The sequence below is a fragment of the uncultured Ruegeria sp. genome, assembly GCF_947497005.1.
Lineage (GTDB): Bacteria > Pseudomonadota > Alphaproteobacteria > Rhodobacterales > Rhodobacteraceae > Ruegeria.
Window position 1 is genome coordinate 111,295 of the sequence record NZ_CANMFF010000008.1, and the last position, 57,671, is coordinate 168,965.

51 protein-coding genes and 1 tRNA gene (2 of these 52 only partly in view) are annotated in these 57,671 nt (G+C 56.5%); 24 read left to right on the forward strand and 28 right to left on the reverse strand.

Going from position 1 to position 57,671, the window contains the following annotated elements:
- From Q0816_RS13035 to Q0816_RS13045, 3 genes are all read left to right on the forward strand, one after another.
- A protein-coding gene (locus Q0816_RS13035) for a P-II family nitrogen regulator (RefSeq protein ID WP_298851161.1) crosses the window boundary here: on the forward strand, positions 1–181 show its 3' portion. The gene continues 158 nt to the left of window position 1, outside the view; only the last 181 of its 339 coding nucleotides appear in the window; the start codon falls outside the window, past its left edge; the stop codon is at positions 179–181.
- A 33-nt stretch (positions 182–214) separates the two neighbouring features.
- Positions 215–1,543, forward strand: a complete 1,329-nt coding sequence (locus tag Q0816_RS13040) for an ammonium transporter (RefSeq protein WP_298851163.1) — start codon at positions 215–217, stop codon at positions 1,541–1,543.
- 106 nt (positions 1,544–1,649) lie between these two features.
- On the forward strand, positions 1,650–2,018 hold the full coding sequence (locus Q0816_RS13045) for a hypothetical protein (protein ID WP_050605617.1): 369 nt from the start codon (positions 1,650–1,652) through the stop codon (positions 2,016–2,018).
- A 22-nt stretch (positions 2,019–2,040) separates the two neighbouring features.
- Here Q0816_RS13045 and Q0816_RS13050 read toward each other — a convergent pair whose 3' ends face one another.
- The 4 genes from Q0816_RS13050 to Q0816_RS13065 all read right to left on the reverse strand — a co-directional run bounded on the left by Q0816_RS13050 (position 2,041) and on the right by Q0816_RS13065 (position 5,002).
- Positions 2,041–3,225 carry an amino acid aminotransferase gene (locus Q0816_RS13050; RefSeq protein WP_298851165.1) on the reverse strand — a complete coding sequence of 395 codons (1,185 nt, stop codon included), beginning with the start codon at positions 3,223–3,225 and terminating at the stop codon, positions 2,041–2,043.
- Entirely contained in the window at positions 3,225–4,079 is an 855-nt protein-coding gene (gene sseA, locus Q0816_RS13055; protein ID WP_298851168.1) for a 3-mercaptopyruvate sulfurtransferase, read from the reverse strand. Before sseA ends, Q0816_RS13050 begins: the two co-directional genes overlap by 1 nt.
- A gap of 93 nt (positions 4,080–4,172) precedes the next feature.
- Entirely contained in the window at positions 4,173–4,442 is a 270-nt protein-coding gene (locus Q0816_RS13060) for a hypothetical protein (protein ID WP_298851170.1), read from the reverse strand.
- Positions 4,439–5,002, reverse strand: a complete 564-nt coding sequence (locus Q0816_RS13065) for an XRE family transcriptional regulator (RefSeq protein WP_298851172.1) — start codon at positions 5,000–5,002, stop codon at positions 4,439–4,441. Before Q0816_RS13065 ends, Q0816_RS13060 begins: the two co-directional genes overlap by 4 nt.
- 107 nt (positions 5,003–5,109) lie before the next feature.
- Between Q0816_RS13065 and ilvD the strand changes: the two genes are divergently transcribed.
- Positions 5,110–6,942 (forward strand): dihydroxy-acid dehydratase, encoded by a 1,833-nt coding sequence (gene ilvD, locus Q0816_RS13070; RefSeq protein WP_298851175.1) that lies wholly within the window; start codon positions 5,110–5,112, stop codon positions 6,940–6,942.
- A gap of 204 nt (positions 6,943–7,146) precedes the next feature.
- On the opposite strand, the gene Q0816_RS13075 is transcribed toward ilvD, so the two are convergent.
- Positions 7,147–7,965, reverse strand: coding sequence for a sulfotransferase family protein (locus tag Q0816_RS13075; RefSeq protein WP_298851177.1), 819 nt, complete (start codon positions 7,963–7,965; stop codon positions 7,147–7,149).
- A gap of 143 nt (positions 7,966–8,108) precedes the next feature.
- On the opposite strand from Q0816_RS13075, the gene Q0816_RS13080 reads away from it, so the two are divergent.
- The gene (locus Q0816_RS13080) at positions 8,109–9,686 is read left to right on the forward strand and encodes a DUF5928 domain-containing protein (RefSeq protein WP_298851180.1); all 1,578 of its coding nucleotides are present in this window, start codon (positions 8,109–8,111) and stop codon (positions 9,684–9,686) included.
- 329 nt (positions 9,687–10,015) lie between these two features.
- Entirely contained in the window at positions 10,016–13,615 is a 3,600-nt protein-coding gene (locus tag Q0816_RS13085; protein ID WP_298851182.1) for a flavoprotein, read from the forward strand.
- On the opposite strand, the gene Q0816_RS13090 is transcribed toward Q0816_RS13085, so the two are convergent.
- The 3 genes from Q0816_RS13090 to Q0816_RS13100 form a co-directional block, all read right to left on the reverse strand.
- Complete coding sequence (locus Q0816_RS13090) at positions 13,612–14,775, reverse strand: hypothetical protein (RefSeq protein WP_298851184.1); 1,164 nt, start codon at positions 14,773–14,775, stop codon at positions 13,612–13,614. The genes Q0816_RS13085 and Q0816_RS13090 overlap by 4 nt on opposite strands.
- A 20-nt stretch (positions 14,776–14,795) precedes the next feature.
- Complete coding sequence (locus Q0816_RS13095; protein ID WP_298851186.1) at positions 14,796–18,071, reverse strand: adenylate/guanylate cyclase domain-containing protein; 3,276 nt, start codon at positions 18,069–18,071, stop codon at positions 14,796–14,798.
- 108 nt (positions 18,072–18,179) lie between these two features.
- Positions 18,180–19,073, reverse strand: a complete 894-nt coding sequence (locus tag Q0816_RS13100) for a LysR family transcriptional regulator (protein WP_298851189.1) — start codon at positions 19,071–19,073, stop codon at positions 18,180–18,182.
- A 103-nt stretch (positions 19,074–19,176) separates the two neighbouring features.
- Between Q0816_RS13100 and Q0816_RS13105 the strand changes: the two genes are divergently transcribed.
- The 5 genes from Q0816_RS13105 to Q0816_RS13125 are packed head-to-tail and all read left to right on the forward strand — an operon-like array spanning position 19,177 to position 24,940.
- Complete coding sequence (locus Q0816_RS13105; RefSeq protein WP_298851191.1) at positions 19,177–20,619, forward strand: aldehyde dehydrogenase family protein; 1,443 nt, start codon at positions 19,177–19,179, stop codon at positions 20,617–20,619.
- Positions 20,619–21,593 (forward strand): membrane dipeptidase, encoded by a 975-nt coding sequence (locus Q0816_RS13110; protein WP_298851193.1) that lies wholly within the window; start codon positions 20,619–20,621, stop codon positions 21,591–21,593. The genes Q0816_RS13105 and Q0816_RS13110 overlap by 1 nt, the downstream gene beginning before the upstream one ends.
- A 4-nt stretch (positions 21,594–21,597) precedes the next feature.
- The gene (locus tag Q0816_RS13115; RefSeq protein WP_298851194.1) at positions 21,598–23,286 is read left to right on the forward strand and encodes a hypothetical protein; all 1,689 of its coding nucleotides are present in this window, start codon (positions 21,598–21,600) and stop codon (positions 23,284–23,286) included.
- A complete protein-coding gene (locus Q0816_RS13120) occupies positions 23,283–23,912 on the forward strand; it encodes a DUF3726 domain-containing protein (protein WP_298851197.1) in 630 nt (209 codons plus the stop codon). Before Q0816_RS13115 ends, Q0816_RS13120 begins: the two co-directional genes overlap by 4 nt.
- Positions 23,913–23,923: 11 nt before the next feature.
- Positions 23,924–24,940 carry an Ldh family oxidoreductase gene (locus Q0816_RS13125; RefSeq protein ID WP_298851199.1) on the forward strand — a complete coding sequence of 339 codons (1,017 nt, stop codon included), beginning with the start codon at positions 23,924–23,926 and terminating at the stop codon, positions 24,938–24,940.
- 121 nt (positions 24,941–25,061) lie between these two features.
- On the opposite strand, the gene Q0816_RS13130 is transcribed toward Q0816_RS13125, so the two are convergent.
- Positions 25,062–25,138: transfer RNA gene (locus Q0816_RS13130), tRNA-Arg, on the reverse strand.
- Positions 25,139–25,253: 115 nt separating this feature from the next.
- Between Q0816_RS13130 and Q0816_RS13135 the strand changes: the two genes are divergently transcribed.
- Positions 25,254–26,279, forward strand: a complete 1,026-nt coding sequence (locus Q0816_RS13135; protein ID WP_298851201.1) for a LacI family DNA-binding transcriptional regulator — start codon at positions 25,254–25,256, stop codon at positions 26,277–26,279.
- Positions 26,276–27,496 (forward strand): crosslink repair DNA glycosylase YcaQ family protein, encoded by a 1,221-nt coding sequence (locus tag Q0816_RS13140; RefSeq protein ID WP_298851204.1) that lies wholly within the window; start codon positions 26,276–26,278, stop codon positions 27,494–27,496. Before Q0816_RS13135 ends, Q0816_RS13140 begins: the two co-directional genes overlap by 4 nt.
- Before the next feature lie 3 nt (positions 27,497–27,499).
- Here Q0816_RS13140 and Q0816_RS13145 read toward each other — a convergent pair whose 3' ends face one another.
- Both Q0816_RS13145 and hpaR read right to left on the reverse strand, forming a co-directional pair.
- Positions 27,500–28,198 (reverse strand): fumarylacetoacetate hydrolase family protein, encoded by a 699-nt coding sequence (locus tag Q0816_RS13145; protein WP_298851206.1) that lies wholly within the window; start codon positions 28,196–28,198, stop codon positions 27,500–27,502.
- A 609-nt stretch (positions 28,199–28,807) separates the two neighbouring features.
- Positions 28,808–29,242, reverse strand: a complete 435-nt coding sequence (gene hpaR, locus Q0816_RS13150) for a homoprotocatechuate degradation operon regulator HpaR (RefSeq protein ID WP_298851208.1) — start codon at positions 29,240–29,242, stop codon at positions 28,808–28,810.
- On the opposite strand from hpaR, the gene Q0816_RS13155 reads away from it, so the two are divergent.
- A complete protein-coding gene (locus Q0816_RS13155; RefSeq protein ID WP_298851211.1) occupies positions 29,241–29,465 on the forward strand; it encodes a hypothetical protein in 225 nt (74 codons plus the stop codon). The two genes, hpaR and Q0816_RS13155, sit on opposite strands and share 2 nt — an antisense overlap.
- A 9-nt stretch (positions 29,466–29,474) precedes the next feature.
- Positions 29,475–30,245: an HpcH/HpaI aldolase/citrate lyase family protein gene (locus tag Q0816_RS13160; RefSeq protein WP_298851213.1), complete on the forward strand. Its 771-nt coding sequence runs from the start codon at positions 29,475–29,477 to the stop codon at positions 30,243–30,245.
- A gap of 4 nt (positions 30,246–30,249) precedes the next feature.
- Here Q0816_RS13160 and Q0816_RS13165 read toward each other — a convergent pair whose 3' ends face one another.
- Positions 30,250–31,392 carry a DUF3095 domain-containing protein gene (locus Q0816_RS13165; RefSeq protein WP_298851215.1) on the reverse strand — a complete coding sequence of 381 codons (1,143 nt, stop codon included), beginning with the start codon at positions 31,390–31,392 and terminating at the stop codon, positions 30,250–30,252.
- Between the two features lie 141 nt (positions 31,393–31,533).
- Here Q0816_RS13165 and Q0816_RS13170 point away from each other — a divergent pair, with 141 nt between their 5' ends.
- The 5 genes from Q0816_RS13170 to Q0816_RS13190 all read left to right on the forward strand — a co-directional run bounded on the left by Q0816_RS13170 (position 31,534) and on the right by Q0816_RS13190 (position 37,884).
- Complete coding sequence (locus Q0816_RS13170; protein ID WP_298851218.1) at positions 31,534–32,706, forward strand: MFS transporter; 1,173 nt, start codon at positions 31,534–31,536, stop codon at positions 32,704–32,706.
- Positions 32,707–32,725: 19 nt separating this feature from the next.
- A complete protein-coding gene (locus Q0816_RS13175) occupies positions 32,726–33,781 on the forward strand; it encodes a glycosyltransferase family 4 protein (protein ID WP_298851221.1) in 1,056 nt (351 codons plus the stop codon).
- Positions 33,782–33,876: 95 nt separating this feature from the next.
- On the forward strand, positions 33,877–34,899 hold the full coding sequence (locus Q0816_RS13180; protein WP_298851223.1) for an aspartate-semialdehyde dehydrogenase: 1,023 nt from the start codon (positions 33,877–33,879) through the stop codon (positions 34,897–34,899).
- Positions 34,900–35,110: 211 nt separating this feature from the next.
- On the forward strand, positions 35,111–36,652 hold the full coding sequence (locus Q0816_RS13185; protein WP_298851484.1) for a DUF4139 domain-containing protein: 1,542 nt from the start codon (positions 35,111–35,113) through the stop codon (positions 36,650–36,652).
- A 314-nt stretch (positions 36,653–36,966) separates the two neighbouring features.
- Positions 36,967–37,884 carry an endonuclease/exonuclease/phosphatase family protein gene (locus Q0816_RS13190; RefSeq protein WP_298851225.1) on the forward strand — a complete coding sequence of 306 codons (918 nt, stop codon included), beginning with the start codon at positions 36,967–36,969 and terminating at the stop codon, positions 37,882–37,884.
- Between the two features lie 61 nt (positions 37,885–37,945).
- Here Q0816_RS13190 and Q0816_RS13195 read toward each other — a convergent pair whose 3' ends face one another.
- Positions 37,946–38,482 carry an SRPBCC family protein gene (locus Q0816_RS13195; RefSeq protein WP_298851227.1) on the reverse strand — a complete coding sequence of 179 codons (537 nt, stop codon included), beginning with the start codon at positions 38,480–38,482 and terminating at the stop codon, positions 37,946–37,948.
- 102 nt (positions 38,483–38,584) lie between these two features.
- Complete coding sequence (locus tag Q0816_RS13200; protein WP_298851229.1) at positions 38,585–39,235, reverse strand: carbonic anhydrase; 651 nt, start codon at positions 39,233–39,235, stop codon at positions 38,585–38,587.
- Between the two features lie 144 nt (positions 39,236–39,379).
- Between Q0816_RS13200 and Q0816_RS13205 the strand changes: the two genes are divergently transcribed.
- From Q0816_RS13205 to Q0816_RS13215, 3 genes are all read left to right on the forward strand, one after another.
- The gene (locus tag Q0816_RS13205; RefSeq protein WP_298851231.1) at positions 39,380–39,769 is read left to right on the forward strand and encodes a hypothetical protein; all 390 of its coding nucleotides are present in this window, start codon (positions 39,380–39,382) and stop codon (positions 39,767–39,769) included.
- Positions 39,770–39,832: 63 nt separating this feature from the next.
- On the forward strand, positions 39,833–41,215 hold the full coding sequence (locus tag Q0816_RS13210; RefSeq protein WP_298851233.1) for a M17 family metallopeptidase: 1,383 nt from the start codon (positions 39,833–39,835) through the stop codon (positions 41,213–41,215).
- Positions 41,212–41,949 carry a C40 family peptidase gene (locus Q0816_RS13215; RefSeq protein ID WP_298851236.1) on the forward strand — a complete coding sequence of 246 codons (738 nt, stop codon included), beginning with the start codon at positions 41,212–41,214 and terminating at the stop codon, positions 41,947–41,949. Before Q0816_RS13210 ends, Q0816_RS13215 begins: the two co-directional genes overlap by 4 nt.
- Here Q0816_RS13215 and Q0816_RS13220 read toward each other — a convergent pair.
- From Q0816_RS13220 to Q0816_RS13285, 14 genes are all read right to left on the reverse strand, one after another.
- A complete protein-coding gene (locus Q0816_RS13220) occupies positions 41,946–42,296 on the reverse strand; it encodes a DUF2794 domain-containing protein (protein WP_298851238.1) in 351 nt (116 codons plus the stop codon). The genes Q0816_RS13215 and Q0816_RS13220 overlap by 4 nt on opposite strands.
- Before the next feature lie 73 nt (positions 42,297–42,369).
- The gene (locus Q0816_RS13225) at positions 42,370–44,034 is read right to left on the reverse strand and encodes an iron ABC transporter permease (RefSeq protein WP_298851240.1); all 1,665 of its coding nucleotides are present in this window, start codon (positions 44,032–44,034) and stop codon (positions 42,370–42,372) included.
- Between the two features lie 120 nt (positions 44,035–44,154).
- On the reverse strand, positions 44,155–45,372 hold the full coding sequence (locus Q0816_RS13230; protein ID WP_298851244.1) for a phenylacetate--CoA ligase family protein: 1,218 nt from the start codon (positions 45,370–45,372) through the stop codon (positions 44,155–44,157).
- Positions 45,373–45,391: 19 nt separating this feature from the next.
- The gene (locus tag Q0816_RS13235; protein ID WP_298851246.1) at positions 45,392–46,225 is read right to left on the reverse strand and encodes an ABC transporter ATP-binding protein; all 834 of its coding nucleotides are present in this window, start codon (positions 46,223–46,225) and stop codon (positions 45,392–45,394) included.
- Positions 46,226–46,332: 107 nt separating this feature from the next.
- Positions 46,333–47,616: an ABC transporter substrate-binding protein gene (locus tag Q0816_RS13240; RefSeq protein WP_298851248.1), complete on the reverse strand. Its 1,284-nt coding sequence runs from the start codon at positions 47,614–47,616 to the stop codon at positions 46,333–46,335.
- A 73-nt stretch (positions 47,617–47,689) separates the two neighbouring features.
- Positions 47,690–48,766: a branched-chain amino acid ABC transporter permease gene (locus Q0816_RS13245; protein WP_298851249.1), complete on the reverse strand. Its 1,077-nt coding sequence runs from the start codon at positions 48,764–48,766 to the stop codon at positions 47,690–47,692.
- 3 nt (positions 48,767–48,769) lie between these two features.
- Positions 48,770–49,027 (reverse strand): hypothetical protein, encoded by a 258-nt coding sequence (locus Q0816_RS13250; RefSeq protein ID WP_298851250.1) that lies wholly within the window; start codon positions 49,025–49,027, stop codon positions 48,770–48,772.
- Positions 49,028–49,030: 3 nt separating this feature from the next.
- The gene (locus Q0816_RS13255; RefSeq protein ID WP_298851252.1) at positions 49,031–50,017 is read right to left on the reverse strand and encodes a branched-chain amino acid ABC transporter permease; all 987 of its coding nucleotides are present in this window, start codon (positions 50,015–50,017) and stop codon (positions 49,031–49,033) included.
- 29 nt (positions 50,018–50,046) lie between these two features.
- Positions 50,047–50,865 carry an ABC transporter ATP-binding protein gene (locus Q0816_RS13260; RefSeq protein WP_298851254.1) on the reverse strand — a complete coding sequence of 273 codons (819 nt, stop codon included), beginning with the start codon at positions 50,863–50,865 and terminating at the stop codon, positions 50,047–50,049.
- 78 nt (positions 50,866–50,943) lie between these two features.
- Positions 50,944–52,887, reverse strand: a complete 1,944-nt coding sequence (locus tag Q0816_RS13265) for an AMP-binding protein (protein ID WP_298851486.1) — start codon at positions 52,885–52,887, stop codon at positions 50,944–50,946.
- A 268-nt stretch (positions 52,888–53,155) separates the two neighbouring features.
- Positions 53,156–53,545, reverse strand: a complete 390-nt coding sequence (locus Q0816_RS13270; protein WP_298851256.1) for a hypothetical protein — start codon at positions 53,543–53,545, stop codon at positions 53,156–53,158.
- A 13-nt stretch (positions 53,546–53,558) separates the two neighbouring features.
- Positions 53,559–53,957, reverse strand: a complete 399-nt coding sequence (locus tag Q0816_RS13275; protein WP_170640962.1) for a (deoxy)nucleoside triphosphate pyrophosphohydrolase — start codon at positions 53,955–53,957, stop codon at positions 53,559–53,561.
- Positions 53,954–55,180, reverse strand: coding sequence for a bifunctional glutamate N-acetyltransferase/amino-acid acetyltransferase ArgJ (argJ, locus tag Q0816_RS13280; protein WP_298851265.1), 1,227 nt, complete (start codon positions 55,178–55,180; stop codon positions 53,954–53,956). Before argJ ends, Q0816_RS13275 begins: the two co-directional genes overlap by 4 nt.
- Positions 55,181–55,186: 6 nt before the next feature.
- Positions 55,187–56,035, reverse strand: a complete 849-nt coding sequence (locus Q0816_RS13285) for a peptidylprolyl isomerase (RefSeq protein ID WP_298851267.1) — start codon at positions 56,033–56,035, stop codon at positions 55,187–55,189.
- A 176-nt stretch (positions 56,036–56,211) separates the two neighbouring features.
- Here Q0816_RS13285 and secA point away from each other — a divergent pair, with 176 nt between their 5' ends.
- Positions 56,212–57,671 carry the 5' portion of a preprotein translocase subunit SecA gene (secA, locus tag Q0816_RS13290; RefSeq protein ID WP_298851269.1) on the forward strand. The gene runs 1,258 nt beyond the window's last position, so only the first 1,460 of its 2,718 coding nucleotides appear in the window; the start codon lies at positions 56,212–56,214; its stop codon lies beyond the right edge, outside the window.

The following is a 57,671-nucleotide window of genomic DNA, read 5'->3' on the forward strand; positions in this document are numbered from 1 at the left end:
GAACTTCGTCCCCAAGATCAAGCTCGAGATCGTGGTACCTGCGGCAATGGCCGACCAGATCGTCGAAACCATCACCAAAACAGCCAAAACCGGCAAGATCGGCGACGGCAAGATATTCGTCCTCGATATCGAGCAGGCCCTGCGCGTGCGGACCGGGGAAACCAACGAGGAAGCGCTGTAAGCGCGGCCACTCACACTCATTCGAGGACTGAAAATGAACCTGATGAAATCTCTCATCCCTGCCGCCGCGATTGTCGCGCTGCCGCAGATGGGTCTTGCGCAAGAGGCCGCTGTAACCGGCGAGACCGCGCAGCACACGCAATATATCCTGACCTCGCTGCTGTTTCTGGTCGGCGGTTTTCTGGTGTTCTGGATGGCCGCGGGCTTCGCAATGCTCGAGGCCGGTCTGGTGCGTTCCAAGAATGTTGCCATGCAACTGGTCAAGAACATGGGCCTGTTTTCCTTTGCCGCCATCATGTACTGGCTGGTGGGCTTTAACCTTATGTATCCGGGCGATGGCTGGACCATCACTGGCATTCTGGGCGCGTTCTCGCCAACGTCGCTTGAGCCGGTTGGCCTGGCTGACACCGAAACCGCGCTGGATTATGCATCTGTCGGCTCAGACTTCTTTTTCCAGCTGATGTTCTGCGCAACCACCGCATCAATCGTATCCGGCACCATGGCCGAACGTGTCAAACTGTGGCCGTTCTTCTTCTTCGTGATCGTCCTGACCGGCATCATCTATCCGATCGAAGCGTCCTGGCAGTGGGGTGGTGGCTGGCTGTCCGAGATGGGCTTTAGCGACTTCGCTGGCTCGACCCTGGTGCACGCCGCAGGTGGTTTCGCAGCGCTGGCCGGTGCCATCGTGCTGGGCCCGCGTATCGGCAAGTATAACAAGGATGGCAAAGTGATTCCGATCCCCGGCTCGAACCTGGCGCTGGCCACTCTGGGAACGTTCATCCTGTGGCTGGGTTGGTTCGGCTTCAACGGCGGTTCGCAGCTGGCAATGGGCACCATCGGTGACATGGCCGATATCAGCCGCATTTTCGCCAACACCAACATGGCCGCTGCTGCTGGTGCTGTTGCAGCGCTGATCCTGACGCAGGTGATGTATGGCAAGGTAGACCTGACCATGGTGCTGAACGGCGCCCTGGCTGGTCTGGTGTCGATCACCGCTGAACCGCTCGCCCCGTCGCTGTTCCAGGCCCTGATCATCGGTGCAATTGGTGGTGTTATCGTGGTCCTGACCGTCCCGATGTTGGACCGCATGAAGATTGACGACGTCGTCGGTGCGATCCCAGTTCACCTGATCGCAGGCTTCTGGGGTACCTTCATCGTTGCATGGACCAACAGTGACGCTAACTTTGTGACGCAGATCATTGGCTTCGCTGCCATTGGTATCTTCGTCTTCGCGGTCAGCTTCATCCTCTTCTCGATCCTCAAGGCAACTGTTGGCCTGCGGGTTGGCGAGGAAGAAGAGATCAATGGCCTGGATATGGGTGAGTTGGGTATGGAAGCCTACCCCGAGTTCTCGAAAGGCTGAGATCCTTGAATAACAAAAAACGGCCCCAGCCCTGTGCTGGGGCCGTTTTTTTGTGCGGCAGTCATTTTTGGGTTAGAATCGGCCTGTCAAAATAGGGGGGAGTGCAATGCCGGACGCACCGCACACGCTTGTTGGCACAAGCCTAGAATGGACTGGGGTCCACCACTCCGGGCATGGCGATTTCGAAGACTTATCGACACACACGGTCAGTTACGAAACCGAAAACACCTGCTATGTCACTGCGAACGGCATGCTGGTAGGCGAGGCGGATTACACATATCGCCGCCTTGATGAACAGGTCGGCATATGTATCTACCACCCTCGTGAGTATCAGGGCAGAACTGATGTCGTGCTAAATGCAATGTTCGACTTTCGAGCGATGAAAGATCGGGCCGTGATAACGGCGGGCGGAAACCCTTTCGCCGTGGCGGACGGAGACATGCAGTTCGTCAAAACTCCGCCGCGCCCGGGCTGAGCCAGGCGCGACGGCTGTCCGATCAGACGCCGACGTCGACAATCGCCTTGGCTAGAATCGGCACTGTTGTCGCGTTCAGTCCGGCGATGTTCAGGCGGCTGTCGCCGACCATGTAGATGCCGTGTTCGACGCGCAGTTTCTCAACCAGTTCAGGCGCGGCCTCGAGGCGTGAGAACATACCGCGGTGCTGGGCGATAAAGCCGAAGCGGTCCGAGCCGCTCAGGCGCTGCAATTCGTCGGCCAAGTGCTGACGCAGACCCAGCATGGACAGGCGGACCTCTTCCAGCTCAGCCGCCCAGTCGGCGCGCAGGGCGTTATCATTCAGGATCGTGGTCACCACTCGCGCGCCGTGATCCGGCGGGAAGGAATAGTTCTGCCGGTTCAGGAAAGCCAGAGTGGCCTGGTTCAGCGCCGTTTCCTCGGCATTGTCGCTGATGGCCATCAAGAGTCCGGTGCGTTCGCGATAAACACCAAAATTCTTTGAGCATGACGCCGCGATCAGACACCGTTTGACCGAAGACGCGACAAAACGGGCGGCCTGCGCATCTTCTTCCAAACCGTCGCCAAAACCCTGATATGCAATGTCGATCATCGCAACGAGACCAAGCTCGTTGATCACCTTCACGACCTCTTGCCATTGCACCATGTTCAGGTTGGCGCCGGTCGGGTTGTGGCAGCAGCCGTGCAGCAGAACGACGTCACCTGCTTTGGCGGTTTTCAGGTCGGCGATCATGCCGTCGAAATCAACACCACGGGTTTCACTGTTGAAATAGCAATACTGGACCGTTTCCATCCCCAGATAGTTCAGGATCGACAGGTGGTTTGGCCAGGTCGGGTTCGATACAAATACACGAGCCGACGGATTGGCCATACGGATCATCTCGAACGCCTGACGGCAAGCACCGGTGCCGCCCGGCGTCGCCACAGCGGCAATGTTGCCTCGTGGAACCGAGGTGCCAAGGATCAGGCCGATCATCGCATCCGCATATGCGGGATCACCGGCCAGCCCGGTATAAGCCTTTGTTTCCTGCTCTTGCCAGATACGTTGCTCGGCGGCTTTCACCGCGCGCATGACAGGCGTTATACCCTCAGCATTCTTGTAGACACCCACCCCCAGGTCGATCTTCTGATCGCGCGGGTCTTCGCGGTACATCTGCATCAGCGCCAGAATCTTATCTGCCGGCTGCGGTTTCAGGTTCTCGAACATCAGTTCTCTCCGGTTGCGACGGGCAGGGTCGGGAAGGCACCCCATTCAGCCCAGGAGCCGTCATAAAGCGAGTGGTCTTTCTTGCCGATACGTTCCAGCGCAAGACTGAGGATCGCGGCCGTTACGCCCGACCCACAAGAGGTGATTGCCGGTTTCGACAAGTCAACGCCAGCGGCCTCGAATACAGCGCGGCAGTCCTCGGGCGATTTCATGGTGCCGTTTGAATTCAGCAACTGCCCAAAGGGAACATTGCGTGAGCCCGGAATATGGCCCGAGCGCAGACCCTGGCGCGGCTCGGCCTCGGCCCCGGCAAACCGACCGGTAGAGCGGGCGTCGATAATCTCATGATCACCCAGCTTGGCTGCGGCGGATACTTGAGTGACGTCTCTGACAAGTTGGTTTTGCACACGCACGGTCATATGACGGTCACGAATAACCGGCGGCAAGTCCTCGATCTCGCGTCCCTCCGCCTGCCATTTCGGCAAGCCCCCATCCAAAACAGCAATATTTTCCTGCCCCATCAGACGGAACAGCCACCAGACGCGTGCTGCCGACATCAACCCGGCACCATCATAGACCACAACCTGATGACCATCGCCCACACCCATCGCCCGCAGACGCGACATGAATTTCTCAACCGGAGGTGCCATATGCGGCAGGTCTGAACGGTGATCCGAAATCTCGTCAATATCGAAGAACCGTGCTCCGGGGATGTGACCGGCATCATACTCGGCCATGGAATCGCGGTTTTGCGTGGGCAAATACCAAGACCCGTCCAGAATCCGCAGATCCGGGTCTTTCATGTGCGCGGCCAGCCATTCGGTAGATACGAGGGTTTTCGGATCGTCCTGCATCAAAGCCTCCCCTAAGCGAGCTTGGATTTTCCCTATACCCGGCAGCATAGGGGTTCAAGTCTGGATAGCGCTAGCGCCTGTTAACCGCTGGATTTATCGCGCCCTGCGCAGGCGGAAATGCTGGATAATTCCAATAATGCTGATCAGAATCCAGAACCCTTCGATCAACATCGAGGCCAGATTAAAATTCTGCAGCAGGGAATAGACAATCAGCACGGACCCCAGCAGGTTGATCACCGGAAAGGCCAGATCGTCCGAATTCATCATCCGCATCTGCGTTGCGAAATATGCGGCAACCACGATCAGCGCTCCAAACGAGCCGATGCCGTCCACGATGGTCAGGCTGTCGATAAATGCGGTCATGGATGGGCCTTGCCGTTTTCAAGAAACTCTGTGTGTTGAGCGTAATGATGCATGTTCAGAAAAGCGGCACCTTGTACCCCGGCGCGATAGCCATGCGAAACATCCGCTGCAAACCGCAAACCCTGCCCAGCCTGCAATAGCACCCATTCTTCACCTCGTAGAATTTCCACCGCACCACTGAGGACGAACACTTCCTCGGTCACACCGGCAGCATGCGCTGGGGATTCGTGGCTTTGGTTCGGCGCAAGGTTCACGTGAAAGGTTTCGGCACCTAGTGCGGGATCGAAGGGGAAGACGATCTTGACCTCGATACTACCTGGGAAAGTCACAGTCTGAAAAACAGAGGGGTCGCCCTGTACTGTGTCGATCAGAGCACTCAACGGCACCTGAAACCCTTTGGCGATTTTCCAGAGCGTGGCAATCGTCGGGCTGGATTCGCCCCGTTCGATCTGTCCCAGCATGGCTTTGCTGACGCCCGTCAGTTCGGCCACCTTGGACAGACTCAGCCCAGAGGCCGCCCTGACATCCCTTAGCTTCAGCGTAATGTCGTCTATTGCCATGTCGTCGTCTTTCGAATCCTCTTGTGCGTTATAGCGCACATGTGTTACGAGCGCTATAACGCACAAACCCCAAGACATGCAACCCGAGGCAATAGGGAAACAGCATCATGCCATTGTACCGATCCAGAACCTCTACTCATGGCCGCAACATGGCCGGTGCCCGTGGATTGTGGCGCGCCACCGGTATGGGCGACGACGATTTCGGCAAACCGATCATCGCCATCGTCAACTCCTTCACCCAGTTCGTTCCCGGTCACGTGCACCTGAAAGATCTGGGACAGATGGTTGCGCGCGAGGTTGAGGCCGCTGGTGGTGTTGCGAAAGAGTTCAACACCATCGCGGTGGATGACGGCATCGCCATGGGTCATGACGGAATGCTCTATTCGCTGCCTTCGCGCGAAGTGATCGCGGATTCGGTTGAATACATGGTCAACGCGCATTGTGCGGATGCGATGGTCTGCATTTCGAACTGCGACAAGATCACCCCCGGCATGCTGATGGCCGCCATGCGCCTGAACATCCCGGCGATCTTTGTGTCCGGTGGTCCGATGGAGGCCGGCAAGATCGATATCGCCGATCTGGATGCCAAGAAAATTGACCTTGTAGACGCAATGGTGGCCGCCGCGGACGACAAGTTCACCGACGAGCAGGTTCAACACATCGAAGAGAATGCCTGCCCGACCTGCGGGTCTTGCTCGGGCATGTTCACTGCCAACTCGATGAACTGTCTGGCCGAAGCGCTGGGTCTGGCACTGCCGGGCAATGGCTCGACACTGGCAACACATGCCGACCGAAAAGAGCTATTCCTGGAGGCGGGTCGCCGCATCGTAGAGATCACCAAACGGCATTACGATCTGGACGAAAAAGGCTTCCTGCCGCGTGAGATCGCAACATTCGACGCGTTCCAGAACGCCATGAGCCTGGACATCGCCATGGGCGGGTCGACCAACACGGTGCTTCATTTGCTGGCCATCGCGCATGAGGGCGAAGTGGATTTCACCATGTCCGACATGGATCACCTGAGCCGTCGCGTGCCTTGCCTGTGTAAAGTCGCGCCCAACACCGAGAACGTCCACATGGAGGATGTCCACCGCGCCGGCGGCATCTTCTCGATCCTTGGCGAGCTCAGCCGCGCAGGCCTGCTACACGAAGATTGCCACACGGTGCATTCGGCCACCATGGGCGAGGCGATTGCCAATTGGGACATCAAGATCGCCAACAATCCCAAGGCACAAGAGTTGTTCAAGGCCGCCCCCGGTGGTGTGCGCACCACTCAGGCATTCAGCCAATCGAACCGATTCAAAGAACTGGATACCGATCGCGAAGGCGGCGTGATCCGCGCGAAAGAACACGCGTTCAGCCAGGATGGTGGCCTGGCGGTTCTGTTCGGCAACATCGCCCGAGACGGCTGTATTGTGAAAACTGCCGGTGTGGATGCCAATATCCTGCAATTCACCGGCTCGGCTTACGTGTGCGAAAGCCAGGATCAGGCAGTCAGCGACATTCTCACCGGCAAGGTGAAAGAGGGTGACGTGGTGGTGATCCGCTATGAAGGCCCGCGTGGCGGTCCGGGGATGCAGGAAATGCTGTATCCGACGTCTTACCTGAAGTCCAAAGGGCTTGGCAAAGCCTGCGCTTTGCTGACCGATGGTCGTTTTTCGGGCGGCACATCCGGTCTGTCGATCGGTCACGTATCACCCGAGGCCGCCGAAGGTGGTGAGATTGGTCTGGTACAGAATGGCGACGTGATCGAGATCGACATCCCGAACCGCACTATCCATCTGGCCGTCTCAGATGAAGAGCTTGCCGCCCGACGCGAAGCACAAGACGCAAAAGGATGGGAGCCTGCCGCGCCGCGCAAACGCAAGGTGTCTACCGCGCTCAAAGCCTATGCCAAGTTGACGACCAGCGCGGCAAAAGGGGCTGTACGCCAAGTCTGATCCAATACGGTACAGACTTGCTGAATCAGCAGGCCGGTAAATCGACCGTTCGCAAGAACTCCCGCACCCAAATCGCACCATCAGCTTCGCTGATGCCACGTTTGGTCTTGGGCCCGGCGCCGCGCAAAGCGCTGCGCCGGGCCCAACCAGAGGAGATGTTCCGCTAGAAACAGTGACGATGGGCGGGAGCACCCCGCCCCAAAGTCAGTCGCCGAGTTTGGCGTGAATTTCGTGCAGATCAATTTCGCCGATCGGCATCTTGTTCGCAGGGTTTTCGAAATCGTATTTGAATAGCTCGAAATCCTGTTTGTAGATCTCATAGACCAGATGCATTGACAGATCGTCGAAGTAATCCTCGACCGGGTGTGCACGCATTGGTCCGTGGCCTTCAGATTCATTGAACCGTGGAATATCAGACAATGTAACAGAGTGCTCCAGCTCGATATTATTCAGAACATCCTGCATCCCGTCGTTGAACGTTTCGGTCCAGAAAATCCGGTCATAGTGACCCCCGTTGACGATGAAGGTCGACACATGACCCGACATTGCCGACCAGTGAATATCCGGGTCCATCGGTCTGCGCCAGCGGATCGTGTCGCGCGCAAACAACAGAAATCGGCGGAAACTGGCGATCTGGTCAAACTCTCCTTTGCCGTCTTCACCGCCCACTTCAATTCCGTAGTTGTAGATCAGCGTCGGCACCAGATTGCCTCGGTATCGCTTACCATTTCGTTGAATGCCGCAAATCTTGTCAAAAAATGAACTGAGGATGCGGGTATATGGATTGCGCACACAGGTGAAAGTATAAGACGCGTGATTGCGCACATTGTTCGATATCAGGCCCTGACTCTGATCAAATGCCCATTTATGCATGCCGTCCTTGGCGTCATGGATATCACCATCGAAAAACTGACCATGGTCCGAATAATACATGATCTGACCAATGGTCGAGCAGGCACATTTGGGCACCACACGGTACACCATGCTTTCGCTCTCGGTCATCCAGGTACCGGGAAAACCCATCTGCTGTGCCTCCTTCGCTGGTCAGGTCTCGATCCGATACGCCAGCTTTTGGTAACAAAGAACCAAAATTATTCTGTTTATTCAATCGCTCATCCTCAGTATCACGGTTGAAACCGGGCAGAAACGGAAATTACGTAACCTCAATGGCAAAGATCGCCTATATATTGCTGTGCCATAAGGACCCTGATGCAATCATCGCACAGGCCGAACAGCTGACTGCGGCGGGCGATTGCATGGCGATCCATTTTGATGCCCGCGCCAGCTCCGAAGCGTATGATCAGATCCGCGCAGCACTGAGCGGAAACCCCAACGTGACCTTTGCACCCAAGCGCGTCAGATGCGGCTGGGGAGAATGGTCCCTGGTGCAGGCCACGCTGAACGCCTTGCAAGCTGCTGTCGACACCTTCCCCCGCGCCACGCATTTCTACATGCTGTCTGGCGATTGCATGGCCATCAAAACGGCAGAATATACTCACCGTTTTCTGGATGATCGCGACAAGGACTTTATCGAAAGCCACGATTTCTTTGAAAGCAACTGGATCAAGACGGGTATGAAGGACGACCGGCTGATCTATCGTCATTTTTTCAATGAACGCACTCAGCCCAAGTTGTTTTATACCGCCTATGAGGTGCAGAAACGTTTTGGTCTGACGCGTGCAATTCCCGAAGACGTTCAGGTCATGATCGGTAGTCAATGGTGGTGCCTACGCCGCAGAACAGTCGAAATGATCCTGGATTTCCTGCGCCAGCGCCGTGATGTGATCCGGTTTTTCTCGACCACGTGGATCCCGGATGAAACGTTCTTTCAAACGCTGGTGCGTCACCTGATCCCGAAAGATGAGATTGAAAACCGAACTCTGACGTTTCTGATGTTCTCGGATTACGGAATGCCTGTCACGTTCTACAACGACCACTATGATATGTTGCTGGGCCAGGATTATCTGTTTGCCCGCAAGATCAGCGCAGAAGCTCATGAGCTGAAGGAGCGGCTGGGCTCGCTCTACGCAAGTGAGGGCGTCGATTTCCCTGGTTCGAACGAAGGGCGCAACCTGTACGCGTTTCTTGCCGGTCGTGGACGCATCGGCCGCCGGTTCGGGCGGCGATTCTGGGAGGCCGGAAGTGCAATTGGGTCAGAACGGGAACTGTTCATAATTGTCTGCAAGAAGTGGCATGTCGCCAAACGCCTTGTCGATCAGATCGCGTCGGAAACAGATATTCCCTGCGTTGAATACCTGTTTAACGAAGAAGATACGTTGCTGCCTGATCTGGGTGGAATCGAAACAAACTTGACCAAGCGCACCCGCCATCGGCGGGCCGTTGTACGAATGCTGTTCGACAGTTTCGGGTCAGATCAGCTGGTTCTGTGTCTCGACCCGGCCAACCTTGACGCAATTCAGGATTTTTGCAGCGATCAGGCCAGAACTCATGTGCTTGAAATCGAATGCGACTACTCGGATGACTATCTGATCGGTCACGCCCGTCGTGTCGGGTTGGCTGGTGACAGCAGCCCTGTGGAAACTGTTGCGCATCTGCTGCCCACGCTTCGCAACGATCTGAACCACGAATCCGAACAGATCCGTGCCGCCGGGTTGGAAAATCACCTGCGTCTTCGGGAAACGGCCCAGCGCGCCGAGAATGAAGCCGTGGTCGCCAAGTTTCTTGGGGTGAGCGAGGAAAAAGCCCAAGCTGTTATGCGGTTGGATTACCTTTTCCTCGACTGACCCACAAAACCATCCGACGATTGGCGGCCTGCGGGCCCCCGCAGCCGTGCATTCCTTGCCTCGAAACGGCGTATGATCTGTTGCGGCGGGCAGGGTCCTGAGCGCCTGCAACTGCATTCGTGATTTTTGTTCAAAAATCGGATACTGTGCAGTCAATTGGGCCATTTTGTTCATTTTTTTCGATCAGTAATGCGGCCCTGGCCAGTGAAAAACACGAAAAACAGGCAGGTCTTGTTTTCCGAATGACAGGTATCTGAGCGTCGAAGGATCCAAAAACACTGGCTGGAATAAGGTTGAATTTTGAAACGCAACTCCGGGGGGACACAGTTGTGCCTATAGATCAAATTGCCAAATCCAGACCATACATCCCAAATGACACAGACTGGAAGTTGATATACAACGTCCTGCCGGGCGAAACTCAGGTTGCGGACCCGGCCGTCATCAATCCTCAGTTCGAATGCATCGAGGTGACCGGGAACGCGGTCCTGCCGGCGAAAGGCATGTATGTCGTGCTGCGAGGCGTGGTTCAGTTGCGCCAAGATGGGAAACCGTTGGCCAGCGCGGATGTTGGTGACTATTTCTATGAAGAACATCTGCAGATCACGGATATTCCCGTCAGCCTCGAAGCGCTTGCGTTGGACGGAACGCGTTTGGCCTTTCTGTCCAGTGAGGAATGGAAACAGATACCTGCAGATATCCGGAAACCCTGCTTTGGACGGATGTTCGGCGATCTCCTCAGCGTCCAGATCCAGAACTTTCAGCAGCCGATCAATTGCTGCAGTGTAACCGCCGCAGCGCTCAGTATGTCGGCATTGGGTTTCAGCTGCGAGGTGAATGACATCTTCCGCGAATGTGCCCTGCCTTCATCCTTTGTGGTGAATGACGGCATTTCACTGGGAGAACTGTTTGATGTCGCCTGCACCTACATTCACTCGCAGGGCCTGCGGGAAAGAGTGCAGGTTCAGGCCTATTTCATGGACGGGGACACGACTGACGTACCGCTGTTGCTGGAGGCCATCGACGAATCCAATCAGTTGGGCGGCGACAATGATATTCTGGTGGCGAATTTCCAGGTCGGAGTCGCCCATGGTAAAGAGAACATGCCGGGGGGGCATTTTGCCGTTATTGCCAAATGCAACGCAAGCACCGGGCTTGTGCACATGATGGATGTGCATCCTGAGAAATACGGCAAGCTGTGGGTCACAACGATCCAACGGCTTTGGGAAGCGATGTCAGACAGGGACGGGACCTCGATGCGGTCCAGAGGCATTCTGCGCTTTTCGGCGCGTGCAGCGGTCAAAAGCCATCTGAAAACCTTCAAACAAAGATGCAACTATATCGACAGCACACGGTATCTGGCGAAAGATCCCAAGAAACGGCGCAACCTGTTCCGCCGCGCCACCCCAAATCTGAACTCTCTGGGTGTTTTGGTGGAAAGCCTCGCCATACATGGCGACCATCAAGTGGACGAAGACAAGCTGCTGCAGGCAACCGAATCGTCCTTTACTGATGCCGTCAGCCGGGTTGCGACTGCAAAAGATATGCACGAGATGGCAAAAAAATACCTGAGCCAGTCCGAAGACGTGCATGTGGACAGTTCGTTTCATAGCTTCGAGACCCGTGACGACAAGTCAATTCAAACCCCCGAAGACTGGTTCAAGGCTCAGTTGAAAAGCCTGAAGGTCAACAAGGATCGTCACCTGATGATCAACATCGATTTCAATCGCGTAACCGGGATAAACGCGATCGAACCGCCGAAAAATGTGTACCGTGAAACCGCGCTGCTGGAAGAGTTCTGGTGTCTGTGCATCGATTACGACGAAGACGAAGACGTTGTGACCATTGTCGACATGAGCCCTGCAACTTCACAAGTCTGGCAGGCGCCTCGCGGCAATATTTTCCGTGGTCTGCGCGATCTCGAAGACCCGGCACTTGTGTTAATCGAAGAGGTTGAGCCGCCCGAAGACCCTGGTGATGTCGACAGTATCATCAAGAACAACCCGATGGTCCTGTTTTACGAGGATGAAGATCCCTGGTCCTACATGCTCAGAAGTATCCTTTCGAACATCGGCGCAACGAGCGTCAAACAAGTGGATGTGGGTGGGCGTGATCCGAATGCCATAAAGATGCGGCGGCAATTGGTATCGCTTGGTCACAAGCCCAAGGTTCCATACCTGTTTTTCAAAGGCAAATGCATCAGCAAAAGCGAGAAGCTGCAAGATATCGTGGATATGATCAAGTCAGGTCACCTGCAAGACCGTATGCGCGGCGCAGGGCTTCCCGTTTCAAAACTGGATGATACACCCAGTCTGAACAAGAATATGTTTGGCTATCCCAAGGGGGTGCTGAACGAGGTCAGTGCCGGCAAGCGCAATGTGTTGTTATGCGCCTGTGGATCCTCGGCCGCGGACAAGATCCCTGAACTTGTCGAACGCATCGTCGATGCGGGGCACAACGTCAAGTTGATCCCTTCGGTATCTGCCGAAAAGTTCTTTCGGGATTTTGGCGCTGAACGAATCGACGCCAAGATCACCCACAACGACTATTACCGCGACGACGATGAGTGGAACTTCCGATACATGGAGTTCGACATGCCGGTGCGCGCCTCGCATCTTGCCCTTTGTGACTGGGCCGATTGCGTGATCGTGGCACCCATTACCTGCAACACGATGGGCAAGGTGGCGAACGGGATCGCCGACAATCTTCTAACCTCGGTCTTCGTGGCTTGGCAGTACCAGAAGAAACCAGTGATCCTTTGCCCCGCGTGCAACACGAATATGTGGAACAACATCACGACCCAGAACAACGTCTCAAAACTGAAAATGCTGGGCGCGGATCTCATTGGACCCCGGGAAGGACGCCTGTCCAACGGCCGGATGGGTATCGGTATGATGGCCACTCCGGACCAGATCATGGAAGCACTGGGCGAAGCTTTCGAGGAGCTGGACGACCAGAAGTACCGCGTTTGCAAATGGGCGCGAGAGGCTGCCGCTGCCGATGATATCAATGAATGGAAACGCGTGTTCCGCGTTATTGATGAAGGTATCGTCGGCGTCAATATTGTGGACGAAACCCACGGGGATTCATTGCTGCATTATGCAGCAGGTGGTGAGGGTGAGTTGAATGAAGGCGGTCATGATCTGGGCAAGCCCGACTATGAAGCCGCTCAAGATCTGATTGACAGGGAAATTGACGTCAACATTGTCAATGATCACGGGTTTACGGCGCTGCATGTTGCGGTGATGAACAAAGCCCCGAAGATGGTCGAAATCCTGTTGGCGGCAGAGGGCATGGATGCGACCTCGTGCATCGAGTTTGTTCAAGGCGCGGATATCTCACCCGAGATCCGGGCCATGCTGGATGTTTGGGCACGGGATCACAATCTGAAAATGGCAGATGCCGAACAGGGGCGCGATGAAAGTTTTGTGACCGTGAACGAACCTTCTTACCTGTACTTCACATACGGGTCACTAAAGCAGGGGTTCCCCAATCATGACGCGCACAACACAGTTCTGAACGACTTCGTGGGGACGGCCCGCACGCGGCAGCCAATGCCTCTGATCGTTCCGAAAGAGCCCTTCTGCGACAATCCGAACTGCAAGTTTCTGCATCGGATGGCAACGCTTGTCGATCAACAGGGCATGGGCAAACAGGTAAGCGGTGAGGTCTACCGGGTCACGGAATCCGGCTTGCATGAACTGGACAGACTGGAAGGCTATCATGGCCCCGGTTCACCCGAGAACGTCTATATCCGCAAGAAGATCAATGTGGTCGTGGATGGCGTGATGAAGCCAGCTTATGCCTATGTGATCGCTGACCCCGCGAAGTATCTGCAGGGATTACGCGATGGAACTTCTGAAATGGTGAACGACTACACACTCGATATGGCGCAGGGCGAACTCAAACCGGGTTTCAAATCCGAAGATTAGTTTTCCTGCACACTGATCGGTGGCGGTTCGGAACGTTCCTTGATGCTGAGGTTATACGCAGTGATCGCCACCATACACAGCAGCACAAACGGCCAGAAGCTGGCCTTGGGAAAAATATTGTCCCGATAGTGGATAATCCGCAGCGATGACACCGCCTCGGAGGCGAAAAGATACGTGTTGATCGAAACCGCCAGCAGCATGAAATACATCAGGAAAAAGAACGATTCCATGTAGATCACAGGTGACCCCGCAAACCCTTCGCGCAGCTGTACATGGGCCAGCAGGATCACGAAGAACAGAACCGAGCAAGTGCCGATTACGCTGGACGTACTGAAATCGTGCCGCTCTGCCAGACCCTCGCGGCGGGTGACGGTCATGACCGCCCCAAACAGCAGCATCATCACAACAATCAAGGGGATCATGTGGACTATGAAGGCGTTTGCGAAATTACGTTTGATGACGAAATTATAATGCAGCTCAGGCGCATTGGTCCGGTACGCATTTTGTCGGATGCCCAGCGTCGTATCCAGATTTGACAGCTTGTAATCGAAATACGTGTTCTCACGTTCCCACGTTCCCATTACGATCTGGTTGTCGATCCCAAAGATGTCATCCGGCCCGGTCGCCGGATAAGCCTCGAAGTCAGGTACTATCGCAATATTGACGTCAAATGAGTTGGGCCAGAACCGCACCCAAACCGTTTTGTGATCAAAAGGGTAGCTTGTGTAGTCAAAACTCTGACGCAGGGTTTGTTCGAAATACCACCCAATCAGCACGCCGTCGGGTTGCAGCAACCGATACGCCTCGGCAATCAGGCCGTTTGCGGTATCGACCGCTTCGGGCAGAAGAAAACCGACCTCACCTTCGGCCGGAATAATCGCATCATGTTCACCTGTCTTGTAGTGCTGCCAGATATAGCCGGTAACTTGTATGTCGCTGGCACCCAGAAAGCTGAACGACTTTAGGAAGATCCCTGTTCTCAAACGGTAGTCCGGCGCCACGTCTAACTTGCCCAGATATGCATCAACCGAAGCCTGATCAGGCAGCTGCGTCGGATCACCCTCAAAATGGTTCAGTTCAATCCAAAGTTTGAGCAACAGAGCGGCCAGACCAAATGTCAGCAGGCCAGAGATCAACCAAACCTTTCTTTCAACGCTCATTCAGCCTCCTGCCCTGCCAACTATTCAACCAGAAAGTCCGCCCGCCCCAGCAAGGATTGCGAAATGCCCATCGTTGCAAACTGCGCTTTCAGATCGGCAAACCCGGCATGCTGCGATGGTGGAATGTCCTGCTGGCCGCTCTCGGCCAAAAGGCGTGTTTGACGAATAGAGAGGTCAACCATCGGCAAAGGCTCCGTCGCCGTGAAGGCAGCAAGCCCATTCGCGTATTCAACCGCGGCATCCCAATCACCGCGCGCCAGCATGACGGCGCTGGCATCAGGGTAGAAGTGCAAATGGCTGTGGCCGACACATCCTTCGGCGATGATATCGGAGCCCAGCTTCAAAAGGCGCGTTTGCTCATCAGGGTCGGTCTCGGCCATTGCCAGGGCCGACAAGGCCTTGGGTCCCACAAAGTTCCGCCCATGCTCGAGCGCGATATCAACCGCGCGAAGACCGGTTTCCCGTGCTCGGTCTACTTGCCCGGCATAAACCTGTGTTCGGGCAAGATGTTCCAATGCCTGTGCCTCAAGGCGTTTTGCCCCCACGCGCTCTGCGATTTCGGCAGAGACACCAAAAGCTTCCAATGCACGGTCGAGACTGCCCAAGAAGGTTTCGGCCACACCAAGGCAAGTTTGCGCAACGCATTCCGGCACAAACGCAAAATACTTCTGCGAGATCTCAATCGCCTCGTTTGCGTCGGCTCTGCCCTGCCCGACATCTCCGGTGTAGCTGCGCGCGACACTAAGATTGTGCAGATTGGCCGCCAGATCCCGGACCAGCCCTTTTTCACGTGCCCGTTCCACGGCTTGGGTATAGAAATCTGTCGCCGTCTTCATGGTGGCATTCATGAAATTGGCATCGCCAAACCCACTCAACGCGCCCACCTCAAGGCGTGCGGATTCCAACTTGCGGGCGAGCGAGAGGGCACGTTCATTGGCCTTCAACGCTTTTTTGTCCTGACCCAAGGGGAAGTAAACGTTGCCGCGCACGTAGTTTATCTGCGCCACATCTTCTTCAGATCCGCAGCGTTCTGCAGCTGCCTCAGCTGTGCCGAGCGCGTCCAGCGCGTCCTGATACAGGCTCGCTTGCCGCGCCGCTTGCGCCAGCCCGATATGCGCCCGGGCGATTTGTTCATCGGTTTCAGCCAAACTGGCCGCGTCTTTGAATTCCTGCAGCGCCTCGTTTGACAGCCCCTGTAACCGATGTATCTCACCCCGGGCGCACAGCAGGTCAAATCGGACACCTGCCGGCGACGGCAGTTCCAGAGCACGCTCGATCAAGGGGCTTGCATCGTCGAACCGAAAGGCCTGAATCAGGTTGTCGGCTGCGTCCAGATAGGCTTGCGCCGCGTTATTCGCCCCCGCTCGATCCAGATGCTGGGCCCGCAAGGTCGCATCTCTATCTTCGAACCACTTGGCCGCCTGACGGTGCAGACGGGCGCGTTCGGACTTGACCAATGTTGCATAGGACCCGTCCCGGATCAGCGCGTGAGCAAACATGAGATCGGGTCCGGCCTCTCGGATCAGCGCGGAACGGATCAGATTGGTCGTATCCAAGTGCCCTTCGCCCAGTATGAAATTCAAAACCTCAGGCGAGAACCGTTGTCCCAGAACCGATGCGGCCTGAATAGCGGTTCGGCTGGTGCGATCTAGCGCATCCAGACGCGACTGAACAATGCCCTGAATACTTCCGGGCACACTTTCCTGCTTGAGCACATCCGTATTGCGCAACAGCTGTTCCAGAAACAACGGGTTGCCGCCCGCACGTTGGACGCAAGTTTCCAGCAAGTCCGAATCAATGGCCCGGAACTCCTCGACCAATTGTCTGACGTGCTCCTCGCCCATGGGGGCCAGCTCCAGCTTTGACACCAACGCACCATCGGTTGCCATCTGCCAGTCCCTGTCGATCGGATCGCCTTCGGCCCGGCTGGTCATCATCAACACGCAGGGGATATTTCGCGTCGCGGCGGCAATATGCGAACACGCGGTCAGTATGTCAGGCGTCGCCCAGTGGATGTCTTCGATCTGAATGAGCAGGGGCGCTTCCTGACTGCGGGCCGAAAGCAGTTCATCCAGGACCTGGCGTCGCCCCCGCAAACGGGTCTTGTTGTCCATCACGGCGTAGACCTCAGCCAGACCCGGATCCTGCTCGAGCTCAAGCAAAGCGTTTAAGTGCGCAGCGTTGGACGGGCTGACCCAGCTCTTGGCGATAGCATCTTTTGCGACAGCCGCCCCTATTTCCACCCCATCCGATGCTTCAAGCCCCAGAATACTGCGGGCGATGGTCTGAACGGCTGAATGGCCTTCGCGCGCACCAAAATCCATCACAACGCCATTGTGGATTGTGTAGGACAGGCTGGCGGCAAGTTCCGCTACCTGCTCTGACAAATGAGTTTTCCCAATTCCGGGTTCGCCCAGAACGATATGAACTTCGCCTTCGCCGTGGCGCTGACACCGGTCGAATGTGGCGGAGAAAATCGACATCTCGCGCTCGCGTCCGATGAATTTGTGTCGCCGTGTCCGGATGTTCCGCGCCAGCCGATCCAGACGCCATACCTCGATCGGTTCGTTCAACCCTTTGATCGTCTTGACCCCGATGGATTCGCCCACGAACAGCGGACCCAGCGCGCGTTGAATGTCATGAGAGACCAGTGTCTCTCCGCCTCCGGAAATATCCGTCAGCCGAGACGCCAGGTTCACCCCATCCCCTGTCACCGTATATTCTGTATGCGACTGGCTGCCGGTCGTGCTGGCAATGACCTGCCCCGAAGAGATACCGATGTGGCAGGACAGCGGTGGCGATAATGTTGGAAGGACCGCGTGAATCTCGGCTGCAGCGCGCGCCGCCCTTTCGGTGTCGTTGGTATGGGAGATCGGTGCCCCGAAAACGGCCATGACCGCATCGCCAATATGCTTGTCGATGCGACCGCCGTATTTCTCGACCACATTGTCTACCTTGCTGAAGAACTGATTGAGCAGCGCATGCAGGTCTTCGGCATCCAACTCGCTGGAAATCTTAGTAAACCCAGTCAGGTCAACAAACATTACCGTGACCTGCCGCCGCGCAGGCTCCAGCGGTGCAGCGGGTTCAGGCTCTGCCGCCGATTCGGTGGCATCGAGCTGCTCGATGGCACGCAACAGCCGCCGACGATCACCGACGGCGGTCACCCCGATTTCGATCAGATCCTCGGCCGTCAAATCAGGCAGAATGGAAAAATCGATCTTATTGTCCGCGAAGGCCTGCGCGTACTCGTTTAATCCAATTGCGCTCAGCCAGCCCCTCAAGTCCTGAGACATCTCGCCCCTCTGAAGTCCCCAACTTCAACCGGGAACCTAGCATGGGTGCGGGCTCGAGTCTGTAAAAACCAAATTAATTTGTGATTTTGAGCAGGGTTAATCCGTTTATTACCCTTTGACCAAATTTGCGTTTCCAAATCCGCTGGACACAATAAACGAGCAGCAGGCTGCGGTGATGTCCCGGAATCGAGCTCTTTCCCTGACGTAAAGATATACTCCGCGCTTGTCCGGCAAATCTGAAATCGGGCGAAAGGCCACTGCGTCCGGGATGAATTGCGCAACGGTCTGTGGCAAAACCGTGATCCACTGGCCTGCCCTTACTGTCGTTATCAGGGAATGCGTGTTGTGAATGGTGACTTCGGCCCTGTCCAGAACCTCTCTGAAAGAAGGGGATTCGATGAAATCACACAGGGCGTTTCGTACGAATGGTTCAGCCGTAAGGTCGGAAATACTTGGCGGCTCTGCCCGTGTCATCAGGGGGTGATCGGACGCCGCAACCAACCCGAAACGATCCTGAAACAGCGGCTCTGCACTGACTCCATTCAGCGGAAAATGTCCTGACGCAATGCCGATATCGGACTTGTCGCCGGCAACGGCATCCAGAACCTGCTGCGAATCTCCATCGCGCAATTCGATCTTCAGCCCGGGAAAGCGTGATGTCATATGCCCCAGCAAGGCGGGAAAGACCAACGCCCCCACAGACGGCACGGATACGATACGGATCAACCCATGTTCGGCTTGTGCCGCCAATTCTATGTTCTGAACGGCCTGATCAAAATCCCGCACCTGTTTAAGCGCAAGGTCCAGAACTTGCTGACCTAGCGGTGACAGGTGATTTTTCCGTTCCCCTTCAAACAGCTTCTTGCCCAGATGCTCTTCGAACTGTTTCAACATCATTGAAACGGCAGATTGTGTCCGGCCCAGACGGCTGGCAGCCTCGGCAAGGTTTCCGGTTTGGGCCACGGTACAAAAACACCGCAGCATTTCTACTTTCATGGCCATACTTCAATCTTTCTGAAGTTTACTAAAGTTATTTGAGTTTGACTGATATCACCAGCAAGTTCCATTCTTCCACAAACTGAACTTCATATATTTGGGGCCTGACGTGACGAAACTGAACCTGATTGCTGGCGAATGGCTGGCGGGCGAAAGCGAAATTGAAAACCGCAACCCTTCGGACCTGAGCGATCTGGTCGGTATGTTCGCGCAAGCCAGTGCTGATCAGCTTGAGGCAACGCTGGATCAGGCGCGTACGGCGCAGGTGGAATGGGCTGCTTATGGGTTGGAGCGCAAACAGGCCGTCCTCAACGCCATCGGTAACGAGTTGATGGCACGCGCCGAAGAGCTGGGCACGCTTTTGGCCCGTGAAGAAGGCAAGCCATTGGCCGAAGGCAAGGGCGAGGTCTATCGCGCTGGTCAGTTCTTCACCTACTACGCTGCCGAATGTCTGCGTCAGATCGGAGAGAACGCAGATTCCGTGCGCCCCGATATCGAAGTTGACGTGCGCCGCGAGGCTGTTGGCGTAGTTGCGATCATCAGCCCGTGGAATTTCCCCACTGCAACGGCCTCTTGGAAGATCGCTCCGGCGCTTTGCTATGGCAACGCGGTTGTCTGGAAACCTGCCAACATCACCCCTGCCTCGGCTGTGGCCCTGACGGAAATCATCGAACGTCAGGACATTCCCAAAGGTCTGTTCAGCCTGGTCATGGGCTCGGGTCGTTCGATTGGTCAGCGCTTGGTGGAAAGCCCCAAAGTCAATGCGATTTCCTTCACCGGATCGGTTCCCGTGGGCAAAGGCATCGCCGCTGCAGCGATCCAGAACCTGACCAAAGTTCAGATGGAGATGGGGTCCAAAAACGCGCTGGCCGTGATGGACGATGCCGATCTGAATCTGGCGGTGACCTTGGCTTTGGGTGGGGCCTTTGGCGGCACCGGTCAGAAATGCACCGCTTCGTCGCGGCTGGTTGTTCACGCAGGCATCCACGATGCATTTGTCGAAAAGCTGGTCGCTGGTGCGCAGGCGATGAAAGTCGGCCATGCGCTGGAAGAGGGCGTGCAGATGGGTCCTGTCGTCAGCCAGCAGCAGCTGAATGAAAACCTCGCCTATGTCGATCTGGGTAAATCTGAAGGGGCCGAGTTGGCCTGTGGCGGTGCACGTCTGGAGATGCCGCATGACGGGTTCTACATGTCACCGGGCGTGTTTCTGAACACCTCCAACGATATGCGCATCAACCGCGAGGAAATGTTCGCGCCGCTGACTTCTGTCATTAAGGTAGGCAGCTATGACGAGGCGCTGAGCGTGGTCAACGACACCAATTTCGGCCTGACCTCAGGCATCGTGACCAAGTCGCTGGCCCGCGCCACCCACTTCCGTCGCAATGCACGCACCGGCGTTGTGACAATCAACTTGCCCACCGCTGGTACTGACTATCACGTGCCTTTCGGCGGTCGGGGTGACAGCTCGTACGGACCACGCGAACAGGGCAAGGCTGCGGCCGAGTTCTATACAACGGTCAAAACCGCCTATATCAGTGCAGGACCTGTCTGATGCTGATCGACGGCCTGCAATATGCCAACTGGTCGGAAAAGATCTTCCGCCAATTGCGCGAAGGCGGCGTGGACGCGATCCACGTCACCATTTCCTATCATGAGAATTTCCGCGAAACGGTTCTGAATTTCGAGAAATGGAACCGCTGGTTCGAGCAATACCCGGATTTGATCATGAAAGGCCGGTGGGCCAGCGATATCGACACAGCCCGTGAAACAGGCCGGACCGCCGTGTTCTTCGGATTTCAGAACCCGTCGCCCATTGAAGATGATATCGGGCTGGTCGAAATCCTGCACGATCTGGGCGCACGGTTCATGCAGCTGACCTATAACAACCAATCTCTGCTGGCGACCGGTTGTTACGAGGCCGAAGACACCGGCATTACTCGTATGGGCAAGCAGGTCATCAAGGAAATGAACCGCGTCGGCCTTGTGGTGGACATGAGCCATTCGGCGGACCGTTCCACAATCGAAGCGGCTGAAATCTCGGACCGGCCCATCGCAATCACACATGCCAATCCGCATGAATGGTCCCCGGCCCTGCGCAACAAGCGTGAGGATGTCATCCGCGCCGTGACGGAAAAAGGTGGGATGCTGGGCTTTTCGGTCTACCCTCACCACCTGAAGGACAAGTCCGATTGCACGCTGGAGAGCTTCTGCGAAATGATCGCCCGCACTGCCGACAAATACGGTGCTCAGCATCTGGGGATCGGCACTGACTTGTGTCAGGACCAACCCGACAGCATCGTGGAATGGATGCGTGTCGGGCGCTGGACGAAAGAAATCGACTATGGCGAAGGCTCGGCCTCGGCTCCGGGCTTCCCACCAATGCCGGGCTGGTTTCAGGACAACCGAGACTTTGACAACATCGAAAAAGGGTTACGCGCGACCGGCCTGAACGACGACGAAGTGGCCGGGATCATGGGCAGGAACTGGTATCGGTTCTTCGCCGAGAACTTCGTCCCACAAAGGTAACCAAATGGAACCACACGCGCAGACTGAGATCGCCAGACGTGACCCTGCCACGGTCATGCGGCTGTCACGGCTAGGATCGCTGCACCAATGCCGGCTGAGCTTCATGCGGCAACTGACCCGCCGCATGGCCGAAGAAAACTGGAGCTTTTCGCGCCCCGCGTTTGAAATTGACGATAACGGCATCGGCCATGCGGTCTATACCGCGCAAGGGCCAGATCGCGCCTATTCGCTGGTCGCCTTTGCCCATGACCTGCCTGCCGATCAACGGTCAGACCGAGTAATCGCAGAGGCGTGGGATGCCACCTTCGCGCTGTTCGACGGTGTCCCAACAGCTGAAGACATCGACCGTCTGTCGCAGAATGTACCTCTGCAAGAGGCCGGACGGGTCAGCGAATCCGAACTGTCGCTATCGCGCGCCAATCGCTCGGTGCGGCTCTGGGCTCATGTGGTGGATCGTCTGGCTGCGGGCCAACAACCGGACCCGGAACAAATCTATCAGGTTGGTTACCTGATGCGGACAACGGCTGTTTACGGGTCCGGCAAATTTGGCGCTGCGGATCGTGAGAAAACAGCGGACCGGACCGAAGTCAGCGGGCCATTCCAGATCGAGATGCTGTCTGTTTATCTGACCCGCGTATTTGTGCGCGATCTGGTGCAGCACATGGCGCGGGCCAAAGGCGGAGATCAGACAGCGGATCTTGACCCTCAGATCGCACGCTGGCTGGGCATCGGAAACTCCACGGGGCTGGGCATGGCACCGTTCATCGTGAACCACCCGGTTCTGTTCAACAACTGGATCATGGCACGGGAAGAGGCCATCTCGCGCGTGCGGTCTGTCGAAACAGCCAAGGTGGACGAAGTCCACAGGTTCACCGACGCTTTCGCACGCAGCAAACAGTCTATCGCATGGTGGCGGTCCGAACACCCAATTCAGCTTGAAAAGCTCGCAGCGCTGAAAGCTGACTTGAAGCAGATCGACACGTACCTGGCCAACAACGATCTGGTTCAGGATCATCCCTGGAATCGCCTGATCCATTGGTCCGAATCCACGCTCTCCGAAGAAGGGCAGGAATTGCTGGCCTCACTGATCCTGGAACCTTATGGCGAGATCGTAGACGGGCTTGCCTGCTGCATGTCCGACACAAACGCAACGGCACAGGTGATCGATGGAGAAATGCCGATCTCGGATGTACGCGCCCTGATCCGCCATAGCTTTGATTGGGCGTTGAATCTGGATTGGAGCGCGGCCAAGAACTGCGCACGGGCCTGGTATGTTTCCGAAGAAAAACTGGAACCGCGTCTGGGTGAACGGTTTGAAGAACCAATTGCCGATTATGAACAACCGCTCGCGCCTGCGCGTGATGCGGCGATGGCTTATGAGGCTCTGCATGAGTGGTCGGATGACACTCCGGTCGCTGAGTTCCTTCTGAGTCGCCCCGAACATCGCCACACCGTGCGCCGCGCGCAAATCAACCGTGTCGCACCTTATGGTGAAATCCACGACAACACGATCAGTGCCGATGTGAAGCCTATTGATATGCTGCGGGCAAAACTGTCTTTCTTTGGCGCAACACATTTCGACCCACGATCGGATCGCTGGGTCCGCATCTGCATGTATGCTGGCGCGCCCTACCCAGAAGAACTGAACACCAGGAACGCTGATCTTTGGGTCTATCCGGAGATCGCACAATGACCTTTTCATTGAACGAAGTGGAAGCCACCGCCAAACGCGCAACTCGTGGGGCCGGATATGCCTGGGGTGTGGCGGAAGAAGCCGCAAAAACTACCCGCTGGTTGTGCGCCCAAGGATTCGACGGGCCCGCCATTTTGGCCCAGTTGCTCCAGCGTGAATTTGCATCCTGTCTGGAACGTCACATTCCAACGGTCCGGAACGAAAAAATGACCGGTGAACAAGACCTCTGCCCCCTGATGACCGGAACGGCGATATCGGATTCTCCGACCGCCCTGTCCCAAGGCACGGTTTCGATTTCCAATGTTGCAGCGCCGCTTCTGTTGCTGCCCTTTGTCGCCGCAATGGCAAAAAAACAAAAAAAGACCGTGGAAATCTCTTTCGACGGATTTTCAGCGTTAACCGATGGCGTTCATCTAAGCTGTGGAGACTGCAGAATAGACCGGGCGGATCACGTGGAAATAGCCGAAGGCGGTCACGTTCAAGCCACCCGTGCCGTGCAAAGCCGAGCTGCCCCAAATGTCGAGGCATGGCAATTCCTCAACACGATTGCACATCGCACCTATGCCCCTGCAACTGAAGAATCCCGACTGCTTGGCGCTGGTTCAGGCTTGTCAGACAACGATTGAAGGACCACCCGATGACTGAGACCAAAACACTCTCGCTTGCCGAAATCGAAGAGCTGTCATTCAACGCATTGGTTGCCGCTGGCACCAGCGAAGAAAACGCGCGCCCTCTGGCCGTGGCCACAGCCGCAACCGAGGCGGACGGGGTGGCCAGCCACGGTCTGGCTTATATCCCGATCTATTGTGAACACGTACAATGTGGCAAGGTCGACGGTCAGGCAAAACCAACACTTGAAACCCCGCGCCCCGGTCTTGTCCGCGTGGACGCGGCAACCGGTTTTGCGCATTCCGCCATTGATCTGGGTTTTGAGGCTTTGATCCCTGCCGCACAGGAACAGGGCGTCGCTGCATTGGCGATTACCAACAGCTACAATTGCGGTGTTCTCGGCTACCACACATTTCGGTTGGCGCAGGCAGGTCTGGTCGGACTTGGGTTCACCAACGCCCCTGCATCGATTGCCCCTTCGGGCGGATCCAAACCTGTTGTGGGCACCAATCCGTTCTCTATCGCTGCGCCGGGTACGGATGGTCAGCCGGCACTTCTGATTGACCAGAGCGCCAGCACCATCGCCAAAAGCGAAGTGATGAAGCATGCAAGGGAAGGCAAATCCATCCCCGTTGGATGGGCTCTGGACGCTGATGGCAACCCAACAACAGACCCTAATGTTGGCTTGAAAGGTAGCATGGCCCCTTCCGGCGGGTACAAGGGTGTGGGCGTTGCGTTGCTGACCGAGGTCATGGCCGCCGCCCTGACAGGCGCAACACTAGGGTTGAACGCGTCACCATTTTCAGGAACTGCTGGCGGTCCCCCGAAGACTGGGCAGTTTTTCATTGCGATCGATCCAACAGCTTCCTCTGATGGGCTGTTTTCGAATGCGATGGCAGATCTGGTTGAATCGATCAGAGCGCAAGATGGGGCACATCTTCCCGGCGACGGACGCCGCAAAAGCCGCCTTTCTTCAAGCAAAGAAGGTGTCGCGGTGAATTCTGCAACTCTGTCGAAGATCGAAGGAATTATGGCTTCAGACTAAGCCCCCAAAAAAGCTACTATTAGTATGCGGGCAGTGAGCAAGTGGCTCTGTCGGGATGATATGTAGCGCACGCTTAACACCACACAAAAGAACATATCTCAACGGTAGAGAAGAGGTGCACTGGCGACCCCGGCAGGATTCGAACCTGCAACCTGCCCCTTAGGAGGGGGCTGCTCTATCCAGTTGAGCCACGGGGCCGCGCTTTGCCTTCTGTAACCGGGATTTTCCGGGTTGTCATCGCCTTTGCACAATTGTTGTACACGCCGACCTGTTCACGCTACCATCGGACAAAACAACAACGCAGGTGCCTCCCGTGAACAGTGAAACCAAACGCCCGCTTACCCTCCGTGATGTGTCCGAGGCTTCCGGTGTATCCGAGATGACGGTCAGCCGGGTTCTGCGCAACCGTGGGGATGTGTCCGACGCGACCCGCACCCGCGTCCTGGCCGCTGCGAAAGAACTTGGGTATGTGCCAAACAAGATTGCAGGTGCTTTGGCGTCCAGTCGTGTCAATCTGGTCGCGGTTATCATTCCGTCACTGTCGAACATGGTGTTCCCAGAGGTCATGACAGGCATAAATCAGATTCTGGAAGATACCGAGCTGCAACCGGTGGTCGGTGTAACAGACTATCTGCCCGAGAAAGAAGAAAAGGTATTGTACGAGATGCTCTCTTGGCGGCCCTCGGGCGTGATCATCGCCGGGCTGGAGCATACGGACGCTGCCCGCGCGATGTTGGATTCAGCCGGTATTCCGGTGGTCGAGATCATGGATACCGACGGCAAACCAGTTGATGCGATGGTAGGTATTTCTCACCGCCGCGCGGGGCGCGAGATGGCGCAGGCGATCCTGAAAGCCGGGTACCAGCATATCGGGTTTATGGGCACCAAGATGCCTTTGGATCACCGTGCACGAAAGCGGTTCGAGGGCTTTACAGAAGTGCTGGGCAAACATGGTATTGAGATCGAAGATCGTGAATTCTATTCCGGCGGCTCCGCTCTGGCCAAAGGGCGCGAGATGACACAATCGATGCTGGAACGTTCGCCTGATCTGGATTTTCTATATTATTCCAACGACATGATCGGTGCAGGTGGTCTGTTGTACCTGCTGGAACAGGGTATCGATATTCCGGGTCAGATCGGGCTGGCTGGATTCAACAATGTCGAGCTTTTGCAGGGCCTGCCACGCAAACTGGCGACGATGGATGCCTGCCGCCTGGATATCGGTCGCCAGGCCGCGCAAATCATCGCCGAGCGCCTTAAAGATCCAGACTCCGAGCTCGATACGCGTATCACCCTGACCCCCAAGATCAGCTATGGTGACACCCTGAAACGGCGATGAGCGTATCCCTGAAACGGCTCGATAACCGCACGGCCCGAGCTATTTTCATGGACCGCCATGCTTTGGCCGAACAGCCATCTGGCGCGGCTAAAGGTGTTGAGCTTCTGGACCTGATCCAGCGGCTGGGGTTTGTGCAACTCGACAGCATCAACACGGTCGCTCGCGCCCATGACATGATCCTGTTTTCTCGTAGGCCTACTTATCGAAGCGCAAACCTGAAAAGACTCTATGAAAGGGAAAAAGCGCTTTTTGAACATTGGACGCATGATGCGGCTGTAATCCCGATGGCGTTCTATCAGCATTGGCATCTGCGCTTTCAACGCGATGAAGATCTGTTGAAGGCGCGGTGGAAAAACTGGCGGCGGGATGGGTTCGAGCAGCAGTTTGAAACGGTCTTACAGCACATTCGCGATCACGGACCGGTATCGTCTTCAGACGTAGGCAAAGATGAAAAGAAGGGCTCGGGCGGCTGGTGGGATTGGCACCCGTCAAAAACTGCACTGGAGTTCCTGTGGCGTTCAGGAGCCCTGACCGTTGTGGGTCGTGACGGGTTTCAGAAACGTTATGACCTGACCGAGCGTGTTATTGAAACCCAGCTCTGTCCCGGCAACATGCCCTGTGATGCAGAGGCGACCGTGGATTGGCTGTGCAAAGCCGCGCTGGACCGGCTGGGTTTTGCGACTTCCGGCGAATTGGCTGCATTCTGGGACACGGTCAGCGCCGCAGAAGCCAAAGACTGGTGCGCCGTCGGTCTCAAATCCGGCCATATCGAAGAGATCGAGATCACCTGTACCGATGGACGCCAGCGCAAAACCTTTGCCCGCCCGGAATTGATGCAAAAGGCGACCGAATTACCGCAGCCACCCGGCCGCGTCCGTGTGCTCAGCCCGTTTGACCCAATGCTGCGCGACCGCAATCGGGCCGAGCGACTGTTTGGCTTTCATTATCGCATCGAAGTCTTCGTGCCCGAAGCCAAGCGTACTTATGGATACTATGTTTTCCCTCTGCTCGAGGGTGATCGCCTGATTGGTCGGATCGATATGAAAGCTCATCGCGATCGTGACCTGCTGCATGTCAAAGCGTTGTGGCCCGAACGCGGGGTGCGCTGGTCTGACGCCCGTACCCGTCGTCTGAACGCCGAGTTGGACCGGGTACGTCGACTGGCAGGCGTCGCACATATCGCGTTTGAAAAAGACTGGCTGAAAGACCCTAAATAGGGTCTAATCAACGTCTGTTAACGTCAGTTGGATCGGCTCTAGACCGTCGATTTCGCCGGTCAGAGCATCCCCTGCCACAACCGGGCCCACACCAGCCGGCGTGCCAGTCAGGATCAGGTCGCCAGGACGCAAATGATAGAATCCAGACAGGTGCATGACAATCTCGTCAATCTTCCAGATCAATTCTTCCAGCGTCGCGTCCTGGCGCCGCTCGCCGTTGACACTTAGCCGAACGTGTTTGCTATTATCCGGTGACCAGTCAGCGGCAGGGGTCAGCGGAGCGAAGACGGCTCCGTTTTCGACATCCTTGCCCAGATCCCAGGGGCGTTGCTTGTTGCGCTCGCGGATTTGCAGGTCGCGGCGGGTCATATCAAGGGAACAGCCATAGGCATACACCGCATCCCATGCCTGCGAACTGGTGGCGCGGAACACGGGCTTTCCAATAGCCAGCGCCAATTCCATTTCATGATGGTAGTTATCTGTCCCGGCAGGGTACGGAACCGCCGAACCGGTGAGGATCGCATTTGGTGCCGATTTTGTGAAATAGAACGGTGCTTCGCGATCTACCTCATTCCCCATCTCAGCTGCGTGAGCCGCATAGTTTCGACCGACGCAGAAAATACGTCCGACGGGATACCCGGCCGTTTCACCGACAACGGGAATGGTGATGGGGTCTGGAAGAGAAAACAGGTTGTTCGACATGGTGGTTCCTGAAAATTGCGGTGCCTTCATCTTACGCTGGTCAGAACAGTCAGCAAGCACGGAAAGCACGCTGGATTTCGCCAATATTCACGAGTTGTTTCAGCGCGAATCTGCTCAATTACGACCTGAACGACGACAGCCATTTCAATACAAATTCACATCCGTCTTTATTGATACATCGGATACAAGCAGATCAGGTTTTCTCTTGGCTCAGAGGCATGTCGGGCTAAGTCCTGAAGCAGATGGACACCTCGCATCTATCTCTTAAGATGTCAGGACCGCTAAACGGCGCGCCTGGCAAAACATTCGGCCAACGCCGGACGCGGAAATCACTTGCAGGCCCATTATTTCGTTCGGCAATTGCCTAAGACTGTTTCGGAGAGCAAAGGCACATGGCCCTTCCCCCAAGGGCCAGAATCCCCTTGTCAGAGCCACAATTCCGGCTCGCCATACGCTCCGATGCGCAGGCTGGACCGTCAGGTTTGACGTGACGCAACCGGCCTCAGGCCAGGCCTAACAACCAATCCGAGTCTGGCCACCCCGCCGGAGATACCCCCTAAAATCTCCGGCGGGGTCATTGCGAATGAATTCCGTATGTTGCGACCAAAATCATGGTTCGAGGTCTTTCAATTCGTTCAGAAGATCCAGCAACAGCTCATGCTTTTCCGGGCCCAGTTGGGATCGGATGCGTTCCGCTTGTGCCATGCTGACGGCCAGATTGGCGCGAATGATCTGAACACCGCCTTCAGCGATCTCGACAATCTGGCGGCGGCGGTCCGCCGGATGGCAACGTCGAGAGATCAGACCGCGATGTTCGAGCTTTTGCAGAATGCGCGTCAGGCTGGGCAACAACAGGCAGGCGCGTTCGGCAATATGCGTCGGCTCCTGCGGGCCTTCTTCGATCAACACACGCAACACGCGCCACTGCTGTTCCGTGACGCCAGCGTCAGCCAGCATTGCTCGAATGGGCCCCATAACCTTTTCCCGCGCCCGCAAAAGCGCAATAGGCAAAGATCGCGACGTCAGTGGGAGGTCGTCGGTCATGAAAAAATTATCGCCGAAATCCGGGATTTACGCAAGTGAGCCACCCGGCAAGGTTGAAAGCGCGGCTGTCGGCAAAGCGACGAAGTCGCAATCGGGCATCATCCTCAACCATCGGACCAATGACTCTGGGTTGCTATTCAGGCTGGACAAATTGACGCCACCGAAGAAGATGCAGGAATGGCCCATTTCGCAATCACCGTGCGGCGATCGCAGTGCAACATGAGGAATCAGGATGGCTAGCCCACAAAACCCTTTCAAACAGGCTCTAATTCAGGGAAAAACGCAGATTGGCTGCTGGATGAGCTTTGCTGAACCCATCACGGCCGAAATCATGGGCACGGCAGGTTTCGATTGGCTGGTAATCGATGGAGAGCACGCTCCGAACGATATCCGGTCGATCCGGGACCAGCTTATGGCTCTTGCGACAAGCGACTCACATGCGGTGGTGCGGGTTCCGGTGGGTGAGACCTGGCTGATCAAGATGGTTCTGGATTCAGGTGCTCAGACGGTGCTGGTTCCGATAGTGGAAAGTGCTGAACAGGCGCGGGAACTGGTCCGTGCCTGTCGCTATCCCCCTGATGGTGCACGCGGTGTGGGTGCGATGGCGTCGCGGGCCACGATGTACGGATCGGTTGGCGATTACATTCAGACTGCGGATCAGGAAATCTGCTTGTTGCTACAGGTTGAAACCCGCATCGGATTGGCCGCTCTGGACGAAATTTTGCAGGTAGAAGGCGTAGATGGCGTGTTCATCGGCCCTGCCGATCTGTCGACTGATATGGGGTATCAGGGCAATAGTGCAGCGCCCGAGGTGCGTGCGGTGATCGGTGACGCATTGGCCCGGATCAAAGCCGCAGGCAAAGCGCCTGGCATTCTGGCCACAAACGACGAAGCCCGGCAGGCTTATCTGGATATGGGGGCGCAGTTTCTGGCAGTTGGCATTGATGTGATGTTGCTGACACAAGCGGCACGCGCTCTCGCCACCGAATGGAAAACCGGCTAACCGTTCAACGCGTCATGGCCGAAGCAGCCTGAGCGTAGCCACCCGAGGCCCCGTCCACGAAATGGACATGATCGTCTCGCGTGGCCGACGGAACGAAGCACGTCATCATGGCCTCGTCCTGCACGTGCACACCGTATCGAATTTTGCCACGCCCGCGCGCCTCTTCCAGTATCTGTTCAATCTGTCGCAAAGTGGCAGGGTCACAATCCAGCGTCATTTTCAGACCATCATCGAACTTGCGGAAATCAGCATTGCTGCTGACCATTTTCTTGTAATGATCAGGCTCAAACCGTCCCAGCCGTTTACCGGTTTTGAACAGTATCGCGATCAACAGGTTCTGAACCAACAGAGCAAGTTTGTGCAAAACCAAATTCCGCCCGTCGCGCGAGACATGCGCATCAATGTCAAGGCCCGGGGGCGGCCACCTCATGGGCGGGCCATTTGACGGCACCGGATGACCGGCACGCTCCAGTTCTTCTGATGCCGACAGGACGGATTGCGCAAGGTCGGCGAAGTCACGTTCCGTTGCTGACGTGGTGGGTTCAATGACCAGTGAAACGATCTGACCATGCCGCGCCGGGCTGTTGGACCATCTGCAGGACAGTCCCGTCAGGTCCGGCCGTGCACCCGGCCCACCCGGTTCGACCAAATTGTGACCCGCTTTCATCTCCGCCTCGGCCCAAGCCAACCCGCCGCCTGCGAACATGGCGTAATCTACGCCGGAAGATGGTGCAAAACGGGCAACACGCAGGTCCCTGCCCGCCTTTCGAATCTCGACCACAGACACCAACGCCGCACGCAAAGGCATGGAAAACTCTTCTTCCGCCCAGCGCCGCAAGGCTGCCAGAGTGTCCCGCGCTGTTTCAACTTTACTGGGAGGGATGGCAAACGCCGCCCCATCACCGCCAAAGACATAGGGAAACAACTTGCCGCCCATCACGTTTATCATCGCCGAGATTACGGCGGCCCCAACGGTGTTGACAGTTTTATACCTGCCTCGCGCGATTTCGCCTGTCGAATCAACAATATCGGCAACGCCCAGAAACCAGTCATCCGGCACATTCGAGAACTGTGCCGGGTCTGCCAGACGGGTGAAATTGCGCAACAGCGGCAGATTTTCGTAAAACGCGGAATGGAGGTCTTTCATTTTCCCCCTCGAAATCGATCTTTTGACGATGATAGCCGGAATGCGGCCAGTGTCCTCTTTCTGAAACATAGTACACATGCTTGTGCGTTGCATCATGGCATGCCAAGCATTTCCTTCGGATGAGCAGAAAAGGGACGGAATATGCAGGCGGGTTTGGTGGTTTTATGCCTGGGCTATGTGCTCAGCCAGTTCTTCCGTGCCTTTCTGGCCGTACTCAGCCTTGATCTTGCGCGTGATATTGGCGCAACGCCCGAGGATCTGGCCTTTGCGTCGGGCCTTTGGTTTCTGGTATTTGCGGCAATGCAAATCCCGGTTGGCTGGGCTCTGGACCGGGTTGGCCCACGACTCACCGCAGCCGTGCTGCTTCTGATAGGCGGCGCAGGGGGAGCTGCGATTTTTGCGGTCGCGACCTCGCCATTTCATATCAGCGTCGCCATGGGCTTGATCGGTGTCGGGTGCTCACCGGTGTTGATGGCATCGTATTTCATCTTTGCCCGCGAATACCCTCCGGCCAAGTTCGCTACATTGGCGGCCTTGATGCTGGGTGTCGGCTCGGTGGGTAATCTGGTGGCCTCTTACCCGACCGCGCTAGCAGCAGAATGGATGGGGTGGCGCGCAACGATGGTGGGGCTGGCCGTGATATCCTCTGCGATTGCTTTGGGTATCTGGTTGAGTGTACGCGACCCTGCGAAGGTCGAGACGGAACACAAAGGATCGCTGCTGGATCTTCTGAAAGAACCTGCGCTTTGGTTGATCATGCCTCTGATGCTGGTGGCATATGCGCCCGCTGCCGCCTTGCGCGGGCTTTGGGCGGGTCCATACCTGAACGATGTCTTCGGGCTCAGCACCACCCAGATCGGCACCGCGACGCTGATCATGGGGTCAGCAATGATTGTCGGTACCTTTGTCTACGGGCCTCTGGATCGCATCTTTGGCACAAGGAAGTGGGTTATCTTCGCAGGCAACGCGCTAGGAGTCGTGGCGTTATCCCTGCTTTGTCTGTGGATCGATAGTGCCATATGGCTGTCCGTTCTGTTGTTGGCCATTATCGGTTTTGCAGGTGCCAGCTTTCCGGTCATCATGGCCCATGGCCGCGCTTTCGTTCCGCCGCATCTGGTGGGCCGCGGTGTGACCCTGTTGAACCTTTTCGGGATCGGCGGTGTCGGCATTGCCCAATTTGTCACCGGACGCATTCACGCCGCCACCGCTCAGGCCGGAACAACCGCGCCCTACACAGCGATTTTCGGGTTTTTTGCCGTAACTCTTGCCATTGGCTGCGTGATCTATCTATTCAGCCAGGATAGTGTGGATTGAAGCGATTACGGAGAAAGCTGTGCAGGATATCGAGGTTATTGCGCCAAACCTGAAACACAGCCTGTCCGGCGTCACCACAACCGTCATTCGCCTGTTGCCGATCCAGAAGCACATGATCAGGATTGTCGCCACTGGGCCCGGCCTGCCGGATGACCTGCCCCATATCCGGCTGATCAAAACCCCATTCCTGTCGAACCGGAAGGTGCGCGTCTGGCATGCTCGTCGTAACACCGAAATGCTTATGGGGCTGTTTCTGAGGAACGTGCTGCGACGGAACCTGAAACTGTTGTTCACTTCGGCCGCACAACGAAACCACTCCGGGTTCACCAAATGGCTGATCTCTAAAATGGACGCGCTGATCGCCACGACACCGCAAGCGGCATCGTTTCTCGAACATCCTGCGACTGTCATCATGCATGGTGTGAACACCGAATTGTTTCATCCGGCAGAAGATAAATCAGCCCTTCGGACGAAGCTGGGCCTGCCTGACGGTACTTTGATCGGATGTTTCGGGCGCATTCGGCCACAAAAGGGCGTCGATCTGCTGGTGGATGCGGCGATTGAGGTTTTGCCAAACTACCTTGATGCCAGCATTGTCTTTACCGGGCGCGCCACCAAAGAGTTTGAATCGTTCCAACAGGAACAGGAGGCCAAACTCAAAGCAGCCAGCTTGTCAGATCGCGTTCATTTCCTCGGCGAACGCCCATGGGAAGAAATCGTTGAAACCTATCGCGCGCTGGATCTGTTTGTAGCCCCGGCCCGTCACGAAGGGTTTGGCCTGACACCGCTTGAGGCGATGGCCTCTGGCGTACCAGCAATCGCCTGCCACGGGGTCGGTGCCTTCAGTGCTCAGATCAAGGACGGAGAAACAGGTCGTTTGATCGAAAAGGACAACGCCGCAGCCCTGTCTGATGCTATGGCGCAAATGCTGAGCGATCCGGACAAACTGACCCAGTCGGGACAAGCCGCCAGACAGCATGTCGAACAGAATTTTCGAATCGAAGGCGAGGCTGAGGCCATCGTGCGTGTCTACCGGTCTTTGCTGAACAAGGGTGAAACCGGGCAATCTGACTAAATTCGACGTCAATTCATTCAATTCACCTGTGATAGCCCTTTTTTCTTCGCTGCAACGCGGCTATGAACGCGCGTCCTTAACTTTGGAGACATGCAATGGGCTATCGCGTCGTTGTCGTCGGCGCCACGGGTAACGTGGGCCGCGAAATGCTGAATATTCTGGCTGAACGCCAGTTCCCGGTCGATGAACTTGCCGTCCTGGCAAGCCGTCGTTCTCTGGGCACGGAAGTCAGCTTTGGCGACAAGACACTCACGACCTTGGATCTGGACACCTTTGATTTCACGGGCTGGGACATGGCGCTTTTTGCCGTGGGGTCCGAGGCCACCAAAATCTACGCCCCCAAGGCGGCCAAGGCTGGCTGTGTGGTCATCGATAACTCGTCGCTCTATCGCTATGATCCGGACATCCCGCTGATCGTGCCGGAATGCAACCCGCAGGCGATTCACGACTACAAGAACAAGAACATCATCGCCAACCCCAACTGCTCGACCGCGCAGATGGTTGTCGCGCTGAAACCGCTGCATGACCGCGCCAGGATCAAGCGCGTGGTTGTCTCGACCTATCAGTCGGTATCGGGCGCTGGCAAAGACGGCATGGACGAGCTTTGGGATCAGACCAAGGCCATCTACAACCCCACCACCGAAGTTGAACCGAAGAAATTCCAGAAGCAAATCGCTTTCAACGTCATTCCGCAAATCGACGTCTTCATGGAAGACGGCTCGACCAAGGAAGAGTGGAAGATGGTTGTCGAGACCAAGAAGATCGTCGATCCGTCGATCAAGGTCACAGCCACCTGCGTCCGCGTACCGGTTTTCGTCGGCCATTCCGAGGCTGTGAACATCGAGTTCGAAGAGTTTCTGGACGAAGACGAAGCCCGCGACATCCTGCGCGAGGCACCCGGGATCATGGTGATCGACAAGCGCGAAGACGGCGGTTACGTCTCGCCCATCGAATGCGCGGGCGATTTCGCCACGTTTATCAGCCGTATCCGACAGGATTCGACCATCGAAAACGGCCTGAACCTTTGGTGCGTGTCGGACAACCTGCGTAAAGGCGCCGCCCTGAACGCAGTACAGATCGCCGAGTTGCTCGGCCGTGAGGTTCTGAAAAAGGGCTAAGGCCTTGGAGAATAGAAAAACACAGGGGTCGCTTTTGTAAGCGACCCTTTTTTGCGCTTGAAGTCGACCACCCAGGCTGCAACCGTTGCGGGAAGATGAAACCAGTTTTCCGCGAGTGATTATGAGACTTCTGATTTACCTTCTGGCCTTTGTGCCCTCTGTCTTGCATGCTGAGACATTCTTGATCGACACCAAAGTCAGTTAGGTCACGATTTATCCCGACGGAGCCGATATCCTCCGCACAGGATCCTACGATATTCCCGCAGGCAATCATCGTTTGATCTTGCAGGGCATTCCAGAAAATGACGAAAGTCTGTTGTTTTCGATTCAAGTTCTGACCGAGGGGCTGACACAAACCGCACTTCTGCGACGCTATGAAAACCTGCCCATACAGGATCACAAAAAAGAGGCAGTGATTCAGGCTGAGGATCGGATCAAAGCAATCCAAGATCGAATCACCGCTATCGCCGACAATGCGAAAACCGCGCGTCTGCGCGCCCAGGCCGCACGCCAATCCGTCTCATTTCTGGGCCAGTTAGGACAGAATGAAGGTCTGCCCGCCGACCCCGAAACGCTGCGTGAGATCACCCGCATGATCGCCGAAGAATCTCTGCGCGCCGAGCAAGAAGCCCAAACGGCTGAAATCGAAGCCCGGGACATCGAGCGGCAACTGGACCAGCTTGAAGAAGACTTACAGATTGCGCAGGCTGATCTGGCCGCTTTGATCCCCGAAGCTGATGACCATGTTTACGTCGCCGTCGATGTGACTGCCGATTCGGCAGCAGAAGGTACTCTGACCGTGTCATACATCGACTCATATACTGCAGAATGGTTTCCGGGTTACGAGTTTCGTCTGACAACCGGTGACGCGCCCACAGTTCAAATCGATCGCAATATCCTGATCACACAAGAAACCGGTGAAAACTGGCGCCACGTAACACTGCACGTCTCGACCATAGCTCCCACCGGCCAGAACGCCGCGTCTTGGTTACTTTCAAGGCGCCAGTCGATACGCAAGACGCCGCCGCCGCAAACAGAACAGCGGAACTTTGGAAGTCTCGCAGAGCCAGTTGTCGAGGCGCCTGTTGTCGTAGAAGAGACATCCAGAGGATCGATGTTGACGTCCTCTGTCGACGGCACCGGCGTCACTTTTACGTTGCCAAATCTGATCTCGGTGTCCACTGGCCGTGAAATCACCGAGGTCGCCCTGGACACAATCAGCCAATCTGCCGAAATCTTTGCGTTTGGCGTGCCTAGTCGCGACAACACCGCCTATCGCACCGCTAAATTCACCAATCCGACAGATCAGAAATTGCTGGGGTCCGTTACGGCACGATGGTTTGTGGATGATGTTCTGGTGGCCACTAGAGAGTCACAGGAAATAGGCCCAGGTGAAGAGATCGAGATGGGCTTTGGACCGATCCACGGCCTGACGCTTTCAAGACAGATTCTGAACCGCAGCAGCGGCGATACCGGGATTATCTCTCGATCCAATCAACGCGTCGAGCAAACCGAAGTCATCATTGAAAACCTCACAGATCAATCCTGGCCTCTGCGCCTTCTGGACCGGGTTCCGTATTCGGAGCAGGATGATCTGGAAATCACCTGGAGCGCCAAACCACACCCGAGTGAGGAGAATGTAGACAATCAACGCGGTATTCTGGCCTGGGAAATGGACATCGCCCCCGGTCAGTCAGAAACGATCACTCTGGATCTTGAGCTGAATTGGCCTGAAGGGATGGATCTTAGATAACTACCGCCACCTGTCGACCGGTAGCCACAGGTACGTCGGGCCAAATCTGTCAGGATTCGACCGTGGAACCTGTAGCGCGTTCCAAACCATCTGCGCACGGGAGCGGCGCCGATTGCTGAACTGTTGGCGCGTGAGGCCCAATGAAGGGGCTGATCTGACCTTCGAATGAACCATGTCGCCTGACGTGGCTCATTCCATTCGGGCCTGTTGACAAAATCAGACGTGCTTGCCACCTAAATACTGACCCTTGATCACGGCAGATGTGACAGAACAGATCACAAGCCGTGTGTCTTGCAAGGCGATAGAGGCAGAGCATGCACGTTTCGACCAAAAACAGGATTGGCAGAACCCTGATCATCGGATGCGCGTGCATCCTGATGGCACTGGTCGTCATCGGCTTTACTGGGCAGGTCTTGGCGGTTGGGGACTCCATTGCGCTTCTGCGCCCGCAGGCCGGTGTTTTGCTTTTCCCCTGCGCCGCGATATTGTTGTTCATGCGCGCCAAGTTTTTCGCGTTGACCACGTTGGTTTTTGGCGTGCTCGCCATTGGATCAATCGCAATCAGTGTTGCTGCACCCTCGGACGATTGCAACGGCTCGTGCCTGACGCTGTACCAGAAGAACCTCATGAGCAAAGCCTGGCCTCGTTATTCACTGGCCGATGACATCATTGAATCGAATGCTAAGATCGTGACATTGCAGGAAGTATCCAGTCACAATCGCGAATACATGAGCAACCTGTTTGAGCATTACCCGGCAAAAGCGATCTGTGAGTTTCGCCCCGAACAAAATGTCGCCATTCTGACAACCTTGCCAATTGTCGAAAACTCTGAGTTTTGCCTGGAAGGGTACGGGCTTGTCGGAATTCAGGTCAAGACACCCGGTCATGTTCCGGTCTGGGTCGTATCGGTTCATCTGAACTGGCCGTTTCCTTACGACCAATCCAAACAAAGCCTAATGATTGCCGACCGCATCAGCGAACTAGAGGGCCCGGTGCTGATCGCCGGGGATTTCAACATGGTTCCCTGGGGCGAAAGTGTCAGACGGATCGGAGCGGCTGCGAACAACCAGAGTTTTGGAACCGCCCTGAACACGCATACCCTTGGTAGCTGGAAAATTCCTTTGCCGATTGACAATCTGTTGTTCCCAAAAGGAACAACAGGAACGGTAGAGCTGCGCCCATTTATGGGGTCAGATCACCTCGGAAAGCTCGCCCGGTTTCGGTTGGAATAGGGTGCGTGTCCATTCCGCATCCTACTGCACAACAAACGTTTGTCGCTAATATACAAGCGACCTAGCCGTGGTTTTCAATCAACGCCTTCAGGTTGATCAACCCACGCTCATAATCGCCGCCAACCCATTTATCCATCATCAACCCCATCCACCGGGACATCGGGTTCAGCCCCAGATCGGATTCGAACCCCCAGATCACTTTGGTCGCGCCTCCTTCCGCTTCCAGGATAAACGACGCCGTTGCGGTGCCCATCGGGCCAAAGTCCAGTGCCGTTCTGACCTGCTGGTTTTCCACGCTTTCAATGATCTGTTGCGAGCCTGTGCCAACCTGAGGGTTATCCGAGGCCCAGTTCAGCGTATTCCCGACGCCCGCCTCAGGTCCGCTATAGCTTAGTTGCGTTTCAGGATCTCTCGACAGCCAAGGGGACCACTGTTCCGTCTCCTGTATCGAATTTACATAGGGAAAGATCGCCTCGGCCGGGGCATCAATTGTGATATCGCGAGAAACTTCTGCTTTTCCAGGCAACAGGTACGAACCCACAACCAGAACCAGAAGAAGAATGACCAATGCCGCAAAGATTCGTTTGATGGCTTTCATCGCATTCTCCAATCCTCAAATGTAATGAGTGGAGCATACAAAATGACGGCCCAAAAATAGAGCCGCAATCTTTGTCATTTGCGCAATGCAGGTTTGCCCCCTTTAAACCGGGACAAACTTCTTTTGGTGCGGATCATAGCTTTCCAGACCACCAGCGCCGATATCTGTCCACAAGCCGTGCAAACTCAGTGCGCCCTGATCGACGGCTGCGGAGATGAAGGGAAAGGTCATCAGGTTTTCCAAAGAAGCGACGACCGACTGTCGTTCGAGTTGTCGGGCTTGTTCAACGCCGTCTTCGATATCCGCCACCAGTTCGTATTTCGGCTTCAGAATATCCATCCAGCGACCGACAAAGCTTTCCTTGGCATCCAACTGTGGTGCCTGCCCCTTGCACATATCGATACAACCCTGAACACCGCCGCATTGCGAATGCCCCAGAACGACCAAATGAGCAACCTTGAGCGCTGTTACAGCATATTCGATAGCGGCGCTGGTGCCATGGTGGTCTCCGTCCGGTGCATAAGGTGGCACCAGGTTGGCGATATTGCGGTGAATGAAGAAATCGCCCTGATCAGCACCGAACATGGATGTCACGTGAACCCGGCTGTCGCAACACGAGATTACCATGGCACGCGGGCGCTGTCCTTCATCGGCAAGACGGCGATACCAGACCTGGTTTTCCGAATATGTCGTGGCTTTCCAGCCGTGATACCGTTTTACCAGATAGGTCGGCAGAGGTTTGGCAAAATCCATTACAAAGTCCCCGTTCTTGTCGCTGACGGATGATCTAAACCGAATTCTAAGAAAATTCGAGCCATTATCCGATTTCCCTGCAAGGTTTTGCAAAGGATTTTACCGCCAATATCAAACTGGCGCCGTGGGGGCGTTTGAACTAGGGTGAATGTGGTGGAAAAGATTATCACGCTTGAACACAAGGAATCCGTCCGTCTGGACGCGGATCAACTGAGCGGGCTGTACCGACAACTTGGCGACAAGAACGCGCTGGACGTTCTGTGCCGCACCGTCGAGGAATTGGCCGTTCGCCTGTCAAATTGCGAACGTTTCTGGCGTCAACGTGAATGGGCGGACCTGCGTAAATGCGCCAAATCACTGGTCGCAATATCCGAACAGATCGGGATGACGGCCCTTGCCCGGGTGGCGGGTGACGTGGCCCAGACCGTCGATACCGGCGACGCAGTCGCGGCGGGCGCGACGCTGGGGCGATTGATCCGTGTCGGGGAACGGTCATTGACAGCCGTCTGGGACCAGCAGGATCTTTCCGTCTGACAGGGGTTGCGGGCAGATCATGCGCAGCTAGTCTGTGCGCAGAAACCATCAGCCGAGACGACCATGACCCTGTCCTTCGCGCCATCCTCTGACCCTTCCTTGCTGCTTCATGTGATTGCACAGCCGGACCTGGACGGTTGGTTACAGGATCAGCCGGATATTGTGCAATCCTGGGTTGCTGCAAACGGGTTTTCAGGTGCTTTAGGGCAGACTCTGCTGGTACCGGGCGCAAATGGTGCAGTTGATTTTGCATTGGCCGGTTATGGAACCGAAGACAAGCGCGCGCGAAAACGGTTCCCTCTGGCTGCGGCTGCCTTGGCCTTGCCGGAAGGAACTTATCACATCGCATCGGGCGTTCCTGATGGTCGGCTGGAGATGGAGTGTTTCGGCTGGTTGATGACCGGCTACGCCTTTGAACGATATGCGTCTCAATCCGGTGGATCAGCAGCACTGATTGCTCCCGATAGTATCGACGCCGACCGTATCGAAGCGATGGCCAAAGCCGAGGTTCTGACCCGCGATCTGGTGAATACGCCCGCTTCTGACATGGGACCTGACCAACTGCAGCAAGCGGCCGAGGCACTGGCCGGTGAATTCAGTGCCTCGTGCGATGTGATCACCGGCGATGCGCTGCTGGATCAGAACTTCCCCATGATCCACGCGGTGGGGCGGGCTGCGGAGCAGGCCCCGCGGCTGATTGAACTGAACTGGGGAAGCAGCGGTTCCAAACTGGCGCTTGTCGGCAAAGGCGTGTGTTTCGACACAGGCGGGCTGAACCTGAAACCGGGCGCTTCCATGGGGCTGATGAAAAAAGACATGGGTGGTGCGGCCAATGTTCTGGGGCTGGCCCGGATGATCATGGCACTGGAGCTTCCGCTGCAACTGCGGGTTTTGATCCCGGCGGTCGAAAATGCGGTGGCCGGAAATGCGTTCCGTCCCGGAGACATTCTGACCTCCCGCAATGGTCTGACGGTCGAGATCAACAATACGGATGCAGAAGGGCGTCTGGTGTTGGCGGATGCGCTGGCATTTGCAGCTGAAGGGAAGCCTGATCTGGTGATCTCGATGGCGACGCTCACCGGTGCCGCCCGTGTGGCCGTGGGCCCTGATCTGGCACCGTTCTACACCGACGACCTGCATTGCGCATCTGCACTCTTGCACGCCGCAGACGCTTCGGCTGATCCGGTTTGGCGCATGCCGTTCCACACACCTTATGAAGCGATGATTGAACCCGGCATTGCCGATCTGGACAACGCACCAACGGGTGGATTTGCAGGCTCGGTCACCGCTGCTTTGTTTCTCCGCCGGTTCATTGACTCGTACCGCTATATCCATTTCGACATCTACGCCTGGCAACCCAGTAGCGAACCCGGGCGCACCAAAGGCGGACTGGGTCAGGGGCCGCGTGCCTTGCTGAATGCGTTGCCGGAGATCTTGGATCTATGACCCACCAAAGCATATCCGCACCCGTGGTCGACCTGTTGCGCTGCCCGGAAGGCCCCCGCGACCGGCAGGTCTTGTTTGGTGACACGGTTCAGGTCGTTGACACAAAAAACGGATGGAGCCGGATCGTCGCCGACAAAGACGGGTACACCGGCTGGCTACAATCGGATCTTCTGTCGGCGGACGTGACCGCAACGCATTGGATCAACGTACCCGCGACACATGCTTATGAAGATGCTGATTTCAAAAGCCGCGATCTGGCGTCACTGAGTTTCGGAAGTAAAATCCGTGCCTTGTCTGAGACGGGTCGGTTTGTTGAGACCGGACTTGGTTTTGTACCAAAGGTCCACACCGTACCGATTACTGAGAAACCACAAGAACCGGTGGCCGTGGCCGAGTTGTTTCTCGGCACACCCTACTTATGGGGCGGCAACAGCCGGTTCGGCATCGATTGTTCCGGGCTGGTACAGGCAGGGCTTCTGGCCTGCGGCGTACGCTGCCCCGGTGACAGTGGCGATCAGGAGCGTATTTTGGGCGCAGCGTTAGCCGAAGGGACGCCAGCGCGACGGGGTGATTTGTTATTCTGGAAGGGGCACGTGGCCTGGATTTCGGGCGACAACATGATTTTACATGCCAATGCCAGCCATATGGCCGTTGTATTTGAGCCTATGGATCAGGCAATAGAACGCATTCTGGCGCAAGGCGATGGTCCTGTGACCGCCCACAAAAGGCTCTAATCCGGGCTCACTGCCCGGATCAGCTTGCGCTCCAGCACCCTCAGAACCGCACGCAGGTCATGACCACGTTTCAGGATACGGCCATCCAAACCAATGACAGAATACATCCCTTGCCGTGATCTCAGACGTGGATGCTTTTCGACCCGATAAATCGGGTGTTCTGCGGTACGTCGGAAGATCGAGAATACCGCCATGTCGCGCAGGTTCGAAATACCATAGTCACGCCATTCACCGGCGGCGACCATCCGACCATAAACGGATAGGATTTGAGACATCTCATGCCGGTCGAAAGCCACGGGCATCTGCGCGGCGCTTGCCGAGAACCGGCTTGGTGGCTGCATATTCATACCTCCAGCCTTGCCGGAAATCATATTTGAATCAAGCCCGATGCGCTGTTGCCTGACAATTACGACACAAGTGTTACCGTCGACCAACCTGACGGCAGATCAGAATTACAGGCAACAGACCTACCGCCAGAATAACCAGCGAAGGTACCGCTGCGCCCTCCAACCTCTCATCCGAGGCCAATCGATACGCCTGTACAGCCAATGTGTCGAAATTGAATGGCCGCATGATCAGCGTGGCGGGAAGTTCCTTCATCACGTCAACGAACACGATCAGCAAGGCGGTCAACAGCGAAGGTGTCAGGATGGGAAGGTGAACACGCCGCAGCGTGCCCAACGGTGTCTGACCCAATGAGCGGGCAGCGGCATCCATATTGGCGTGTACCGTGCTTTGACCACCCTCATACGCGCTGAGCGCGGCTGCAAGGAATCGTACCATGTAGGCCGCAACCAGCAACCAGATCGAACCTGTGACCAACAACCCCGTAGACACATCGAAGGTCTGCCGCATCCAGGCGTCCAGCGCGTTGTCGAAACCTGCAAATGGCACAATCAAACCAACAGCGATGACGCCACCAGGCACGGCATATCCAAGCCGGGCTATATAGGCCGCCGCAGACGATGCGCGCCCGGGTCTGAGGCGCTGGAAGAACCCGACACTGATCGCCGCAAAGACGGTGATGACCGCGGCCGTACCGGCAAGGGTCAGCGAATTCTGAACAAATCCGATATAGCGCCGCGACAGCAGGCTTTGTTCAGATTCCAGACCCATTTCGACCAGAATGATGACGGGCAACAGAAACCCGAACAGTACAGGTATTGCGCAAAGCAAGAATGCTCCAAAGGCACGCAAGCCCGTCAAATGTGCCGCCGGTTGCGCCACTTGCTGTTTGCCAGCCTGGTAATATTTTGCTTTGCCGCGCTGTGTACGCTCGGCCATGGCCATGACCAGGGCAAAGACCAGCAGGCATAATGCAAGTTGCGCCGCTGCCGCACGGTCGGCCATGGAGAACCAGCTGGTGTAGATCCCGGTGGCGAAGGTCTGCACACCGAAATACGATACGGTGCCGAAATCTGCGATGGTCTCCATGACGGCCAGCAAGACGCCGCCCGCAATTGCCGGGCGCGCCATCGGCAGTGAAACCCGTCGGAAGGCCAGCCACGGATTGTTACCCAGCGCCCGCGCCGCCAGAAACGCCGTCGCGCTTTGTTGCAGGAAAGCAGCCCGCGCCAACAGGTAGACATACGGATAAAGCACAAGGATCAGCATGACCGCCGCGCCCTCGGTCGAACGGATTTCGGGGAACCAGTAGTCGCGCGGCCCCCAGCCCGTCACGTCACGCAACGTGCTTTGGACGATACCCGGGTGATCCAGAATAAAAGTGTAGGCATAGGCCAGAACATAAGCCGGAAAGGCCAGTGGAAGAACCAGCGCGATCTCAAGAAACCGAACTCCGGGAAACCGGGTCATCGTCACCAACCAGGCCGCCCCGGTGCCGATGCTAAACGTACCTGCCGCGACCAGCACTACAAGAACCAGGGTCGTCACGGTATAGCTAGGCAGCACCGTCTCCATCAGGTGCGAAATCGTATCCGTTCCACCGGTTACAGCCGCCAGAATGACGGCAATCATGGGCAACAGGCATGCCGCGGCCACTAGATATGCAATACCTGCCAGCAGTCGGGTACCGCGTACTCCGCGATTGTGCGATCCGTTTTGTGAGTATTCGATCTGGGCCATCATCCCGACTTGTGATTGGCAAAGCGAAGGGTCCGCCTTTAATCGACCAAAAAGCTCGGAAACGCCAGTGCGTCGGTCAACAAATCTGCGGCACAAACTGCCGCAGATTTGTAAACACTGTTATTCGTAGACGCGTTGATCCTCGATCACCAGCCCGTCTTTGGGAAGCGACCCAGGGGCCACAACCTCGATCGCACCTTTCAGTTTCAGCACCTCGGCCACCGACTTGGCGTATGCGATGTCATCTCTGCTTGGGCTTTCGATCTGGACGGTCATCGTATCCATCTCACCCTGGCGCGCAGCTATGACGCGGGCTTTGACGATCTCGTCGTGCTTATCGACCAAAGCCGCAACCTGTTCCGGTCGCACGAACATGCCCTTGATCTTGGTGGTTTGATCTGCGCGCCCCATCCAGCCCTTGATCCGGGTATTTGTGCGGCCACAGGGCGAAACGCCTGGCATGACTGCGGACAGATCGCCCGTCGCAAAGCGGATCAGCGGGTAGTCAGGATTGAGAGAAGTCACCACGACCTCGCCCACTTCACCCGGGGCTACCGGTGTTCCGGTGCCGGGGGTCACGATTTCGACGATCACATGTTCGTCGATGATCATGCCTTCCATTGCGTCGCTTTCATAGGCGATGTTGCCCAGATCCGCCGTTGCATAGCATTGCAGGCACGCGATACCGCGATCTGCATATTCCTGACGCAGTGACGGAAACAACGCACCGCCGCCAACGGCGGCCTTCGAGAAATTCAGCGAAACGCCCATCTCGTCGGCCTTATCCAGAATAATTTTCAAATAGTCCGGCGTTCCTGCATAAGCTGTACAGCCCACGTCTCGCGCCGCTGTCACCTGCAATTCAGTCTGGCCCGTGCCTGCGGGCAAAACGGCGGCGCCAACAGCGCGGGCGCCGTTTTCAAAGATCATGCCGGCCGGGGTCAGATGGTAGCCAAAACAGTTCTGAACAATATCACCAGCACCGACACCCGCAGCATTCAGGAACCGGCCCATGCGCCACCAGTCATGATCCGTGCTGCCTGGCTCATAGATTGGGCCGGGGGATTGAAACACGTGGTGGAAATGACGTGCAGGCTTCACGGTAAATCCACCAAACGGAGGCCGCTCTGCCTGGGCGCGGGTCAAATCAGATTTTCGAAGCACGGGTAACATCGGCAGATCACCTGACGAAACCACCTTATTAGTGTCTGTTTCCGACAGGTGGGCGGTAAACCCGGGGGCAGATACCGCACGTTTGATCTGCGCGGCAAGCGCCGAGGCCTGATCGGCGGCACGTTCGTCCGCCGAGCGTGTTTCGAGTGCGTCGAAATAAGTCATCGCCATATCCTCCATCCGCTCACAGCCACCTCTTGCGGCGGCGATAGGACCGCACGTCGCGAAAGCTCTTACGGCCTTCATCCGACATGCCAAGGTAGAATTCCTTTACGTCCGGGTTCTCGCGCAGTTCGGCGGCTGGCCCGTCCATCACGACGCGCCCCGATTCCAGAATGTATCCGTAATGCGCAAACCGCAGGGCAACGTTGGTGTTTTGTTCGGCCAGCAGGAAGGACACGCCTTCTTTTTCGTTCAGGTCCTTCACAATGCCAAAAATCTCTTCGACCAGCTGCGGCGCCAGACCCATCGAGGGTTCGTCCAGAAGGATCGTCTCGGGTCGCGACATCAGGGCCCGCCCCATGGCAACCATCTGCTGTTCACCGCCCGAGGTATAGCCTGCCTGCGATCGGCGGCGTTCCTTGAGCCGTGGGAAATAATTGTAGACCAGTTCAAGGTCCTTCTGGATAGCGGCATTGCCATCCTTGCGGGTATAGGCACCGGTCAGCAAGTTTTCCTCGACCGTCAGGTGTTCGAAACAGTGGCGGCCTTCCATCACCTGAATGACGCCTTTTTCGACCAAAACGGCAGGGTCGCTTTCATGTACGCTTTCGCCGCGATACTTGATCGAACCTTTGGTAACTTCGCCGCGTTCCGAATGAAGCAGGTTCGACACCGCCTTGAGTGTCGTCGTCTTGCCTGCGCCGTTACCGCCCAGCAGGGCCGTGATCCCGCCCTTGGGCACAGTCAGGCTGACGCCTTTCAGCACAAGGATCACATGGTTGTAGATCACCTCGATATTATTGACTTCAAGCAGGGTTTCCGCCTGCACGTCAGTGGTTTGTGCCGCATCCAGCATCAGCGCGTGTCCTCATGCCTGCCCGTCTTGGGCTATTCTTGAGGAGCGGCAAATGGCCTGCCGCTCCGGCTATTGTGATCCCGGCCTAGACCCGGGTGCGCCAGTTTTTATTCGCAGCGCTGTTCGATGTTGTTTTCAGCTGCATAAGCTGCCGAATCCTCAGCGATCAGAGTACCGATCACCTCTGCATCGGTTGGCATGAAATCCTGGATCTTGTTCCAGGTGCCGGTCGAGGCATCCCACTGAACAACACCCACCAGACCCGGGCCGCCGTGGTTTTCACAGCTGACGCTGAACTCGGGGCCAAAGCCTGCCATGCCCAACGCGTCCATTTTGGCGTTGGTTATTTCCAGAGCTTCCATGCCGTCACGCATCATTGCCGGGGTGATGTTGGTCACGCCATGCATCTCTTGCGCTGTCTTGATGGCTTCCGAGGCCAACATCGCCGCATAGAGACCCCGGTTGTACTGCACCGCACCCAGCTGATCGCCGGCACCTGCAGCTTTGCCTGTGTCAACGACATGCTTCTTCAGGTCGTCATAAACCGGATAGTCATCGCCAAGACCGGTAAAAGTCAGCGCCTTGTAGCCAGTGGCTTTGTCGCCCGCCGGTTCAACGTCGAACTCAGCACCCGACCACCAGACACCGATGAAGTTTTCCATCGGGAAGCGGATGTTGGCAGCTTCCTGAACCGCAACCTGGTTCATCACGCCCCAACCCCACATGACGACATAGTCGGGCTTTTCGCGGCGAATCTGCAGCCACTGCGACTTCTGCTCCTGCCCTGGGTGATCCACAGGCAGCAAGGTCAGCTCGTAGCCGTGTTTTTCAGCCAGCGTTTCCAGCGTGCGGATCGGTTCCTTGCCATAGGCCGAATTGTGATAGACCAGTGCGATTTTCTTGCCAGTCAGATCACCCCCGTTTTCGCTCAGCAGATAATTGATCGCGCCGGAGGCCCCGTTCCAGTAGTTGGCCGGGTAGTTGAACACGTTGCTAAACACTTTGCCGTTGGCAGCCGATGTACGTCCATAGCCCATCGTGTGCAGCGGAATGCCATCTGCGGTCACTTTGGGGATCAGCTGATATGTAATACCGGTCGACAGAGGCTGATAAACCAACGCGCCTTCACCTTTGGTCGATTCATAGCACTCAACACCCTTTTCAGTGTTGTACCCGGTTTCGCATTCCACAACCCGGATCGGTTCACCGCCGATGCCGCCATCCCGCTCGTTCAACAGCGTGAAATAGTCGTTGTACCCGTCCGAAAACGGGATACCGCCCGCCGCATAAGGCCCGGTCCGGTAACTGAGATCCGGGATCACGAGCTCTGCCATCGCCGGTCCTGCGACCATCAAGGCGCTCAGCGCCATGGTTGCCAGTTTCTTGTTCATCGGGTGTTTCCTCCCTTGATTGATCCGATGGTGTTTTCGGGTTTTCGCACCCGTCTTTATGATTGGGCCACCCTTAGTGTGGGAAAGGCCAGAGTCTGAGTTTCTCTTTCGCGACGCGCCACAACTGCGCCAGCCCGTGCGGTTCGAGGATCAGGAACATGACGATCAGTGCGCCTACGATCACCAGCTGCAGATGGGCCACGATATCCGTGGGCCAGCCGAGCACATCGACGCCGACGACCTTCAGGACCACCGGCAACAGCACAAGGAACGCGGCCCCGGCAAATGAACCGAAAATAGACCCTAATCCGCCGATAATAACCATGAACAGCACAAGGAACGATTTCTGAATGCCGAACACCTCGCCCACTTCGACCGCGCCAAGATAGACCGAGAAGAACAGCGCTCCGGCGATACCCACAAAGAATGAGCTGACGGCAAAGGCGGTCAGCTTCGCCTTCAACGGGTTCACCCCGATGATCTCGGCCGCGATGTCCATATCGCGGATCGCCATCCATTTGCGGCCCGTGGTGCCGCGCGTCAGGTTGCGCGCCAGAATGGCGCAGAGTGTCAGGAAGATCAGGCAGAACAGATAGGTCGCCCAGGCCGAAGCATTCGGGCCGGTGATAACAATACCGAACACATCCCGCTCGGGCGAGTTGATCTGGCCCGACGCTGAATAGTTGTAGAACCACGGCACCCGGTTGAACAGCCACACCAGGAAGAACTGCGCCGCCAGTGTCGCCACGGCCAGATAGAATCCCTTGATCCGAAGGCTTGGCAAGCCGAACAGCACACCCACGATGGCCGTTATCCCACCGGCAAGGATCACATGAATGAACATGCTGACATCCGGAAATGCCGTCATCAGCTTGTAACAGGCATAGGCCCCCACTGCCATAAAACCGCCGGTGCCCAGCGAGACCTGCCCGCAATAACCCACGAGAATGTTCAGCCCGATCGCCGCAATCGCATAGATCAGGAAAGGCAAAAGCAACGCGTTCGCCCAGTAATCGTTGATGATGAACGGAATGATCCCGAACGCCACCGCCAGAACTGCATAGTACCGGTACCGATCGAACTTGATCGGGAAAGTCTGGCTGTCAGCTGTGTAAGAGGTTTTAAAATCTCCAGCCTCACGATAGAACATATCTTACCTTCCCCATTCTTCCTGCGCCCGGTTACGGGTCACGACGTCCAATTGTCTCGACGATTTGGCGTAACCACTCTGCTCGGTCACCCGCACCAGTTTCATGTAGGCCACGATCCCGGTCACCAACCCCGCAAACGCCAGGATGGCAGCAATCACCAACTGGCCCTCAGTCAGACCTTCGGCGGTGAGCGCCAGATAACCAAACGCCCAGAACCCCGCCCACGCAATCACGTTGATGATGGAGATCAGCTTGGTCATGCCCTACACCCTCTCGATAATCTTTTCGCCGAACAGACCCTGCGGCCGGAACACCAGGAAGATCAGCGCCAGCACGTAGGCGAACCAATTCTCGGTCGCGCCACCGACCATCGGGCCAATAGCAAACTCGAACAGTTTCTCGCCTACACCGATGATCAGGCCGCCAACGATAGCGCCGGGGATCGAAGTGAACCCGCCCAGCATCAGCACCGGCAGTGCCTTGAGCGCGATCAGCGACAATGAGAACTGCACACCCGACTTGGTGCCCCACATGATACCCGCGACCAAGGCGACGAAACCTGCAACCGACCAGACCATAATCCAGATGAAGTTCAGCGAGATACCCACCGACAGCGCCGCCTGATGGTCATCCGCCACTGCACGCATCGCCCGGCCCTGTTTGGTGTACTGGCTGAACGCGACCAAGGCCGCCACCAGCAGCGCCGCAATCACCGTCGCCACGATATCCAGATTGTCGATGAAGAAGCCGTAGTCGAAGAAGTTGAACGTCGTCTCGTCTATCCATAGGTTGATGCCCTGCGGCAGACCCACATTCAGCGTCTTGATCTCAGACCCCCACATCAGGTCGGCCACACCCTCAAGGAAGTATGCCAGACCAATGGTCGCCATGAACAGAATGATTGGCTCTTGCCCGACCAGGTGACGCATCACGAACCGCTGTACGGCCCAGGCCAGCAAGACCATCACCGCCATCGTCAAAATGATCGCCAGCAATGCGGGTACGGTCCAGCCAAAATTATAGACATGTGTGCCAAAGGTGGCATTGATCACATGGGCAAACGGCACCTGTCCGTTCATGATCCCGACTAAAGTCATCGCCGCAAACAGGGCCATAACCCCTTGCGCATAATTGAAAATCCCCGACGCTTTGTAGATCAGCACAAAGCCCAGCGCGACCAGCGCATAGAGCACCCCGGCCATCAGACCGTTGAGGATGACCTCCATCGCGAAGATAAGTTGTTCAGGCATAAGTGCCTCCCCAAATTTCTGCCCGGAAATCAGTCATGGCTGACGCCCAGATAGGCGTCGATGACTTCTTGGTTATTGCGCACCTCGTCGGGGGTGCCGTCACCGATCTTCTTGCCGTAATCCATCACGACCACCCGGTCGCTCAGGTCCATCACAACGCCCATGTCGTGTTCAATCAAGGCAATGGTGGTTCCGAATTCGTCATTCACGTCGAGGATAAACCGGCTCATGTCCTCTTTCTCTTCGACATTCATGCCCGCCATCGGCTCGTCCAGCAGCAGCAGCTTGGGCTCGGCCGCAAGCGCACGGGCCAGTTCGACCCGCTTTTTCAAACCGTAAGGCAGGCGCGACACCGGTGTTTTGCGGATATGCTGGATTTCAAGGAAATCGATCATCTTCTCGACTGCCTCGCGGTTTTCAACCTCTTCCGACTCGGCTTTGCCCTTCCACAATGCCTGCTGGAAAATGTTGGTCTTCATATAGCCCAACCTTCCGGTCATCACGTTATCCAGCACGCTCATCCCTTCGAACAAGGCGATGTTCTGGAACGTGCGCGCGATTCCCTGCTGTGCCACCTCAAAGGGTCGCATTTGCGGGCGTTTGGCCCCGTGAAACCAGACCTCACCCTCTTGCGGAACATAAAAGCCTGAAATCACGTTCAGCATCGAGGACTTACCGGCGCCATTCGGCCCGATGATGGCGCGGATCTCACCCTCACGAATATCGAACGAGATATCCTTGATCGCCACCACGCCGCCAAAGCGCAGAGTGATGTTTTTCATCTCCATCACCACGCCGCCGATCTTGCGGCCGTCTTCGGTGACATATCCTTCAGCGTTATCCAGCATCAATCACTCCCTGACTTGCGCAAAAACGGGACGGCGGGCGCGGCGATGAACGCAGGTCGAGCGGCGCTCGAATGACCCTCATTCCGCCGCTACCTTGTGCTGCGCAACCGTCACAACCGGCGCATCGACAATCTCCAGCGTCGCAGAAATCGAGCCCTTTCGACCATCCTCATAGGTCACTTCGGTCGTGGTCGACACGCTCTTGGACCCGTCATAAAGCGCCGCGATGATGTCGTGGAACTTGTCCTCGACAAACCCGCGCCGCACCTTCCGGGTCCGGGTCATCTCACCATCATCCGCATCCAGTTCCTTATGCAGAACCACAAAACGATGCACCTGACAGCCCGACAGCATCTCGTCCGCCGCAACCGACTTGTTCACCTCTTCCACATGGGACTTGATCGTCTCTAACACACGGGGATGACCGGCGAGTTCCTGATACGAGGCATAGGCCACATTATTGCGCTCGGCCCAGTTGCCCACCGCCGTCAGGTCAATGTTGATGAAGGCCACGCAGCGATCCTTGCCATTACCGAACAGCACGACCTCGAGAATATCGGGGAAGAACTTGAGTTTGTTCTCGACATATTTCGGCGCGAACATCGAGCCGTCTGCCATCTTGCCCACATCCTTGGCCCGGTCGATGATCCGCAGATGGCCCGAGCTTTCTTCGATGAACCCGGCATCGCCGGTGGCCACCCAGCCCTCGGCATCTTTGGTCGATGCAGTGGAAGCCGGGTTATTGAAGTATTCGACAAACACCCCCGGTGAGCGGTAGTGGATTTCGCCGCTGTCGTCGATTTTCAGCTCCACATCCGGTGCCGGGACACCGACCGTATCCGCACGCACTTCGCCATCCGGCTGGACAGTGATGAACACGGTGGCCTCGGTCTGACCGTAAAGCTGCTTCAGGTTGATGCCCAAAGAACGGTAGAAATCAAAGATTTCCGGCCCGATCGCCTCACCCGCTGTATAACCCACGCGGAAGCGGCCATAGCCCAGCGTATCCTTGAGCGGGCCATAAACCAGCAGATTGCCCAGCGCGTATATCAATTTGTCGCCAAACCCTACCGGCTTGCCGTCCAACAGCAGACCACCGACCCTTTTGGCGTGGGCCATAAAGTGATGGAACATACGCTGTTTCAGTTTGCCCGCGTCCTCCATCCGGATCATCACATTGGTCAGCTGCGTCTCGAACACACGCGGCGGGGCGAAGAAATAGGTCGGTCCGATCTCGCGCAGGTCGGTCATCATCGTGTCAGCACTTTCAGGGCAGTTCACGCAGAAGCCGCACCAATAGGCCTGCCCAATCGAGAAGATGAAATCGCCCACCCACGCCATCGGCAAATAAGACAGGATGTCCTCGTTCCGGTTCAGATGGTCGAACTCGGCCGAGTTCTTGGCGCTTTCGATCACGTTGCGGTTCGACAGCACCACGCCCTTGGGCTTGCCAGTTGTTCCGCTGGTATAAAGCATCACGCAGGTGTCGTCATAGGTGAGCTCGGCGATGCGCTTATCCAGCTCGGCATCAAACCGTGCATGACCAGCGCTGCCTTCGGCCTTAATGTCGTCCAGCGCGTTCATCTGGGAGTGGTCGTATTTCCGCATCCCGCGCTTGTCGGTGTAGAGGATGTGCTTGATCTGATGCACATTTTCCTGAATTTCGATGACCTTGTCGACCTGTTCCTGATCACCGCAGACGACATATTTCGCGCCGCAATGCTCCATCACATAGGTCATCTCTTCCGCAACCGCGTCCTGATAAAGCGGCACCGGAACAGCACCCACCATCTGCGCCGCGACCATCGACCAGTAATGCGCCGGACGGTTACGCCCGATCACCGCAATATGGTCGCCCCGCGCAACACCGATTTCCAGGAAACCCAGAGCGAGCGCGCGAATCTCCTTCGCCGCTTCAGCCCAGGTCCAGCATTGCCAGATCCCGAATTCTTTTTCCCGATAGGCCGGGGCATCCCCGAACTGGGTCGCATTGCGGTGTAGCAGCGCCGGAAGGGACTGCATCCCTTCAGCGCCCGACTGCGTCTGAGCCAATCTTCCTCTCCTCCCCACCCGACCCTTTCTTCAGGTCGGAAATGGCGGGTCCGGGATAGTGCCCGAACGCCATTGCCCCGATTAGGAGCATGAGCACGATCAGCGTCAAGTTTTGCCTGATGTTTTCTCAATTCTTACGAATTGTAACAAAGGTATCGGGCATCTTCCGAGCGGTAAGAAATGTACCACTTGCAAAAAATCGACAAGTTTTAGGCATTTGTTAGCCGTTAAAACTCATCTACGGCGAGCACTTACCATCTGCTAAATCTATGGTCGCAGACCCTCCAACATAGGTTTTGTTTTCACCAACCTTTGAACCGTAAAAATCGATCTGCAATTTGAGCAAAGAGACATCCGGAGAATCCTCGATTTGCTGGGCAAATTTCAGCACTCCTTCAAGGCGTGAACTGCAAAACTCAGGAATGATGGCGTAGAAGTCATCTGCGGTGGCGACCCGATTTCCCGGAACATACACTGCAAGTCCGTTTTTTGATTCACCCGCATCATCGATGTTTTCAAAGAACCCCAGCTCCACAGCATTCCAATCAAGCTCGATTTGATCAGCAAGGGCGGGTGCAACAGGAATCAAAGTTAGAAGCACACACAGAAAACCCAAATTCTTAAACATGGAGAATTCCTTCCTACAACCAATCCCGCAAAATCGGGATCAACGGCACATCGGCCGCGGGCATCGGGTAGTTTCGCAAGTCATTCGCGCGCACCCATTTCAGCGCCTGCCCTTCCTTTGACTGCGGAATACCCTCCCACTTGCGGCAGGCGAACAGAGGCATCAGCAGGTGGAAGTCATCATAGCTGTGGCTGGCGAAGGTCAGCGGCGCAAGGCAGGAGGCCCAGGTGTCGATGCCCAGTTCCTCGTGCAATTCGCGGATCAGGGCGGCCTCGGGGGTTTCGTCGGGTTCGATCTTGCCGCCGGGGAATTCCCAGAGGCCGGCCATGGATTTACCTTCGGGACGTTGCGCCAACAGCACGCGGCCTTCGATGTCGATCAGGGCGACAGCAGACACTAATACTGTCTTCACGAGCGATAATCCGCGTTGATCTCGATATAGCCGTGGGTCAGATCACAGGTCCAAACGGTAGATTTGCCCTCGCCCAGCCCCAGATCCACCGCGATCACCAGGTCCTTACCTTGCATATAGGCCGACGCGCCTTCCTCGCAGTAGTTGGGACTGACCCAGCCTTTTTCAGCGACCAGAATGTCACCGAAAGAGATGCTCAGCAGGTCGCGATCCGCAGCTGCACCCGATTTGCCGATGGCCATGACAATGCGGCCCCAGTTCGGGTCTTCCCCGGCAATGGCGGTCTTGACCAGCGGAGAGTTGGCGATGGCCAGTCCGTGGGTTTTGGCGTCCGTGTCCGATGCGGCCCCGGTGACACGAATTTCCACAAATTTCGTGGCGCCTTCTCCGTCGCGCACTACTTGTTGCGCAAGGTCCAGCATCACCGTTTCAAGCGCCTGTGCGAAGGCGGTATTGCCGGTGGTATCGATGCCCGAGGCTCCGGTGGCGCAAAGAAGCAGGCTGTCTGAGGTGGAGGTGTCACTGTCCACTGTAATGCAGTTGAACGTCCTATCCGTTTGCGCGCCCAGCATTTCCTGCAATGCAGATTGCTCGATCTGCGCGTCGGTGAAAATGTAAACCAGCATGGTTGCCATGTCCGGTGCGATCATGCCTGATCCCTTGGCAATCCCTGCAATAGAGACTGGTTTACCATCAATCTCGACCTGTGCACTGGCGCCTTTCGGGAACGTATCCGTTGTCATGATCGCCCGCGCGGCATCTTCGATCGCGTGACGGCTGAGATCAGCCTTCAGCGTCTCAAGCTGAGCCACGATGCGGTCATGTGGCAGCGGCTCACCAATCACGCCGGTCGATGACGTAAAGACCCGCTCAGCAGAAACGCCGGTGGCCTTGGAGACAGCCTGCGTCACCTCAGCCACTGATGTTTGACCATAATGGCCGGTGAACGCGTTGGCGTTGCCCGAGTTCACCAGAATCGCCGCCGGTCCATCGCTGGACCCGCCGATTTTCTCCTGACAATCCAGCACCGGCGCGGCACGGGTGGCCGAGCGGGTGAAGACCCCGGCCACCGATGTACCCGGGTCCAGAACCGCCAGCATGACGTCGGTGCGACCCTGATAACGTACCCCCGCGTCGACGGTGGCAAAGCGCACACCGTCAATCGCGGGAAGATCGGGAAATGACGCTGGAGCCAGCGGCGAAACCTTGGTGATAGTGGCCACGGGTCTTTACTCCTGAATCAGGTCCAGTTGGCGCATGACCTCGGGGCCTACACCTTCCAGCGCGGGGCGCTCGATCTGCGCCTGCTGCGTCAGTTCATCGATCCGCGCCTGAATGGCGTCCTGTTGGATCGTCTGGGCCAGTTCATCGCGCACGACATCCAGTTCGGGTGCCTCGGTTTTGCGTTTGTCATTCAACTTGACCAGATGCCAGCCGAACTGGGTTTGAACCGGATCCGACACCTGCCCTTTTTCCAGCGTGATCACTGCACCCTCAAATTCGGGCACCATCTGACCCGGGCCAAACCATCCCAGTGCACCGCCATTGGGGCCGGACGGGCCGGTCGAGTTCTCGCGCGCAAGCTCGGCAAAGTCGGCACCGTCATCAAGTTGAACCTTGAGCGCTTTGGCTTCATCTTCCGTCTCAACCAGAATATGGCTGGCGTCGAATTCATCTTCACCGGCAAATTCGTTAAACCGCGCGTCATAGGCGGCCTGAATGGCCTCGTCCGTGACGACGGTTTCGGTCAGGGCTGCGACGGTCTGAACCGCCTGAAGCGACCGCTTTTCATTGTCGAGTGTCAGCGCGTTCTGTGTGTTCAGACCATCCTGTTGCTGCCCCAGCAATTGCTGCTGGATCAGCTGCTCCAGCACGAAATCGAACAGAACATCATCTTCGGCCTGCTGATATTGCGCCGGCAGAGAAGCGACAGTGGCGATCACGTGACCCAGTGTGATCTCATCGTCGTTTACCCGTGCAACAACGGTTGACGCATCCGGCTGGGTTTCGGCGGCCAACGGCAGCGCCATCACGGCAGTCAGAGCCAGCGATGGCAGAAAAGTGAGGCCTTTGGGCATTGAATCATCCTATTTCCTTGCCGCGACAGGGCGCGGCGTTGACACTCTGGAACCTGCCGCTTACATCGCTTTGAAGCCTTGGACAGGGCCGCCTTTCACCCCCCGTATCTATGGGTTGCGCGCAAGGTGGGCAAGCCTGTCGCAACCACGATAAGAACAGATCCGCTGGAGTGAACATGCTGGGACTCGGAACGCTTGCCAAAAAGGTGTTCGGAACACCGAACGACCGCAAGATCAAGGCGACCCGCCCGCTGGTCGAAAAGATCAACGCGCTGGAACCCGAGTTCGAAAAGCTGTCGGATCAGGGCCTGATCGGCAAGACCGAAGAACTGCGCAAACGCGCGCTGGATGGCGAAAGCCTGGATGATTTGCTGCCCGAAGCCTTTGCCAACGTGCGCGAAGGTGCCAAGCGGTCGCTGGGCTTGCGGGCCTTTGATGTGCAGCTGATGGGCGGCGCCTTCCTGCATCAGGGCAACATCTCGGAAATGAAGACGGGTGAAGGCAAGACGCTGGTCGCAACCTTTCCTGCATATCTGAACGCGCTGACCGGCAAGGGCGTGCATGTGGTCACGGTGAACGAATACCTGGCCAAGCGAGACTCGGAATGGATGGGCAAGGTCTTTGCTTCCGTGGGCATGACCACCGGCGTGATCTGGTCGGGTCAGCCCGACGCGGAAAAACTGGCCGCCTATTCCTGTGACATCACCTATGCCACCAACAATGAGCTGGGTTTCGATTATCTGCGCGACAACATGAAGGCGGATTTGGAACAGGTTTACCAGAAACACCACAATTTCGCGATTGTGGACGAGGTCGACTCGATCCTGATCGACGAGGCGCGGACGCCGCTGATCATCTCGGGGCCTGCGCAGGACCGTTCGGACCTTTACACCGCCATTGATGCACTCATCCCATCGTTAAGCGACGAGCATTACACTCTGGACGAAAAGTCGCGCAATGTGACTTTCACCGATGAGGGCAACGAGTTTCTTGAGGCCCAACTGATTCAGGCAGGTCTGATACCCGAAGGCCATTCCCTTTATGATCCGGAAAGCACGACCGTTGTGCACCATGTCAATCAGGGTCTGCGCGCGCACAAGCTGTTCCAGCGCGACAAGGATTACATCGTCCGCGACGGCAATGTGGTTCTGATCGATGAATTCACCGGCCGCATGATGCCGGGCCGCCGCCTGTCCGAAGGCTTGCATCAGGCCATCGAAGCCAAGGAAGGCGTTCAGATTCAGCCAGAGAATGTGACGCTGGCCAGTGTGACCTTCCAGAATTATTTCCGCCTTTATCAAAAACTGGCCGGGATGACCGGGACCGCCCTGACCGAAGCTGAGGAATTCGCTGAAATCTACGGGCTGGGCGTGGTCGAAGTTCCAACCAACAAGCCGATTGCGCGTATCGACGAGGACGATCAGGTCTATCGCACCGCGATGGAGAAATACGGCGCGATGATCAGCGAAACCCAAAAGGCGCAGGAAAAGGGCCAGCCGGTCCTGCTTGGCACCACCTCGATCGAGAAATCGGAGCTGCTGAGCCAGATGCTGACAAAGGAAGGCATTGAACATAACGTTCTGAACGCCCGCCAGCACGAGCAAGAGGCGCAGATCGTTGCCGATGCAGGTCGTTT

Excerpts from the sequence above, each read along its gene's own strand:
- Q0816_RS13115 (WP_298851194.1), top strand. The coding sequence starts at position 21,598 with ATGGAACCACACGCGCAGACTGAGATCGCCAGACGTGACCCTGCCACG.
- Q0816_RS13145 (WP_298851206.1), bottom strand. The coding sequence starts at position 28,198 with ATGTCGAACAACCTGTTTTCTCTTCCAGACCCCATCACCATTCCCGTT.
- Q0816_RS13050 (WP_298851165.1), bottom strand. The coding sequence starts at position 3,225 with ATGTTCGAGAACCTGAAACCGCAGCCGGCAGATAAGATTCTGGCGCTG.
- Q0816_RS13235 (WP_298851246.1), bottom strand. The coding sequence starts at position 46,225 with ATGCTGGATGCGGCACAAACCACTGACGTGCAGGCGGAAACCCTGCTT.
- sseA (WP_298851168.1), bottom strand. The coding sequence starts at position 4,079 with ATGCAGGACGATCCGAAAACCCTCGTATCTACCGAATGGCTGGCCGCG.
- Q0816_RS13065 (WP_298851172.1), bottom strand. The coding sequence starts at position 5,002 with ATGGCAATAGACGACATTACGCTGAAGCTAAGGGATGTCAGGGCGGCC.
- Q0816_RS13265 (WP_298851486.1), bottom strand. The coding sequence starts at position 52,887 with ATGCAGTCCCTTCCGGCGCTGCTACACCGCAATGCGACCCAGTTCGGG.
- Q0816_RS13200 (WP_298851229.1), bottom strand. The coding sequence starts at position 39,235 with ATGGATTTTGCCAAACCTCTGCCGACCTATCTGGTAAAACGGTATCAC.
- ilvD (WP_298851175.1), top strand. The coding sequence starts at position 5,110 with ATGCCATTGTACCGATCCAGAACCTCTACTCATGGCCGCAACATGGCC.
- Q0816_RS13170 (WP_298851218.1), top strand. The coding sequence starts at position 31,534 with ATGCAGGCGGGTTTGGTGGTTTTATGCCTGGGCTATGTGCTCAGCCAG.
- Q0816_RS13190 (WP_298851225.1), top strand. The coding sequence starts at position 36,967 with ATGCACGTTTCGACCAAAAACAGGATTGGCAGAACCCTGATCATCGGA.
- Q0816_RS13270 (WP_298851256.1), bottom strand. The coding sequence starts at position 53,545 with ATGTTTAAGAATTTGGGTTTTCTGTGTGTGCTTCTAACTTTGATTCCT.
- Q0816_RS13285 (WP_298851267.1), bottom strand. The coding sequence starts at position 56,035 with ATGCCCAAAGGCCTCACTTTTCTGCCATCGCTGGCTCTGACTGCCGTG.
- Q0816_RS13195 (WP_298851227.1), bottom strand. The coding sequence starts at position 38,482 with ATGAAAGCCATCAAACGAATCTTTGCGGCATTGGTCATTCTTCTTCTG.
- Q0816_RS13260 (WP_298851254.1), bottom strand. The coding sequence starts at position 50,865 with ATGCTGGATAACGCTGAAGGATATGTCACCGAAGACGGCCGCAAGATC.
- Q0816_RS13090 (WP_298851184.1), bottom strand. The coding sequence starts at position 14,775 with ATGAGCGTTGAAAGAAAGGTTTGGTTGATCTCTGGCCTGCTGACATTT.
- Q0816_RS13040 (WP_298851163.1), top strand. The coding sequence starts at position 215 with ATGAACCTGATGAAATCTCTCATCCCTGCCGCCGCGATTGTCGCGCTG.
- Q0816_RS13255 (WP_298851252.1), bottom strand. The coding sequence starts at position 50,017 with ATGCCTGAACAACTTATCTTCGCGATGGAGGTCATCCTCAACGGTCTG.
- Q0816_RS13165 (WP_298851215.1), bottom strand. The coding sequence starts at position 31,392 with ATGAAAGACCTCCATTCCGCGTTTTACGAAAATCTGCCGCTGTTGCGC.
- Q0816_RS13060 (WP_298851170.1), bottom strand. The coding sequence starts at position 4,442 with ATGACCGCATTTATCGACAGCCTGACCATCGTGGACGGCATCGGCTCG.
- Q0816_RS13240 (WP_298851248.1), bottom strand. The coding sequence starts at position 47,616 with ATGAACAAGAAACTGGCAACCATGGCGCTGAGCGCCTTGATGGTCGCA.
- Q0816_RS13215 (WP_298851236.1), top strand. The coding sequence starts at position 41,212 with ATGACCCACCAAAGCATATCCGCACCCGTGGTCGACCTGTTGCGCTGC.
- Q0816_RS13155 (WP_298851211.1), top strand. The coding sequence starts at position 29,241 with ATGAAAAAATTATCGCCGAAATCCGGGATTTACGCAAGTGAGCCACCC.
- Q0816_RS13075 (WP_298851177.1), bottom strand. The coding sequence starts at position 7,965 with ATGGGTTTTCCCGGTACCTGGATGACCGAGAGCGAAAGCATGGTGTAC.
- Q0816_RS13140 (WP_298851204.1), top strand. The coding sequence starts at position 26,276 with ATGAGCGTATCCCTGAAACGGCTCGATAACCGCACGGCCCGAGCTATT.
- Q0816_RS13210 (WP_298851233.1), top strand. The coding sequence starts at position 39,833 with ATGACCCTGTCCTTCGCGCCATCCTCTGACCCTTCCTTGCTGCTTCAT.
- Q0816_RS13080 (WP_298851180.1), top strand. The coding sequence starts at position 8,109 with ATGGCAAAGATCGCCTATATATTGCTGTGCCATAAGGACCCTGATGCA.
- Q0816_RS13180 (WP_298851223.1), top strand. The coding sequence starts at position 33,877 with ATGGGCTATCGCGTCGTTGTCGTCGGCGCCACGGGTAACGTGGGCCGC.
- Q0816_RS13220 (WP_298851238.1), bottom strand. The coding sequence starts at position 42,296 with ATGAATATGCAGCCACCAAGCCGGTTCTCGGCAAGCGCCGCGCAGATG.
- Q0816_RS13100 (WP_298851189.1), bottom strand. The coding sequence starts at position 19,073 with ATGGCCATGAAAGTAGAAATGCTGCGGTGTTTTTGTACCGTGGCCCAA.
- hpaR (WP_298851208.1), bottom strand. The coding sequence starts at position 29,242 with ATGACCGACGACCTCCCACTGACGTCGCGATCTTTGCCTATTGCGCTT.
- Q0816_RS13120 (WP_298851197.1), top strand. The coding sequence starts at position 23,283 with ATGACCTTTTCATTGAACGAAGTGGAAGCCACCGCCAAACGCGCAACT.
- Q0816_RS13160 (WP_298851213.1), top strand. The coding sequence starts at position 29,475 with ATGGCTAGCCCACAAAACCCTTTCAAACAGGCTCTAATTCAGGGAAAA.
- Q0816_RS13245 (WP_298851249.1), bottom strand. The coding sequence starts at position 48,766 with ATGTTCTATCGTGAGGCTGGAGATTTTAAAACCTCTTACACAGCTGAC.
- Q0816_RS13110 (WP_298851193.1), top strand. The coding sequence starts at position 20,619 with ATGCTGATCGACGGCCTGCAATATGCCAACTGGTCGGAAAAGATCTTC.
- Q0816_RS13250 (WP_298851250.1), bottom strand. The coding sequence starts at position 49,027 with ATGACCAAGCTGATCTCCATCATCAACGTGATTGCGTGGGCGGGGTTC.
- Q0816_RS13045 (WP_050605617.1), top strand. The coding sequence starts at position 1,650 with ATGCCGGACGCACCGCACACGCTTGTTGGCACAAGCCTAGAATGGACT.
- Q0816_RS13225 (WP_298851240.1), bottom strand. The coding sequence starts at position 44,034 with ATGGCCCAGATCGAATACTCACAAAACGGATCGCACAATCGCGGAGTA.
- Q0816_RS13125 (WP_298851199.1), top strand. The coding sequence starts at position 23,924 with ATGACTGAGACCAAAACACTCTCGCTTGCCGAAATCGAAGAGCTGTCA.
- Q0816_RS13230 (WP_298851244.1), bottom strand. The coding sequence starts at position 45,372 with ATGACTTATTTCGACGCACTCGAAACACGCTCGGCGGACGAACGTGCC.
- Q0816_RS13095 (WP_298851186.1), bottom strand. The coding sequence starts at position 18,071 with ATGTCTCAGGACTTGAGGGGCTGGCTGAGCGCAATTGGATTAAACGAG.